We start from the raw sequence: 47,911 nt of genomic DNA on the forward strand, positions 1-47,911 counted from the left end.
ATCTTTTGATGACATACCAAATAATCGAGAAAGATATCTAAAAAACATCTATATAAGGGATAACCCATTTCCATCAGGGCAGAGAGACCACTTCCTTTCACCAGACGATGGTAGTGTTTATAGCGAAAAACATCAGTATTACCATCCTATATTTTTAAACCTTGTTCGTTCAAAAACCTACTATGACATGTTTTTGGTTGATACGGATGGTAACTTGGTGTACACGGTAAAAAAAGATGAAGACTATGCAACAAATCTAATCCATGGCCCATGGAAAGACTCTTCTCTTTCAAAACTGTTTAGTAAAATAAATAATGAAAGAAAGCCTGGTGAAGTATACTATTCAGATATTGATTTTTATGAGCCCAATAATAATATACCCTCGAGTTTTATAGGGACTCCTGTTTTTGATAGAAATGTTAATTACATGGGCGCGTTAATCTTTCAGCTTCCTATTGAACCTATAAATAAAATCATGCAAGTGACGGCGGGAATGGGAGCCACTGGCGAAACCTATTTAGTCGGATCTGATTTTTTAATGCGAAGTGACTCCAGATTTTTAGAGCACAATAATATACTGAAGACTAGAGTGGRGACTGTGCCATCAAGAGATGGTTTACAAGGCTCATCAGGAACAGGGTTATTTACCGATTACCGAGGGCGACGTGTGTACTCCGCTTATGCCCCTATCTCTTTCAAAGGCATTGAGTGGGTGATGATTGCTGAGGTCGATCAAGATGAGGTATTCCAGCCTGTATCGGAAATGAGTCAAATATTCCTGTTTACTAATCTTATCGTTTTTGTATTTGTTGTTTTTTCAGGGTATTTATTAGGTGTTAGCATATCAAACCCGATAAGGACAATGACAAGTACAATGCTACGGCTAGCAAAAAATGACCTCTCGACTAACGTTTATATTAGTCAGCGTGAGGATGAAATTGGCCAAATGGCCAAAGCACTTGTTGTATTTAAGAATAATGCTGAGAAGCGAGAAGAGTTAAAGTCTCAGTTAGAACACTTGGCTAACCATGATAATTTGACAGGATTGGCCACTCGTGATTTCGCGATGAAAAAACTAGAGGTTATAACTCAATCATCAAAAGAAAAAGGTCATTATGTCGCTGTAATTTTTGTTGATCTAGATAACTTCAAAAGAGTAAATGATAGCTTTGGGCATCAAACAGGGGATCGGGTTTTGTGCGACATAGCTAATACGTTAAAGGAGTTAGTCCGACAAACTGATGTTGTGGCAAGGATTGGTGGAGATGAGTTCTTGCTTATATTAGCCAACATGCCTGATTATAATGCTATTAAGCTACTAGTCGATGAAGTGATGTCATCAGTAAGAACGACGCTATCTCACACTGACAAGCTCAGCTTTGTCTCGTTAAGTGTTGGTGTTTCTGTCTTTCCAGATGATGATACTATTATAAACAGGCTAGTCATAAAGTCTGATAAAGCAATGTACCGAGCTAAAAACAATGGAAAGAATCATTACTGCTTTTGGAACGAGCAAGATGGTATAGACGAATAAGGTAGGCGTTGTTTCGTAAGCGGTTAATAAACCCTACATACCCATAAGAACATAGGCTTTGCCATAGCGCGGAGGGTGTTCAATATTCTGTGTCAGCCAATTTTTCATAGGTCTATGTGATCATCCAGTCGGCCTTCGAAGTGAATGCTCAGCTGCGATAGCGTCAGGCTCCAGTTCTGCACGGGTGAGACCAACGCCCAGACGTCTTCAACATACCCGCATAGAGCAGCTTGAGCAAGCTGTTCTCGTTCGCAAAACCGCCTTTGTTTTTAGTCAATTTGCGGAACTGACGGTGCGCGGCCTCAACGGCGTTCGTCGTATAAATGGCGGCACGTACGTATTTCGGGTATTTGAAGTAAGTAGAGAGTGTGAACCATTTATTGCGCCAGGACTTAATAACGATGGGGTATTACAGTCATATATCATCCCTTTTTGATACAGTCTAATGAAATGAAACAGAATTCTGAACAATAACTCGCCTGCCGAATAAAATCCTCGATATAATCCTCTTTCTCTCCAGCACGTATTCCTAGATGGATGGATTTATTGATGCCGCTTTTTCCCATACGTAGAACATGTAAGTTAAGTTGTTGTTGGTACTCTTTTGCCAGCCACTTCGGTAAGGCCGCAATGCCTCGGCCTGCGGCAACCATTTGTAGCATAATATCTGTTGTTTCAATGGTTTTGTGTTTGCGTGGCGCACAATGTGCCGGGGCGAGAAACTGCGTGAACACATCTAAACGCGCTTGGTCAACAGGATAGGTAATGAGCACTTCTTGTGTCACCTGATGGGGTTCGACATGAGACTGCGATGCCAGCGGGCTCTGTGGATGAGTCACAAGCACTAATTCGTAATCAAACACGGAGACGTATTCAATCCCTGGTTTAAACAAGGGATCCGGAGTGACGAGCACATCAATATCATGACCAAATAATGCCCCTAGACCACCGAATTGAAACTTTTGTTTCACGTCAACATCCACATCCGGCCATTGGTGCAAGAAAGGCTCAACCACCTTAAGCAGCCACTGATAGCAGGGGTGACATTCCATGCCAATGCGCAGGGTGCCGCGCTGACCTTGTGCAAATTGTTTAAGTTGCTGCTCGGCATGCTCAAATTGAGGGAGCATACGCTCAGAGAGGGTCAGCAAGTACTCACCAGCCTGAGTGAAATGTAATTGTCTGCCTGATTTTTTCCACAGGCTAACGCCTATCTGACTTTCTAATTTTTTCATCGCATGGCTAATGGCAGATTGGGTGAGATAAAGCGTCTCTGCCGCGGCGGTAAGCGATCCTTGCTCTTTGATGGCACGCAGAATATGAAGATGATGACGTTCTAACATGTCTTTTCCATGACCAAATTTCATTAATTGATGAAATAATGCCATTTTAGTTCATAACGAGAAAGCCCTATGCTGAACTCAACTCAAAGGAGGACGTATAGATGGCTAAAACTCATAACCTCGGTTTTCCCCGCATAGGGGCACAGCGCGAACTAAAATTTGCACTCGAACGTTACTGGCGTGGCGAATCATCCCAGCAAGATTTAACCAATACTACGGCGGCTCTACGCCGTACCCATTGGCAACAACAAGGTAAGCTCGATGCCGTTCCAGCGGGTGACTTTTCCTTTTATGACCATGTACTCGACACCAGCTTTTTAGTCGGCAATGTCCCTGATCGTGTGGCTGATCATCAAGATAACACCCTCGATAACTATTTCCGCGTCGCCCGTGGCCGCTCGGCGAACGATACTGGCTGCCAGTGTGTCCACGCTGGTGAAATGACCAAATGGTTTGACACCAACTATCACTACATCGTGCCAGAATTCACAGCACAAACCACCTTTAGCTTGCATGCTGAAAATCTATTGGCGCAAATAGAAGAAGCCAAACAAACCGGTGTTCAGGCTAAACCTGTTTTAGTCGGCCCCGTCACGTATCTGTGGTTAGGCAAAGAAAAAGATGCTTCTAACAAGCTGGATCTGCTTGATGAACTCTTGCCAGTTTATCAATCGCTCCTGAGCACGCTGGCAGAACAAGGTGTTGAATGGGTTCAAATCGATGAGCCTATTTTGGTCACTGAGCTTGCCCCTGCGTGGCAAACAGCAATAAAAACCGCGTATCAGACGCTAAGCCAAACCAACGTGAAGTTATTGCTGGCAAGCTACTTCGGCGAGCAAGCTGAAAATCGTCAATTGGCGCAATCCTTGCCCGTTGACGGTTGGCACCTGGATGCGATTCGTGGCCGAGGGGATGTTGCGTCGTACCAAGAAGCACTTGGCGATCACCAAGTCCTGTCTCTTGGTGTGATTAACGGCCGTAACGTTTGGAGAACCGATCTTAATGCCACGCTAGCTTGGCTTGAACCCATTCACCAAGCACTGGGCGATCGTCTCTGGCTCGCCCCCTCTTGTTCATTGCTCCATGTGCCCGTCGATTTGACCAGCGAACACAAGCTCGATCCTGAAGTAAAAAACTGGCTCGCCTTTGCCCATCAAAAGCTTGATGAATTGGATGTGCTTGCCAACGCGCTCAACCATGGCAAGCAAAGCGTTCAACAAGCACTGGCCGACAACCGCCAGGCTATTGAGAGTCGTCAGCAGTCACCACGCGTGCACAACCCTAATGTGCAAGCTGCATTGGCGGCGATTACACCGCATCTGGGTAAGCGACAACGCCCGTTTGCAGAACGCATTCGCTTGCAACACGAGCAGCTCAACCTGCCACGCTTCCCGACCACTACCATTGGCTCATTCCCACAGACGAGCACCATTCGCCAGACGCGCTTGCAATACAAAAAAGGCGAGATTGATGCGGTGACCTATCAGGACATTATGCGCAAAGAGATCGCCCATGCGGTCGACAAACAAGAAGCTCTCGGGCTCGATGTCTTGGTCCACGGTGAAGCCGAGCGTAATGACATGGTGGAATACTTTGGTGAACAATTGGATGGGTATGTGTTTAGCCAGTTCGGTTGGGTGCAATCGTATGGCTCTCGCTGTGTGAAGCCGCCGATTTTATTTGGTGATATCGAACGCCCGAAAGCAATGACCGTAGAATGGACGCAGTACGCACAATCTCTCACCGATAAGCCGCTCAAGGGCATGCTTACCGGACCGGTGACGATTCTCAACTGGTCGTTTGTCCGCGATGATCAGCCGCGAGCGCAAACCTGCAACCAACTGGCACTGGCGATCCGCCAAGAGGTGCAAGATCTCGAGAAAGCTGGCACCAAGATCATTCAGATTGATGAAGCAGCCCTGCGTGAAGGCCTACCTCTGCGTCGCAGTGAATGGCAACACTATCTCGACTGGGCCATCAATGCGTTTAAAATTGCGGCTAATGGCGTGAGTGACGAGACGCAAATCCACACCCATATGTGCTACTCCGAGTTTAACGACATCATTGCATCGATTGCGGATATGGACGCTGACGTCATCACCATTGAAACCTCACGCTCGGATATGGAACTGCTGGACGCGTTTGATCACTTTGATTATCCCAATGACATCGGCCCAGGCGTTTACGATATTCATTCCCCCAATACGCCCACTCAAGCACAAATTGTGGGCTTGATGAACAAAGCCGCTGCGCGGATCCCCGAAGAAAGGTTGTGGGTGAACCCGGACTGTGGATTAAAGACCCGGCAATGGGATGAAGTGATCCCAGCATTAGAAAACATGGTCGCCGCAGCAAAAACACTTCGCCAATAACCAGCGTCAATGGCGCTGCGTCAGCAAGGCGAAGAATCAAGATAGCGTCAAATAAAAAAACGCGCCACGGATAACTCCGGTGGCGCGTTTTTTATCGCAAAAGAAAAGGGAGCCTGAGCTCCCTTTTCTCCAGAATCTTAGCGACGGATGCCTAGACGCTTGATAACGTCCAAGTAACGGTCAACGTTGTTCTTTTTCAGGTAGTCCAGCAGCTTACGACGACGTGAAACCATGCGTAGCAGGCCACGACGGCTGTGGTGGTCACCTTTGTGCTCAGCGAAGTGCGATTGCAGATCGTTGATTGATGCGGTCAAAAGGGCGATTTGAACTTCTGGTGAACCAGTGTCGTTATCAGTTTTACCAAAATCAGCAACGATTTGTGCTTTTGCTTCTGCAGTCAGAGACATAATGCTCTCCTAATAAGAGTGTGTGATTATCATGCACCAGCCAATCTCTGATTCAGCCGGTGCCCGAAGGCGCGTATTCTACTGACTTTCGTCTAAGGTAGCAATCTATCCGCGCCTCTTTTTGCCGTCACCACGCGCAAAGGCATCATGTTTCTAGCGTGCGTCGGGCTGGCGACTGGCCACCAAACGACGCGGTGCTACCAAGCCATCGGCGTCAATTTCTCCCACCCCAATAAAGTGACGCTCATCGCCCGCCGTTAAGCGAACAAAACCACTCGTGGGAGCATTGGGCACTTGAACCGCTTGCCCTTGCAATGCATAGCTGGCCATCACCGGCAGCAAGTTAATTTCACGTAAGTCTTGCACCGCGGTATCGAGTGGCAGCAACAAAGGATCGAGCAACTGCTTAGGCTGGATCTCTTGTTCTCTGGCTTGATTGAGCAAGCTTTCCAGTTGCTCAAGCGTCACCATCTGGCGCGTTGGGTAGGCTGATACGCCAGTACGACGTAAGGCCGTCACATGCGCCCCACAGCCCAACATTTCACCCAGATCGTCGACGATAGTGCGAATATAAGTGCCCTTGGAACAATGCACTTCCATTTCTATCTCGTCACCTTCAAAGCGCAGCAATTCGATCTGATACACCTTGATGGTACGCGCTTCACGCGGCACCTCGATACCTTGGCGCGCGTATTCATACAAAGGTTTCCCTTGGTACTTCAGCGCCGAGAACATAGAAGGAATTTGCTGGGTTTCACCACGGAACTTAGCAATACAACGCTCGAGTAAGCCTAGGTTAACTTTCACATCTCGGGTTTCCACCACGTCGCCATCGGCGTCAGAGGTGTTCGTCCGCTCACCCAGTTTTGCGACCACGCGATAACGCTTATCAGAGTCGAGCAGAAACTGGGAGAATTTGGTGGCTTCGCCCAGGCAAATGGGCAACATACCGGTTGCGAGTGGATCAAGTGCGCCCGTATGGCCTGCTTTTTCGGCAAAAAAGATGCGTTTTACTTTTTGTAAGGCATCATTAGAGGTCATGCCCGTGGGCTTATCGAGCAGGATAATGCCATCGACTGGACGACCTCGACGACGTTGACGACGCGCCATCTGTTACTCCTCACCTTTGTCATCTTCACCACGGCGCTCATCATCGCTGCGCACCGCTTTGCTTACCAAGTTGGAAATACGAATACCCTCAGTGAGTGACTCATCAAACACAAACGTCAGCTCTGGGGTCACACGCAAACGAATGGCCTTTCCAACCAAAGAGCGGATATAACCACTCGCTTCATTGAGGGCTTTGAGGCTTTCTGTCGGTGCTTGCTCGTCAACGGTTAAAAACGTGACGAAAACCTTCGCGTACGCCAAATCACGTGAAATCTGAACATCAGAGACAGTGACCATGCCAATGCGCGGATCTTTAATCTCGCGCTGCAGTATCAGTGCAATTTCTTTTTGCAGCTGATGGGCGACGCGGTCTGTGCGGCTAAAATCTTTACCCATTTTCTTTTCTCTCAATAAAATGGGGGTAAGCGCATGCGCCTCCCCCCACGGTGTATCCAAACAACCTGGTTGATTTATACGCTTAATCAGTCGATTGAGCGCTGAATTTCAACCGTTTCATAGACTTCAATCTGGTCACCAACGCGAACGTCATTGTAGTTCTTCACGCCGATACCACACTCGTAGCCTTTTTTCACTTCGTTCACATCATCTTTGAAGCGACGCAGTGATTCTAGCTCACCCTCGTAGATAACCACGTTTTCACGTAGTACACGGATTGGGTTGTTACGCTTAATCACACCTTCAGAAACCTGACACCCGGCAATGGCGCCCAGTTTCGGTGATTTGAAGACATCGCGTACTTCTGCCAGACCGATGATTTCTTGTTTGAACTCAGGCGCAAGCATACCGCTCATCGCTTGTTTCACTTCATCAATCATGGTGTAGATGACAGAGTAATAGCGCAGATCCAAGCTTTCATTTTCAATGGTCTTACGCGCCGCCGCATCCGCACGGACGTTAAAGCCACAAATGATCGCATTAGACGCAGCGGCCAAGACAGCGTCAGTTTCAGTGATACCACCGACACCTGAGCCGACGATCTTCACTTTCACTTCATCCGTTGACAGTTTGACCAGTGAATCTGCAATCGCTTCGACAGAGCCTTGAACGTCCGCTTTCAGCACGATATTCAGCTCAGCCACTTCACCTTCAGCCATGTTCGAGAACATGTTCTCCAGTTTGGCTTTTTGCTGACGCGCCAGTTTCACGTCACGGAACTTGCCTTGACGATACAGCGCCACTTCACGGGCTTTCTTCTCGTCACGCACAACCGTGGCTTCGTCACCCGCTGCTGGCACACCAGACAGACCGAGGATCTCAACCGGAATTGACGGACCCGCATGCTCTACGTCTTGGCCATTCTCATCACGCATCGCACGGACACGGCCATATTCCAAGCCACACAGAACGATATCACCTTTGTTCAAGGTACCTTCTTGAACCAGCACTGTCGCGACAGGACCACGGCCTTTATCAAGACGTGATTCAACCACCACACCGCGCGCCATGCCTTGCTCGACCGCTTTCAGTTCAAGCACTTCTGATTGCAGCAAGATAGACTCAAGCAAGCCATCAATGTTCTGGCCTTGTTTTGCCGAAACATGCACGAAGATGTTTTCACCACCCCATTCTTCTGGGATAACGTCATACTGTGCTAGCTCGTTTTTCACGCTGTCAGGGTTAGCGCCTTCTTTATCCATCTTGTTGACGGCAACAATCAAAGGCACACCTGCCGCTTTCGCGTGCTGGATAGCTTCTTTGGTTTGTGGCATCACGCCATCATCAGCTGCGACCACCAAGACAACGATATCCGTGGCACCCGCACCACGTGCACGCATCGCGGTAAACGCGGCGTGTCCAGGGGTATCTAAGAAGGTGATCATGCCATTGTCGGTTTGTACGTGATACGCACCGATGTGCTGGGTAATACCGCCCGCTTCGCCCGTCGCAACGTGCGCTTTACGGATGTAGTCAAGCAGCGAGGTTTTACCGTGGTCAACGTGACCCATGATAGTTACCACCGGCGCACGTGGTGCGGCGGGTGCATCGCTATCACGATCCGAGAGTACAGCCTCTTCCAGCTCGTTCTCTTTACGTAGGATAACCTTGTGGCCCATTTCTTCCGCCACTAATTGCGCGGTTTCTTGGTCGATCACTTGGTTAATAGTCGCCATCGCACCCATTTTCATCATGGTTTTGATGACTTCGGCGCCTTTAACAGCCATTTTGTTGGCCAGCTCCGCTACGGTGATGGTTTCGCCGATTTCAACTTCACGGTTTACTTTCTGCGCTGGCTTTTTAAAACCATGCTGCATCGATGATGGCTTAGCCATGCGGCCTTTGCCTTTTCCACCTTTGCCACGACGGCCGCGAGTGGTTTTATCCTCAGCGGCATTCGCTTTTTTCTTCTTCTTACGACGCGGGGCGGCACTTTCTTCGCGACGATCCGCCTCGTCTTCTGCCTCACGGGCATACTCGGAAGTGACTGTATGGTGATCAGCCGCCTCCATGGTATTGAGTGCTTTGTCTTGATCTGACCAGCGTTCTTGATTTGCTTCTGCCATTTTGCGTGCCTCTTCTAACTGCCGCTGACTTTCTTCTTCAGCTTTACGCTTGGCTTCCTCTTCCTGGCGACGCTTAAGTTCATCAGCTTCTTTCTTCGCTTGCGCATCAGCAGCTTGAGCTGCAGCAGTATCCGCTGCGTTTTCTTTAGACTGCTCAGTGTTCGGTTGCGCTTGCGGCTTGGCTTCACGCTTAGCTTTTTCTTCGGCTTCGCGTTTGGCTTTCTCTTCTGCTTCACGTTTGGCTTTTTCTTCCGCCTCACGCTTGGCTTTCTCTTCTGCTTCGCGTTTCGCTTGCTCTTCGGCTTCTAGACGCGCTTTTTCTTCGGCTTCGCGTTTCGCTTGCTCTTCCGCTTCTTGCGCTGACTTTTGCTCTTCAAGGTCGCTACGCTTCACATAGGTACGCTTCTTACGTACCTCAACTTGGACATCTTTGTTCTTTCCGCCAGCCCCTGACACGCTCAGTGTGCTACGTTTCTTGCGCTGAAGCGTCAGACGCGTCGGAGCATTGCCGTTATCACCGTGCTCACGCTTTAAATGCGCGAGCAAAGCTTGTTTCTCATCTTGGCTTACCTGATCGTCAGCCGACTTTTGCATACCAGCTTCTTTAAACTGCTTCAGCAGACGATCGACTGGCGTATCAATTTCCTTCGCCAGTGTATGTACTGTAACCTCTGACATTCTGCTCCTCCTTTGCCGTCTTTACGCTTCGTCGCTGAACCAGCAGATATTACGCGCGGCCATAATCAGCTCACCTGCACTGGTCTCATCTAATCCGTCGATATCTAACAGATCGTCAGTACCTTGATCAGCCAGATCTTCCAAGGTCTTCACGCCTTTAGCGGCGAGTTTAAAGGCCATTTCACGAGAAAGACCATCCAGTGCCAGCAAATCTTCGGCAGGTTCAACATCTCCCAGCGACTCTTCTTGTGCCAGCGCGATGGTGGTCAACGCTTCTTTGGCACGTGCGCGCAAAATCTCGACGGTGTCTTCATCTAGTCCATCGATTTCGAGCATTTCGCTGGTTGGCACATAGGCCACTTCTTCAAGGGTGGTAAACCCTTCTTCCACCAAGGTTTCGGCAAAGTCTTCGTCAATATCGAGGTACTTCACGAACAATTCGACAGAGGCTTGCGCTTCTTCCTGGTGTTTTTTCTGTAGATCTTCAACCGTCATCACGTTCAGTTCCCAACCGGTTAGTTGAGATGCCAAACGGACGTTTTGACCATTACGGCCAATCGCCTGCGCCAAGTTATCCGCCGCAACGGCAATATCCATGGAGTGCGTGTCTTCATCGACGATGATAGAGGCTACGTCGGCCGGTGCCATGGCATTGATCACAAACTGCGCCGGGTTATCATCCCACAACACGATATCAATACGCTCACCACCCAACTCGGTCGATACGGCTTGCACACGCGCACCACGCATACCCACACAGGCGCCCACAGGGTCAATGCGTTTATCGTTGGTTTTCACGGCAATTTTTGCCCGTGAAGCAGGGTCACGCGCCGCGCCCATCAGCTCAATCATTTCTTCGCCAATTTCTGGCACTTCAATGCGGAACAGCTCACTCAGCATTTCCGGCTTTGAGCGAGTCATGAACAGTTGGAAGCCACGTGCTTCAGGACGGACGGCGTAGAGTAAACCACGTACCCGATCACCCGGGCGGAAGTTTTCACGCGGCAGTTGATCTTCACGCTGGATAACCGCTTCCGCGTTGTTGCCTAGGTCAACGATGATCACATCACGGTTAACCTTCTTGACCACACCGGTAACCAGTTCACCTTCGTTGTCCATGAACTGCTCAACCACTTGCGCACGTTCAGCTTCACGCACTTTTTGTACGATCACTTGCTTAGCCGTTTGGGTGGTAATACGGTCAAAGGCAACAGATTCAATCTGATCTTCAACGTAGCCACCCAACTCTAAGGTTTCGTCTTCGTACTGTGCGGCTTCTAGCGTGATTTCACGCGTAGGCTGTGTCACTTCGTCAACCACGAGCCAACGACGGAAAGTATCGAATTCACCGGATTTGCGATCAATGGCGATACGTACATCAATGTCGGCTTCGTACTTCTTTTTGGTTGCCGTTGCCAGTGCGGTTTCCAGTGCCTCAAAAATACGCTCACGCGGAACGGCTTTTTCGTTTGAGACCGCTTCGACAACAGCCAAGATTTCTTTATTCATCTACTAATGCCTCATTTACTCTTAAAATGAAGGAACCAGGTTTGCTTTGGCGATATTACTCAAGGCAAACGCCTCATCTTGGCCGTCAACGCGAACCGTGATGGTATCGCCATCGACAGAAAGGATTTCTCCTTTCCACTTACGGCGGTTTTGCATAGCCATTTTCAGCACGATGTTCACTTCATGCCCGATGAATTGCTGATAATGATCAGCGGTGAACAGTGGACGATCAACACCTGGTGATGACACCTCTAGGTTGTAAGCCACTGTGATTGGGTCTTCTACATCCAACACTGCGCTCACTTGACGGCTCACGTCGGCACAATCGTCGACGGTAATGCCATTTTCATGGTCAATAAAGATACGCAGTGTCGAATGTTGGCCAGCTCGAACAAATTCAAGCCCAACCAACTCATAGTCCAACGCCTTAACCGGCGCGGCCAAAAGTTCAGTCAGTTGTTTCTCTAATCCTGTCATTCCAAACCCCAGAAATAAAAAAAGGGCTTAAAAGCCCAGTTACTATCCGAATGGTCTTCTTCAGATAACAAAAAACCCCGAAGATCGGGGTTTAATGTAACTGGACCCTGATGCTACGCCAGTAGCGTAGCCGTTATCGCTGGTGTCGGAATCATCTCAGCAATAACGAGAGAGTAACTCTCTGCACAAAGGCTTATTGGTCCGCTTCGTGCTGCCCCGAGGGCAAAAAGGCTAGCACGTGGCTAGCCCGGTTAGCGTGGCTTAAGTAAGAAACGCTAACGCGTTATTCAGTTTAGCCGTTATGTTAACAACAAACTTGAAATTGGTTGTAGGAAGCGGATTTTATCGCGCCGTGCAACGGCGCCGACCGAAGGTCGTGTTGATTGCATTCAACCTGATATTTCACTTCACCAACCTAAAATTGGTTGCGGGAGACGGATTTGAACCGCCGACCTTCGGGTTATGAGCCCGACGAGCTACCAAACTGCTCCATCCCGCGTCCGATGGCGACTATTATATCGCTTTTTGCAACAAAGGTGCAAGCAAATGCCCTTTGTGAACTTGGTGCCGAGAGCGGGACTTGAACCCGCACGCCTATAAAGGCACTACCCCCTCAAGATAGCGTGTCTACCAATTCCACCACCTCGGCTCAATTTTTACTGAGGGATCTCACTGTTATCAACAGGGATTTCGTCCTCTTTTGGCGCCGCTTGCTGTTGTGTAGCAGGCTCGCTTAAATCTTCAAAACCGCCTTTTGCTTCAGGCTTATGTGCAGAGAGGTTACCAAGCACCAAACTCAGGGCAAAAAATGCAATTGCAAAACCGGTTGTCATTCGGGTCAAAAAGTTTCCAGAGCCGCCAGAGCCAAATACTGTATTTGATGCTCCAGCCCCGAACGAGGCTCCCATATCTGCGCCTTTACCTTGCTGAACCAGAACCAGGCCAATTACACCGATTGCGGCCAACAGATAAATCACAAGTAGAATTTCGTACATGGTTCCACCTATGCTCCAGGTTGTTGAGCCGGCAGTGTTACTTCTCAGCCAGCGCAGCCCCCTTTGTTGGGAGCGGGTGAATACTAGCGAAAGCGCGGTGACGAAACAAGAGGAAATTGCAAAAAACCTTGATTTCGACGCTGTTTGCGCAATCTATGACCACCCGCTCGACCGTTATCAACAATTCGCTTTCACCGCCTCTGCGATTTCAAGCGCATAAGCGTGGACGTTGTCGGCCTCAGGCCCTTCCACCATCACTCGGATTAAAGGTTCAGTGCCCGATTTACGCAACAGTACACGTCCTTGTTCGCCCAGCTTTTCCTCTACACTGGCTTTAGCTGCCAGCACAGGCGCGCTTTGTAACGGGTCAACCGTGCCGCTAAAACGGACGTTCTCTAACACCTGGGGCAGCAGCGTCATGCCATCGCTTAAGGCTTTAAGATCCATCCCTGTCGCGGCGATGCTCGCCAGCACTTGCAACGCGGCGACAATGCCATCACCGGTCGTGACCTTATCCAGCACAATGACGTGGCCCGAGTTTTCTGCACCGATCCGCCAGCCTTTCTCTTGCAGCTTTTCCATCACATAACGGTCGCCCACTTTGGCGCGCGCAAACGGAATGCCGAGAGACTGAAGCGCAAGCTCCATCCCCATGTTGGTCATCAGGGTACCAACGACACCGCCTTTCAATTCACCACGGCGCAGGCTCTCGCGGGCGATAATATACGCAATTTGGTCGCCGTCGACTTTGTTGCCAAGGTGATCCACCATGATCACGCGGTCGCCATCACCGTCAAAAGCGATGCCTAAGTCCGCTTTTTGTTCGAGGACTTGTTTTTGTAACGCACGAACGTCCGTGGCCCCCACCTCATCGTTTATATTGGTACCGTTGGGCGCACAGCCAATGGTGGTCACCTCCGCACCGAGTTCACGAAACACAGAAGGCGCAATGTGATAGGTGGCACCGTGAGCACAATCGAGCACAATTTTTAAGCCACTCAGGCTTAAAGCGCTCGGGAAAGTACCTTTACAAAACTCGATGTAACGCCCGGCCGCGTCGTTAATGCGGCTGGCTTTACCTAACTCAGCCGACTCGACACAAGTCAGTGTTTTTTCCAGCTCAGCTTCAATCGCTAACTCAACCTCATCAGCCAGTTTAGTGCCTTCTGAGGAGAAGAATTTAATCCCGTTATCATAATGCGGGTTATGTGACGCCGAAATCACAATCCCAGCTTCCGCGCGGAACGTTTGGGTTAAGTAGGCAATCGCAGGTGTCGGCATGGGGCCGGTAAAGGCGGCTTCGAGACCCGCCGCAGAGAGCCCCGACTCCAACGCCGACTCTAACATATACCCAGAAATGCGCGTGTCTTTACCAATCAGAACCTTACGTGTACCTTGTTGTGATAACACACGACCTGCCGCCCAACCAAGCTTTAGCATAAACTCTGGTGTAATGGGGAACTCCCCCACCTTGCCACGCACACCATCGGTGCCAAAATACTTACGCTCTGTCATTATTTTTCTTCTCCTAATCCATTTTTTACATGCGCTGTCATGGCGACTACCTTGAGTGCATCAGCAGTTTCTTTCACATCGTGAACGCGAATGATTTGTGCGCCTTTCGCCGCAGCTAAGGTGGCACAAGCAAGACTACCGCCCAGAATATCCTGCGGCGTTTTTTCTAACATCTTGTAAATCATTGACTTGCGTGACATCCCTGCTAATACAGGCAACCCGAAGTCATGAAAAGCGTCGAGATCCGCGAGAAGCTGATAGTTGTGCGCCAACGTCTTACCAAAACCAAACCCGGGATCCAGAATAATATTCTGTCGACGGATCCCCGCCTCAGTGCAGGCCTCGATACGTGCTGCTAAAAACGCTTTCACGTCCCCCACGACATCTTGGTAGTCAGGTGCCGCTTGCATTGTCCGTGGTTGTCCTTGCATGTGCATGATGCACACAGGCACTTGCAGATCCGCTGCCGCTTCCAACGCACCAGGCGCTTGCAGCGCTCGCACATCATTAATGAGATTGGCGCCTGCTTTTACTGCGGCACGCATCACACCAGCCTTACTGGTATCAATCGAAATCCAACAATCAGATTGCTCACGAATCGCTTCAATGACTGGGAGAACACGATTGATCTCGTCTTGCTCTTCTACATCAGCAGCACCTGGGCGTGTCGACTCGCCACCAATATCTAAAATGGTGGCGCCGTCGGCTAGCATCTGCATCGCTCGCTCAACCGCTATATCGCGGTGCTGAAACTGGCCGCCATCTGAGAAAGAGTCCGGCGTCACATTCAAGATACCCATGATGACAGGGCGAGTAAGGGGGAGTGCGTTATTCTTGTGGGTTATTTGCATGTGTTTGTTTCCAAGCACGATCAAAAAAACCCCGACGTATCGGGGTTTGCATTCATGGGGATTTACGCTTCAGATTGGTTTTCTGAATCAAGCGGTTTTTGTTTTTTGTCGTCAGATTGCTCGTCAGACTCGCTCGCTTTCGAGGCATCCGGTTTGCTCGGCGTATCATCTGAAGATGAACCGCCATTACCGCCTTCCCAGCCTGCGGGCTCTCGCACGTCACGGCGAGCCATCAGATCATCAATCTGCGCTGCATCAATGGTTTCGTACTTCATCAAGGCATCTTTCATCGCGTGCATGATATCGAGGTTTTCTTCCAAGATTTGCTTGGCGCGATCGTAGTTGCGGTCGATGATGCCACGAATTTCAGCGTCAATGAGTCGGGCTGTCTCATCGGAGATATGCTTGGTTTGCGCGACCGAGCGTCCTAAGAAGACTTCGCCTTCTTCTTCTGCATACAGAAGCGGACCCAATTTTTCCGAGAAGCCCCACTGCGTGACCATTTTGCGAGCAATATCCGTCGCTCGCTCGATGTCATTCGACGCCCCCGTCGAAACTTTTTCTTTGCCGTATATCAGCTCTTCAGCCAAGCGTCCGCCATAAAGGCTTGAAATCATCGAGTCGAGGTGCTGACGCGACATGCTGATCCTGTCTTGCTCAGGCAAGTACATGGTCACACCCAATGCACGTCCACGTGGGATAATGGATACCTTATACACAGGGTCATGTTCAGGCACCAAGCGACCAACAATTGCGTGACCTGCTTCGTGATAGGCGGTTGACTCTTTGGTTTCTTCCGACATCACCATTGAACGGCGCTCTGCACCCATCATGATTTTGTCTTTCGCCAGTTCAAACTCGACCATCGATACGACACGTTTGTTACCACGCGCAGAGAACAATGCTGCTTCGTTAACAAGGTTAGCCAAGTCAGCCCCTGAGAAGCCCGGCGTACCGCGCGCAATCAGTGACGCATCGACATCATTGCCTAGCGGTACTTTGCGCATGTGTACTTTGAGAATATGCTCACGGCCACGCACATCTGGCAAACTCACCACCACTTGACGGTCAAAACGACCAGGACGCAATAGCGCAGGGTCCAATACATCTGGACGGTTCGTCGCCGCAATGACGATAACGCCTTCGTTGCCCTCAAAGCCATCCATTTCGACCAACATCTGGTTCAAGGTCTGCTCACGTTCGTCATGACCTCCGCCAAGCCCAGCGCCACGCTGACGACCGACAGCGTCGATTTCATCGATAAAGATGATGCAAGGTGAGGCTTTCTTCGCTTGCTCGAACATATCGCGGACGCGTGATGCACCCACACCTACGAACATTTCCACGAAATCGGAGCCGGAAATGGTAAAGAACGGTACTTTGGCTTCACCCGCAATCGCTTTGGCTAGCAAGGTTTTACCGGTACCCGGAGGGCCGACCATCAATACGCCGGTTGGGATTTTACCCCCTAACTTTTGGAAACGGCTTGGGTCGCGCAAGTAATCTACCAACTCCTTTACGTCTTCTTTGGCTTCATCACAGCCTGCAACGTCAGTAAAGGTCGTTTTAACCTGCTCCTCACTCATCATTTTGGCTTTTGATTTACCAAAAGACATGGCGCCTTTGCCGCCACCACCTTGCATCTGGCGCATGAAGAAAATCCATACCCCGATAAGCAGTAGCATTGGGAACCAAGAAATGAAGATCGATGCCAACATACTTGGCTCTTCAGGTGGCGTCCCTTTCACGCGCACGTTTTTGTTAAGCAAATCATCCAAAAGCTTTGGATCATTCATCACAGGCATAAAGGTGACATAGCGTGAGCCGTCACGTCGGGTGACACTCAGCTCACGATCGTCAAATTTTACTTCCTGTATTTGATCGTTGCCGATTTCGCGTACGAAAGAGGTATAGTCGACTTGACGACCGGCGCTGTCCCCTGGTCCAAAGCTTTGGAACACAGACATTAAGACAACGGCGATAACCAGCCACAGAATCAAGTTTTTTGCCATGTCACTCAAGGTGTTAGCCTCGCATAACTGAGATAGATAAATGTAAGGGTACTACAGTTTATAACCTGTAGCCACAATGTAGACTTCTCGCGACCTTGCACGGGATGAGTCGGGTTTTCGAATTTTGACCGCTGTAAACATTTTACGCACCTCGGCCAAATACTGATCAAAGCCTTCGCCTTGAAAAACTTTTACCACGAAGCTGCCTTTCGGCCCCAGCACTTCACGGCACATCTCTAATGCCAGTTCGACCAAATACATCGCTTTGGGTTGATCGGCTGCCTGATTGCCGCTCATGTTTGGCGCCATGTCAGACATCACCACATCAACTTGGTTGGGTTGAATGCGCTCGAGCAAGGTGTCGAGCACCGCTTGTTCGCGAAAATCCCCTTGAAGAAAGCTAACACCTGGCATAGGATCCATGGGTAGGATATCGCAAGCAATCACTTGCCCGTCGTCACCGACTTGTGTCGCGGCATATTGCGACCAACCTCCAGGCGCAGCGCCCAGATCGACCACTGTCATTCCCGGTTTCAAGATGCGATCTTTTTGCTGAATCTCTTCTAGCTTAAAAATAGCCCGAGACCGATATCCTTTTTTCTGCGCTTCATGAACGTACTTATCGTCGAAGTGTTCTTTCAGCCAGCGTCCTGAGCTGGCAGAGTGTTTTTTATTCGCCATGTTGTTCCTACTACGCCCGCCAATGCACCACATTCATATAAAATTCAGGCAATTGTGTGCGTTAGCTTATTCTCAAAGACAGACTCACTCTCACCCAGCAGACGACGTGCATGGCATCTGCCCACTTTCTACTGTTTCAGTTTGTGGTGAGATGGCGTTAGAATGGCATGTTTTCAACCCCTAGCAAATAGAAATCGAGCCAACATGAAACTCAGCACCAAACAAAAACAGTATCTCAAAGGACTGGCTCACCCGCTTAAGCCTGTAGTCTTAATGGGCGCCAATGGTTTAACTGAAGCCGTGGTCGCTGAAATTGAGCTTGCGCTTGACCACCACGAGCTGATTAAAGTGAAAGTGGCCTCTGAAGACCGTGAGACCAAAAACCTGATTATCGACGCGATCCTACGGGAAACAGGCGCCGAAAAAGTGCAGGTGATCGGTAAAACTTTGGTCATTTATCGCCAAAGCGACGCACGCAAAATTGAATTACCACGCAAATAATCACCTGTGTGATCAAGTACGTGCTGTAGCATAACAAAAAGGCCGCATTGCGGCCTTTTTACTGTGTCAGCATCGGAGAAAAGTTACATTCCGTAACACTTTCCTACACGTAATCGACGCTATCAATTTCGAACTCTTTGACGCCACCTGGGGTGGTAATGCTCACTTCTTCACCTTCTTCTTTACCAATCAGGCCGCGAGCAATGGGAGAATTCACCGAAATCAAATTCGCTTTGATGTCGGCTTCATCATCACCCACGATCCGATAGGTCACTTCTTCGTCAGTGCTCACGTCAATCAAGGTGACCGTCGCGCCAAAAATCACTTTGCCATTATTCGGCATCTTAGTGACATCAATCACCTGTGCCACCGACAGCTTGTATTCGATGTCACGGATTTGCGCCTCACAAATGCCCTGCTCTTCACGAGCCGCATGATATTCTGCGTTTTCTTTTAAGTCGCCGAGCTCACGCGCCTCTGCAATGGCGTTGGAGATCTCAGGGCGACGCTTGATCAACTTGTCCAGCTCTTCTCGTAGCAGCTGCTCACCGCGTACGGTCATTGGCACTTTATCCATAAATGACATTACCTCTTTCAATCCACAGCAAAGGGATTTTGGCAAAACAAAGCCACGCCCAAACAGAGTATCTGGGCGCGGCGGAATTCAACGCTTTTTTTAGATTGTAAACAAGAATTCGCGCAAAATCATCTCTGATCCGGTGATAGCGTGAGCCATCCATCGGCTATCCGCTTCGCCCCCAGCCCAGCTGACCGCTTGGCCACCCCGAACGGCTTGTCTTCAAGGCTAGACAGGGTAGGATGGCATGCATGCGCAAACAAAAAGGCTTTTACCATGCTGTCCGCTCTTTTCCGCCGCCTCACCCCCATGGCGGTTTTCCTCGTGCCGTTTGCATCGGCCTCCGCGCCGTCGTTAACACTGGAACAACTGACACCGCTACTCCCCAAAGGCAGCCAAGTCGCGCTATGGGTGAGTGATGCGCAGCAAAATCAGCCCCAGATCAGTGAGCAAGCCGATGCGCTGCTGCCCCCAGCCAGTACACAAAAACTCCTCACCGGACTCGCCGCTCGGCTTTATTTACCGAGCACTTTCCGTTTTTCCACCCGATTGGTGCAAACCGGTGATGACATCGCCCTTATTTTTAACGGTGACCCCTCACTGACTCGAAAGGATATTCGTCAACTGCTGAGTCAATTACCGCGTCGTGGTCTCGATACCATTAACAACCTCTATCTGGATGGGCATGCGTTTGCTGGTCGCACCCGTGCGCCTGGCTGGCCATGGGACATTTTAGCGGTCTGCTACAGTGCACCTTCCACGGCAATCACCCTCAATCACAACTGTGTGCAAGGTGCGATTTATAGCCAGCCTGATAGCACGTTGACACGCGTGCATGTCCCTGACCACCAGCCCGTTTCGGTAGAGAACCAAGCGCGAGCGGTAAGCGAGGACGAACAAGCTACCCGCCATTGCGGTCTCGATCTCACCGCGACACCGCAAAATACGTATTATTTTTCCGGTTGCCTCCCGCATCGGGAGCGTCCGCTGCCACTCAACTTTGCCGTACAGACCCCTTCGACTTACGTCAAAGCCATTGTGGCCGATGAGCTCGCGCGCCTGAATGTGCGTGTGAAAGGCGATATCCAAGTGGCGCGGGCGCCCAGCCAGTCACGCGAGTTGGCTCGTCACCAGTCAGTGCCCCTTACCTCCCTACTCACCACGATGTTGCGCGACTCTGACAACCTCATTGCCGACAATCTTCTCAAAGCCTTGGGACGCCGCTACTTTCAGCAGCCTGGCTCTTATCGCAATGGCGTCGCGGCGGTGAAAGCGATATTGCAGGAGGCTGGGATTGACCTATCACAGGCTGTGCTGGTCGATGGCTCAGGGCTGTCTCGTAATAACCGTCTCAGCGCCCGCCAACTGGCGCAGGTGATGCATTACATCACCACTCACCCGGCACTTGGCATGGTTCAAATGCTCCCCACTGCCGGTGTGGATGGTACCCTCAAGTATCGCCAGAGCATTCGCCACGCCCCCATAAAAGGGCGTCTAAAGGCCAAAAGTGGTTCGCTGTATGGCAGCTTTAATCTAGCTGGGGTTTTGGAAGATGATTCAGGAAACCAACATATCGTGGTGCAACTTGTCAGTCATTATCATCCCGAGGAAGACGCACAGCCGGAGAATGTGCCCTCGCCGATTACTCAGTTTGAGCGTGAATTTTATATGGCGCTGATCCGCGGCCAGTTGTTGCCTACACGAGCGCCATCTCACTGAACAAAAAAGCCCGCCAAGATGGCGGGCTCATACGCGTTGACAATCATACTGTTATGATTTGGTCAGCACCCGTGCATGCAACGATTGCACAGGATTGACTTTACTCATATCGGCGGCCGTTAACGCCATACAGGTCGCGAAAGCAGCATTCAAGGTCGTGGTATAATTCACTTTAGTCGCCAGTGCGCCACGGCGCAGCACTTTTGAGTCCTCAATCGCTTGACGCCCTTCCGTGGTATTGACGATATAGCTGTACTCACCGTTTTTGATGCGATCAAGAATGTGTGGTCGCCCTTCATGTACCTTATTGACCAGACGCGGATTGATGCCCGCCTCGCCAAGGATCACCGCGGTGCCGTGGGTCGCGTCGAGCTCAAAACCAAGCTTGAGCAACTTCGCCGCTAAATCCACCACGCGCTGCTTGTCATTATTGCGCACCGATAACAAGGCACGTCCACCCTCGCTGTAGGCTTTACCACAGGCTAAATCCGCTTTGGCAAACGCTTCGGCAAAGGTATCACCGACACCCATCACCTCGCCGGTCGAGCGCATTTCAGGGCCCAGCAGTGGATCAACCCCTGGGAATTTATTGAACGGCAGCACTACCTCTTTGACCGAGTAATAAGGTGGAATCACCTCTTTAACAAACCCTTGCTCGGCCAGTGAGCGTCCGGCCATGACCCGTGCTGCAATTTTCGCGAGCGGGACACCGGTCGCCTTGGACACAAATGGGACAGTACGCGCCGCACGCGGGTTGACTTCAATGAGATAGATTTCATCATCTTTCACCGCAAATTGGGTGTTGACCAAACCTTTGACGCCTAGCTCCAACGCCAGCTTACGCACCTGTTCACGCATGCGATCTTGGATATCGTCACTGAGGGTATAAGCTGGTAGCGAGCAAGCGGAGTCACCAGAGTGCACGCCAGCTTGCTCGATGTGCTCCATAATGCCGCCAATCACGGCGGTTTCACCATCGCACACGGCATCGATGTCCACTTCAGTCGCGTCATCCAAGAAATGATCCAGCAGGACTGGGGACTCATGCGACACACTCACCGCCTCGTTAAAGTAGCGGCGCAGGTCGGTTTCATCATAGACAATTTCCATCGCTCGCCCGCCGAGGACGTAGGACGGACGCACCACCAGCGGATAACCAATTTCTTTGGCTTTCTCCACTGCTTGTTCCAGTGCGGTGACGGTGGCGTTAGCAGGCTGTTTAAGGCCAAGGCGCTGCACCGCATCTTGGAAACGCTCGCGATCTTCAGCACGGTCAATCGCATCTGGGCTGGTACCGATAATCGGCACACCCGCCGCTTCTAAGTCACGGGCAAGTTTAAGTGGCGTTTGCCCACCATACTGAACAATGACCCCTTCAGGCTTTTCAACGTTCACAATGGCGAGTACGTCTTCCAAGGTGATCGGCTCAAAATAGAGGCGGTCAGAGGTGTCATAATCGGTAGAAACGGTTTCAGGGTTACAGTTGACCATAATGGTTTCAAAACCATCTTCACGCAGGGCCAGGGATGCGTGGACACAGCAGTAGTCGAACTCGATCCCTTGCCCGATTCGGTTCGGGCCACCGCCAATAACCATGATCTTCTTCTTATCCGTCGGCTGTGACTCGCACTCTTCATCGTAGGTAGAGTACATATACGCGGTGTCAGAAGAGAACTCAGCGGCACAGGTATCCACACGTTTGTAGACAGGATGAATCTGGAACTTGTCACGCAGTTTGCGTACTTCAATTTCCGACACGCCTAACAAGGTTGCCAAACGGACATCAGAAAAACCTTTACGTTTTAACTGACGCAGCGCGGCTTTGTTGAGCCCCGCGAAGCCTTGCTCACGCACTTGCTGCTCATGTTTGACAATGTCTTCAATTTGTACCAAAAACCAGCGGTCGATATTGGTGAGATTAAACACGCCATCGACCGACATACCGGCACGAAACGCATCGGCAATGTACCAAATCCGTTCGGCGCCGGGCTCTTTGAGTTCATGACGAATTTTAGTTAACGCCGTATCGTCATCCAGGTTTACCATCTCATCAAAACCCGCCGCGCCCACTTCCAGACCGCGTAATGCTTTTTGCAGTGATTCTTGCTGGTTACGGCCAATCGCCATCACCTCACCCACTGACTTCATCTGGGTGGTTAAACGGTCGTTCGCGCCGGCAAATTTTTCAAAGTTAAAGCGTGGGATTTTAGTCACGACATAATCGATGGTCGGCTCGAACGAGGCGGGCGTTGCGCCACCGGTGATATCGTTCATCAACTCGTCAAGGGTAAAGCCCACCGCCAACTTGGCTGCCACTTTCGCAATTGGGAAGCCGGTCGCTTTTGAGGCCAATGCCGAAGAGCGTGATACCCGCGGGTTCATCTCGATGATCACCATGCGGCCATTTTTGGGGTTAATCCCAAACTGTACATTTGAGCCGCCTGTTTCAACGCCAATTTCGCGCAAAACAGCCAACGACGCATTGCGCATCAATTGGTATTCTTTGTCGGTCAGGGTTTGCGCCGGCGCCACCGTGATAGAGTCCCCCGTGTGGACCCCCATGGCGTCGAAGTTTTCAATCGAGCAAACAATGATGCAGTTGTCGTTTTTATCCCGCACCACTTCCATTTCGTATTCTTTCCAACCAATGAGTGACTCATCAATCAACAACTCATTGGTGGGGGATAAATCGAGGCCGCGCTCGCAAATCTCTTTGAACTCTTCCTGGTTGTAGGCGATGCCCCCACCAGTGCCTCCCATGGTAAAGGAGGGACGGATAATACAAGGGAAGCCCACTTCGTCGAGCACCTTGTGCGCCTCATCCATGCTGTGGGCGATGCCCGCACGCGGACAATCCAAACCAATGCTTTGCATCGCCTCATCGAAGCGATGGCGGTCTTCGGCTTTGTCTATTGCGTCAGCGGTGGCGCCGATCATTTCCACGCCAAATTCGGCTAACACGCCATGGCGCTCGAGATCCAGTGCACAGTTCAAACCTGTCTGGCCACCCATGGTTGGCAGTACGGCGTCAGGGCGTTCTTTTTCGATGATGTGTTTCACCACCTGCCACTGGATAGGCTCGATGTAAGTGGCATCGGCCATCTCTGGATCTGTCATGATGGTGGCAGGGTTGGAATTGACCAAGATGACACGATAACCCTCTTCGCGCAGGGCTTTACACGCTTGTGCCCCTGAGTAGTCAAATTCGCAGGCTTGGCCAATGATAATCGGGCCTGCGCCCAAGATAAGGATGCTTTTTATGTCTGTGCGTTTTGGCATGCTCAACGACTCCAATTAGGCGCGATGTTGTTTGATGAGGTCGATAAAATGATCAAAAAGTGGCGCGGCATCATGCGGCCCTGGGCTTGCCTCTGGGTGCCCTTGGAAACTAAATGCGGGTTTATCCGTGCGATGAATACCTTGTAAGCTACCATCAAACAAAGACACATGGGTCGCGCGCAGCGTCTCTGGCAGGCTGTCTTTATCGGCCGCAAAGCCATGGTTTTGGCTGGTGATCATCACCACACCACGCTCCAAATCTTTGACCGGATGGTTAGCCCCGTGATGACCAAACTTCATCTTAATTGTGTTCGCCCCACTGGCGAGGGCTAATATTTGATGGCCAAGACAAATGCCAAACAAAGGCAAGCCTTCTGACAAAAACGTGCGCGTCGCTTCAATCGCGTAATCACACGGCGCCGGATCGCCAGGGCCATTGGATAAGAAAACCCCATCCGGGCTCATCGCTAACACCTCTTCCGCTGGCGTGGTCGCGGGCACGACCGTCAAGCGACAGCCACGGTCAACTAACATGCGCAAAATATTGCGTTTAGCACCAAAGTCATAGGCCACCACGTGATACGGCAACTCACCTTCTACGGCAGCCTCGGGCAAGCCTTGATGAAGCTGCCAAGAGCCTTGTGTCCAGCGGTAGCTTTCTTTTGTGGTCACTTCTTTGGCGAGATCCATTCCCTTCAAGCCAGGAAAGTCCTGCGCTTTCGCGAGCGCCAAGGCCTCATCCACACTGTCACCGGCCACAATACAGCCGTTCTGCGCGCCCTTCTCTCGCAACAAGCGCGTGAGTTTCCGCGTATCGATATCGGCAATACCGAGAATGTTGTGCTGTTTGAGGTAGTCAGAAAGGGATTGTTGATTGCGGAAGTTGCTGGCTAACAGGGGAAGATCACGAATAACGAGGCCTTGGGCATGAACTTGGCTAGATTCTTCGTCTTCGGAGTTGGTGCCGGTGTTGCCAATATGAGGATAGGTGAGTGTCACAATCTGGCGGGAATAAGAGGGGTCGGTTAATATTTCTTGGTACCCCGTCATCGAGGTATTGAAAACCACTTCTCCCACCGCGGTGCCATCAGCGCCGATTGGGGTACCGTGGAACACTGTCCCATCTTCTAGGACTAAGAGCGCAGACTTGCTCAAGACAACCTCCAGTTATATAGAAATGCACTTTTTACGACTAACGTTGCATTCACGTATTCCATCTAAGATCAAAACTCACGTCAAGCTGAATTTTGACAAATTGCGCGCATTCTAGGGATGCACAGGGGGACTGTCAATCAAAGCGCGTGATTTTTCTTTATTTTATTCGCCACTCATAAAGAAACGGCCGCCAAAGCGCTATAACAACAAGCCTCACCCATGAATTACGGATAAAAAACGCGCAAAAGGCACGCTTAATGTGTTTTTCATCAACACCTTTTTACCCTTATCAGAAAAGGTAAATTAGCAAACGTTTACTCATGCAACAAAAGCATGCATAAGGGCTATCTGTCACCATAATGACAACAAACACAAGATTAGTGGTAATAATGTCTGAACCAGGAAGCCAACCGACAGAGGAAGAGGGAAAAGCAGAAAAAAACATCGCGCCGAGGCGCGATGAATAATTATTTAAGATTGAGGACGTCTTGCATCGTGTATAAACCACGTTGATGCTGATTGAGCCAAACCGCAGCTCGTACGGCGCCTTTGGCAAAGGTGTTTCGATTAGACGCCTTGTGAGTAATTTCTACACGCTCGCCAATATCGGCAAACATCGCCGTATGCTCGCCAACAATGTCACCTGCTCGAAGCGTGGCAAAGCCAATTTCATCTTTGCTTCGCTCTCCGGTGATCCCTTCACGCGCATAAACCGCCACATCGCTAAGTTTATTTCCCATCGCGCCGGCAATGGCTTCACCCATACCGAGTGCGGTACCAGATGGTGCATCAACTTTATGACGGTGGTGCGCTTCAACAATTTCAATGTCGCACTCCTCTCCCATCACTTGGGCTGCCTGCTCTAACAACTTGAAGACAAGATTGACACCAACACTGTAATTCGGGGCCATCACCATGGCTGTCGAAGCCGCCGCTTCTTCAATGGTTTGCTTTTGCGAGTCATCAAACCCTGTCGTACCTATGACCAACTGCTTGCCTTGTGCTTGGCATAACGTCAGGTTGGCCAGGGTCGCAGTAGGGGCGGTGAAATCAATGACCACATCGAAGTCGTCACTCACTTTCGCCAAATCGTCCACCACATTAACGCCTAACCGGCCAATGCCCGCGAGCTCTCCCGCATCGGTACCGACTAAGCTGGATTCCGGTCTTTCGCTCGCGGCCCCTAAAGTGGCACCTGGATACTGTGAAACCGCTTGGATAAGGTTGCGACCCATGCGCCCAGCCGCGCCTGCTATGGCAATACGTACCATGATTTTCCCCTTTGTCACTATGCCAGTTCACTGGCTCCTTCTTGGTAGCCAATCACTCTAGCGCGTTCCTTGGCACTTGTATATTGGCGAAAAAAAGGGAAGCCCGTGCTCCCCTCGCCGTCTTGAACATCACCCTAGGTGACTTCTCGAATTTGCAACTCTTTAGGCACTTCAAAAAACATGTTTTCTTCACGCCCAGCGAGATTATCAACATGGGTGGCACCCAACTGCTTGATTCGCTCGATAATTTGATCCACTAACTCTTCTGGTGCCGACGCACCGGCCGTGATCCCGACCGTCTGCTTGCCTTCAAACCAGGCCGGATCGATATCTTCCGCCGTATCGGTTAAATAACCTGGCGTACCGAGTTTTTCGGATAACTCGCGCAGACGGTTTGAGTTGGAGCTGTTTTTTGACCCAACCACCACCATCACATCACAGCTTTGCGCTAAATCGCGCACTGCGTCTTGGCGGTTCTGGGTGGCATAACAAATGTCGTCTTTACGTGGTCCTTGGATGTTAGGAAACACCTTACGCAAGGTATCAATCACATCCGCGGTTTCATCGACCGACAGGGTGGTTTGGCTCACATAGTGCAAGTTATCAGGATCGCTCACCTTCAAGGTATACACATCCTCTGGGGTTTCGACCAAATACATGCCGCCGGTTTCACTGGCGTATTGCCCCATGGTGCCTTCCACTTCAGGGTGGCCGGCATGGCCGATCAGTACCACTTCCATATTCTTACGACTGGCACGCGCAACCTCCATATGCACTTTCGTCACCAGCGGGCACGTGGCATCAAATACGGTTAACTGACGCGACTTGGCCTCATTACGCACCGCTTGCGACACGCCGTGGGCGGAGAAAATCACAATATTGTCGTCGGGCACTTCGCTGATCTGCTCAACAAAAATCGCCCCACGCTGCTTTAAGCCTTCCACCACAAAGCGGTTATGCACCACTTCATGACGGACATAAATGGGGGGTTGATAGATTTCTAGCGCGCGCTCAACAATACTGATGGCACGGTCAACCCCTGCGCAAAAGCCACGGGGATTGGCAAGTAAGATCTTCATGTGTCCGCCTTTATTGCACACTTATAATTTCAACATCAAAAATGACGGTCTTCCCAGCCAGTGGGTGGTTAAAATCAACCGTGACGGAATCCCCAGTCACTGCCGTCACAATGCCCGGGATCTCCTTCCCTTGCGGCCCACTAAAGGCAATGATCGCCCCTTCTTCTGCGGGCGTTTCTCCACCAAAGTGACGGCGATCCATGTGATGGATATTATCCGGATTAGGCTGGCCGAATGCATCCTCTGGTGCCAAGGTGAAGCTGCTCGACTCCCCTTCTTTTAAACCAAGAAGGCAAGTTTCAAAGTTTTCCGTCAAGCTACCGTCGCCCATCACCAGCTTCGCCGGTTTACCCGCATTATGGGTGGTATCGGCAACCGAACCATCTTCCAGTTTGATGGTAAAGTGCATAATGACTTCGCTAGACGCTGTGATTGCTTTCATGATTCATCCTTTTAGACAGTCGCGGTTTTGCTGATAGATACGCATCATCCTTGTTTGGTCGATGACTGGCCTTGACGAAAACTATCTAGGATTATCAATGCAGCGCCCAAACATATCGCCGAATCGGCGAGATTAAACGCTGGCCAGTGCGAACTCCCGAGATAAAAATCAAGGAAATCAATCACGTAGCCATGCACAAGACGATCAAACAAATTACCCAGTGCGCCACCAATGATCATCGCATAGGCAATATTGATCATGCGTTTGCTGGCCGGTGTTCCCCGCATCCAATACGCCAATAATCCGCTCACCCCCAGTGCAATCGCACTGAACAGCCAACGCTGCCAACCGCCGGCATCACTTAAAAAACTAAACGCCGCGCCGTGGTTGTGCACGTATGTAAGATTGAAAAAAGGCAGCACTTCAATCCGATTTGCAAACCCGTATTCCATGGTTTGCATCACCAGCCACTTGCTGCCGATATCGAGAGCAAAGACCAGCGGCGCTAGCCAAAGCCAGCGCCATCCTGATTGTGAGAGGGAAAGAGTCTGCATCACGCAAATTGGCGAGTTTCGCCTTCTCCTGCAATATTGGTCACGCAACGGCCACAGATCTCTTCATGACCCGCAATGGTGCCAACATCAGCGACATGGTGCCAACAGCGCTCACACTTAGCCGCGCTTGATGCCGCCACGTCCACAGCCAACCCGTCGAGTTCAGTCTGTGTTGCGGAATCAGGGGCATCTCCCGCGATCACGGTCGCTTTCGAGGTCAACAGCACAAAGCGAAGTTCGTCGCCCATCAAGCGCAGCTTCTCGGCAAAGTCTGTCGGTGCATAAAGCGTGACTTCCGCTTCTAATGAACCGCCGATGACTTTTTCATTCCGGGCTTGCTCTAGGGTTTTGTTCACTGCACCGCGAACATCGAGCAATTTCGCCCAGAACGCCTGATTCAGCACAGCCTGCTGTTCTAAGTCAAACAAGCCGTCATACCAGACTTCGGTGAAGACAAACTTGGTTCGCTCGCCGGGCATTTCATTCCAGATCTCATCCGCGGTAAATGACATAATCGGTGCCATCCAGCGTACCAGTGCTTCCACGATGTGGAACAGCGCCGTTTGACAGCTGCGGTGCGCATGGCTGCCTGCTTTGGCTGTGTACTGACGATCCTTGATGATATCGAGGTAGAACGAGCCCATTTCAATCGAGCAGAACTGCATCAAACGCTGAGTCACTTGGTGGAAGTTACAGGCATCATACGCGGCAGTGATCTCTTGCTGTGCTTCGAGGGCGCGGCTGACGGCCCAGCGATCGACCGCCACCAAATCGTCTGGAGCAACCAAGTCAGTTTTAGGGTCAAAACCGTGTAGGTTAGCCAGCAAGAAGCGCGAGGTATTACGGATACGACGATAGGCATCGGCACTGCGTTTTAGAATTTCATCCGACACACTGATCTCACCCGTATAATCGGTTGATGCCACCCACAAACGGAGAATATCAGCACCCAGCTTGTTCATCACATCTTGCGGCATGATGGTATTTCCCAGCGACTTCGACATCTTGCGGCCATTACCGTCGACGGTGAAACCATGGGTGAGTACACGGCGGTATGGGGCTTTGTCTTTAATTGCCACCGACGTCATCAGTGATGACTGGAACCAGCCACGGTGTTGATCCGAGCCTTCCAAATACATATCGGCTTCTTGACCGTTAAACTCGTCACGCTGATTAACCACAGCATAGTGCGTTGCGCCAGAGTCAAACCACACATCCAGGGTATCCAAGACTTTCTCGTACTGATCAGCGTCATCGCCCAACAGTTCATTCAGATCTAAGTCCCACCACGCTTGAATACCGGCTTTCTCTACGCGCTGAGCCACCTGCTCAATCAGGTTGAGCGTATCCGGGTGTAGCTCTGAGGTTTCTTTATGAACGAACAGGGCAATAGGCACGCCCCAAGTGCGCTGGCGCGAAATACACCAGTCTGGACGCCCTTCCACCATTGACTCAATGCGGCTTTGTCCCCAGTCAGGGATCCATTCAACGTTCTTGATCTCTTGCAGCGCTTTATCTCGCAGACCCGCTTTGTCCATGGCAATGAACCATTGCGGCGTGGCACGGAAGATAATCGGTGTTTTGTGGCGCCAGCAATGCGGGTAGCTGTGCTCATACGCGTGATGATGCAATAAGGCACCGTGCGTTTTCAGCGCTTCAATCACGCTGTCGTTGGCTTTAAACACGTGTTGACCGGCAAACAGCGGCGTGTCGGGCAGATACACACCATTGCTGCCAACCGGATTAGCCACTTCAAGATCGTATTTTTGACCGACCACAAAGTCTTCTTGACCATGCCCTGGCGCCGTGTGAACCACACCGGTACCCGATTCAGTGGTAACGTGATCGCCTAGGATAACCGGCACATCAAAGTCATAAAAAGGGTGTTGAACACGTTGTAGCTCCAGCGCTTCACCTTTACAGAAACCAAGGTTGTGATAATGCTCAATACCCGCGCGATCCATCACATCTTTTGCCAGCTCTGCGGCAAGGATCAAGCGCTGTGGCTGGTCACCTTCCACTTGCACCAAGACGTATTCCAAGTCCGCCGCAACGGCGACCGCACGGTTCGCTGGCAAAGTCCAAGGCGTCGTGGTCCAGATCACCGCGGATACTGGGCCTTCGCCTTGGTGATCGCCCGCTAGGGTAAATACGTTCAATAACGCCTGCTCATCAACCGCGCGGAAAGTGACGTCAATTGACGGTGATGTTTTATCTTGGTACTCAACTTCGGCTTCCGCGAGCGCCGAACCACAGTCTGTACACCAATGCACTGGCTTGAAGCCTTTGTGCAAATGACCATTGCCCGCAATTTTACCCAGCGCTCGGATAATATTGGCTTCGGTATTAAAGTCCATGGTCAGGTAAGGCTTATCCCACTCACCTAATACGCCAAGCCGTTTGAAGTCAGCTTTTTGACCTTCTACTTGCTTGGCCGCGTATTCACGACATTTTTCCCGGAACTCGGCGGTGGAGATTTTCTGACCCGGCTTGCCAACTTTTTTCTCTACCATCAATTCGATAGGTAGACCATGGCAGTCCCAGCCAGGGACGTACGGTGCGTCATAGTCCGCCAGCGTTTTCGATTTAATAATAATGTCTTTGAGAATTTTATTAACAGAGTGACCAATGTGAATATTGCCGTTCGCGTACGGAGGACCGTCATGCAAAATAAATGTTTTTTTGCCTTTCTTCGCTTGACGGATTGCACCGTAAAGATCTTCATCGTACCAACGCTTGAGCATATCAGGCTCGCGCTTAGCAAGATTACCTCGCATCGGAAACGCGGTTTCCGGCAGGTTTAAGGTATCTTTGTAGTCACTCATTGATTATTGATTCCGTATGGAGGTTACACTCTAGACATTATTGGCATCAGCCAGCCACGCACGCGCGGCTGATGCATCTCGTTGAATTTGCATTTTTAACGCGTCTACTGACGCAAATTTGGTCTCGTCACGCAACTTATGTAACAAGCTCACTTCAAGCTGTTTGCCGTATAAGTCGAGCGTGTGATCAAAAAGGTGTACTTCGAGTTGCTGGTGCGTGCCGTTTACCGTAGGACGGCGCCCTACATTCGCCACCCCAGGCAATGATTGCCCATCGATGGCCACCGTTACCGCATAGACACCAGACACAGGTGAAACGCGACGTTTAAGCAACACATTTGCAGTAGGAAAACCAATCGTCCGCCCTAGCTTGCGACCGTGGGCAACCCGGCCACAAATACTGTAAGGACGCCCAAGCATATCGGCCGCCACTTGCATCTTTCCGGCGGAAAGTGCATCACGAATCGCCGTGCTACTCACACGCCGATCGCTCACACAAAAGCTCTCGGTACTGACAACCGCAAAGTCATGCTCTTGTCCGGCTTGTTTTAAGCGCGAAAAGTCGCCAGTTCGCTTAAGGCCAAAGCGAAAGTCGTCACCCACAACCAGAAACTTAACACCCAATTGATTGACCAACAAGCGGTCCACAAAGGCATCAGGGCTCATGGCGGCGAATGCCGGGGTAAAACTCACGCACAACAGCCTGTCGACGCCCAGTTTGGCAAGCTGGGTGTATTTGTCCCGCAATCGCGATAAACGGGCAGGCGCTTGCTCTCCGAGAAATAACTCGAGCGGTTGCGGCTCGAACAGCATGACGGTCGCAGGCAAGTCAAGGGCTCTGGCCTTCTCAACGACTTGACGCAAAACAGCCTGGTGGCCGAGGTGGACACCATCGAAATTCCCGATGGTCAGTACACAGCCTCGGTGTTGCGCCCGGATGTTGTGGATGCCTCGAATTAATTCCATCGCCTGCTGACTATTTGAACTATTAAAACTGGCGGATTATATACTAGTCAGCGCTGGCAATCAGCCCTGGATTGATAATCCGCGCGCTCTATCATCCACGATGACGAATATCACTCACCCGTACACCGAGCAACAGGGCGGTGACAAGATAAAGCGCGCCGCCTCCCACAATAAGGCTGGCTAACGTTAAGCTTCGAGATAACAAAGACATCGACACCCACTGAGACAACGCAGGCATCACCAGGTACAAACCGGCGATCATCACCCCCACAGCCAACACGAGTTTGCTAATAAATCCGACGGTTGCACGCGATAATTGATAAATGCCTTGGCGGTGTAATCCTTGATAGAGCAGGCCGGCGTTAATCAACGCAGACAGTGCGGTGGCTATGGCCAGCCCGACATAACTAAACAAGTAAGCAAAAATGGCGTTGAAAACCATGTTACTCGCCATCGCTATCACACCATACTTTACGGGCGTTTTGGTGTCTTGGCGGGCGTAGTAACCAGGCGCAAGGACCTTGATCACCATAAAATTGACCAAGCCACAGGCATAAGCCATCAACGATAAACTCGCCGCTTCTACGTCAGGGACGCCAAATTCACCACGCATAAAGAGCACCATCAACATCGGTTGGGCAAGCACGATCAAACCCGCCATCGCTGGGATCCCAAGGAGCAACACCATACGCACGCCCCAATCCATGGTGGCAGAAAATTGCTGAGACGATTGGTCAACATGCTTTTTCGATAGCGCCGGCAAGATCACGGTGGCAATGGCAATACCAAACAGACCGAGCGGAAATTCAAGCAAGCGATCAGAGTAATACAGCCAACTGATCGACCCTGTCATCAAGAAACTGGCAATAAAGGTGTCGAATAATAGGTTAATTTGGCTCACCGAGACCCCGAAAAGCGCGGGAATCATCAGCTGGCGTATTTTCACTACCCCAGGATGCTGCCAGCCCCACTTAGGTTTTACCAGCATGCCTTCTTGAGAGAGGAAAGGCAGTTGAAATAAAAGCTGAACCGCGCCCCCAATAAAGACACCAATCGCCAAACCTATTTCAGGTTGGGCAAGATGCGGGGAGAGCCCTATCGCCGCCGCGATAATGGCGATATTCAAAAAAACAGGGGTAAAGCTCGACACCGCAAATTTATTGAGGGTGTTAAGTATCGCCCCAGATAAAGCCACAAAGGTAATAAACCATAAGTAAGGGAAGGTAATTTTGAGCATCAAGCTCGCCAACTCAAACTTGGCACCGTCAGGCCGGCCCTCGAGCCAATCAACGAACCAACCTGTACCAAACAGCGCCGCTAGGACGGGCGAACCGACCACCCCGAGCAAGGTGACAAGAGTGACCAAGCCACCTAAGGTGCCCACCACATTGGCGACCAGTTCACGCGAGTGCGCGCGTGTGTCATCATTTTTATCTCGCGCTTGATATTCAGTTAATACGGGCACAAACGCTTGCGAGAAGGCGCCTTCTGCGAACAAACGACGCAAAAAGTTCGGAATTTTGTTGGCGAAAAAGAACACATCGGCGGCGGCGCCTGCCCCCATCAAGTTCGCGATCACCACATCACGGACCAGCCCTAAAACACGGGACACCAAAGTCATGGTGCTCACGATGAGCCCAGAGCGTAAAAGTCGCTTACTCACGGTTACCTCTTGAAAACACGTGCCCAATGCGCGTCACTGTCGCACCTTCATTGTTTCTTTCCGCTGTCACGTTATCGCTGACATCGATAAGAAATGGAAATATAGGTGACGTCGGGGCTGAAATGCTGATAGAATCAGCCGCCATATTAACTGTGATAACCCCGCAGCGCCAACACATCGTTGGAGCGGCGGATCTTTGCACAAATGAATTGACAATAGAGGTAAAAAGAGGCATAGTCCTCCGCCTTGAAATGTCACCGAACAAAAAGATTTGGGAGTTAGACCCTTGGCGAATATCAAATCTGCTAAGAAGCGTGCGATCCAGTCTGAGAAGCGTCGCCAGCACAACGCAAGCCGTCGCTCTATGATGCGCACTTATATGAAGAAAACTGCTTCAGCTATCGCTGCAGGCGACAAAGAAGCAGCAACTGCTGCTTTTGCACAAGTTCAGCCTATTCTTGATCGTTCAGCCACCAAAGGCCTGATCCACAAGAACAAAGCAGCTCGTTACAAAGCAGCATTCGCAGCACAAATTAAAGCGCTGTAATTTTGCTCTTTGCAAAGAGATAAAAAAAACCGGCTTCGGCCGGTTTTTTTATTGCTTAAGGGTTGGGTGAATCCACGGTTTCCTTACAATACAGATCATGTAATAACTGGATAACCGCCTCAACTTCATCACTTTTTAGCGAGTAATACACGGTTTGCGCTTCTTTACGCGTGGCCACTAGGCCATCTTTTCGAAGCCAAGCAAGGTGTTGAGACAGCGCCGACTGGCTTAAAGGCACTCGCTCCACCAGCTGCCCAACCGACAACTCTCCTTGCAGTAGATAACACAGAATGAACAGGCGTTTCTCGTTGGCCATGGCCTTGAGCAGGTTTACCGCCTTCGGCCCATTCTGCTGCATGCGGGCTAAATCCATTCAACTTCCATCACTCATTAATACTCATTGCCACGAGTCTAGCACGATCTTTATGCCAATCTGTAACTAAACAAATAAGCGGCTGTAATCTGCCTCACAAATCCGCTTGACCGCCGGATGCTGGATCATTCGCTCGGCGAATATCACATAGTACTCTTCTTTGACCGCACTCAACTCGACAATTTGTACGGCTTGCCCGAGGCGCGTCACTTCCTCGGCATAGGTGGTGGGCGCAATGAATAACGCCTGATGACTAATGCCAAATGCTTTCATCAGTGCAGAGTCATCAAACTCACCCAGTATGTTGGGCACGATGCCTTGTTGATCAAACCACTGTGTGAGTTTTCGTCCCATAGCGGTCGCTTTGCTCGGCATCAATATTTTTTGCGTGGCAAGACGGATAGGTAGCGGCACATCGGGGGGCTCTGCGGGATTAGAGGAATACAAACTCATGCTACTCTCACCAAGCTTGACGCTAAATAACCCCGCCTGTTGCGTGGAATCGACTGGGCAGTCGGACAAGATCATATCCAATTTATGCTGAGAGAGCTGTTCGAGTAGCATCTCGTGCGTCGATTCAAAGCAACGTAGGTGGATGGCATTATCGTTCGGGATAGCATGAAGCAAGATTTGACTGATCAAACGCTTAGATAAGGCATCAGCCACCCCTACATCAAATAAGATGTTTTCTTGTTGGCTATAGTTAACAATATCCAGCATCTCATAACTCAAGCCAAACATACGGTCCGCATATTGAAAAACGAGCTGACCCAGTTCGGTGGGCTCAACATAACGGCCATTGCGTTTAGTAAGCTTGCCATTTAAGCGCTGTTCCAGCGCTCGGATTTGCCCTGTCACTGTTTGTGGTGTTAAACAAAGTTTGTCCGCCCCTTGGGTGATTGAACCTTGCTTGCAGACCATCCAGAAATAATAGAGGTGGTTGTAGTTTAGGTGAGCCATGCTGATTGATAAAAAAACGCCAGACGAGCAGCTTACGCTGCCCCTCTGGCGCCTTCAAGTTTCATGCTCGTTTTAGTCTTTCACATCATCTTTATCGAGCGGCTTTCTCACCCGCTCTCCAGCACGATGCTCTAACGCACGCTCTGAAAAGCTCGACCCATTTTCGGCTTTATCTTTGTCGTTTAATGAGGCCGTCATCGCTTTTCCATCTGCCACGCCCGCTAAGTAGGCTTGGCACACGTCGCTGTTATCCTTTTCTCCGTGGCAGTACATCTCCTGGTTCGCCGCCATGGCAGAGCCAGAGACGGCAACCAGGCTAGTAATCAATGCTAGTGTCGCCTTCTTCATACTCGTCTCCTCGTTCATCAGCAAGCGCGCTGGCTGGGGGCAATGCAAAGTGCAAGACCGCATAACCAATCACCGCGGCCAAGGTTGATCCTATCAAGATCCCCAGACGAGAGAGTGTGACGAACTCGCCATTCACACCGACAAAGGCCAGTGACGAGATAAAAATAGACATGGTAAAACCAATACCACAAAGCACTGACACCGCGAAGATGTGGGTGAAATTCACACGTGCTGGTAATTTGGCAATGCCGAGTTTCACCGCTGCCCAGCTAAAGCTAAAGATACCCAAAGGCTTACCAATCAGCAGACCCAATGCAATACCTAACGGCAACATTTCGGTTAAGTTTGCCAAAGAGACGCCATCCAAAGACACCCCGGCATTCGCAAAGGCGAAGATAGGCAGGATCAAATACGACACATAAGGATGGAGGGCGTGCTCCATTTTTTTCAACGGTGATGGGTCATCATCCGTTTTACCTTTCAGTGGGATGGCAAAGCCAAGCACGACACCGGCGAGGGTCGCGTGAACACCTGACTGTAAAACACTGAACCACAGCACCAAACCGACCACCACATACGCGGTGATACTGGTGACCTTGCGCATGTTCATCGCCACCAAGACTAAGGTAGCAGCAAACGCACTGGCTAACGCAACCACTGACAGATCACTGCTGTAAAATAGCGCGATGATCACTATGACCCCAAGATCGTCAATAATCGCCAGTGCGAGCAAGAAGACCTTTAGCGCCAACGGTACACGATTACCCAGCAATGCCAAGACACCGAGGGCAAAGGCAATATCGGTCGCGGCCGGGATCGCCCACCCCGATACCGCGAGAGGGTCACCCCAGTTAAAGGCTAAATAGACCAATGCGGGGGCGAGCATCCCACCAATGGCGGCGACCGCCGGGAAGGTCGCTTTGTCTTTCGAGTTTAAGGCACCTTGCACCAACTCACGCTTCACTTCCAAACCAATCAGCAGGAAAAAAATCACCATCAAGCCATCGTTGATCCAATGACCAACCGATAAACCGGCTATATAGGTATGAAGGGTGCTGTCATATAAAGGCTGTAGATCCGAGTTCGCTACGAACATCGCCAATACCGCCGCAATAATCAGCACAATACCTCCTGCGGATTCCATTTTCAGAAACTGACGAATGACATCAGTCATTTAAGCACTCCATACAAAAAAAGTGGATTTCCGTAGTCTAGTCAGCCAGACCACTTTTAGAAAAATCGTTTGTTCTGATAGTAAACATCGGAAAAACCGATATCAAAACTAACTTACCATTGATTTATTCGCAGTCTAATCTTTTTTATCCTTGCTAACCGCCCTGTGTCTAGCATAGTGTCAACGCGCGCCTCCCTGTTACATTTTTTCCACGGATTTTTTTACGGCACCGAACGGGCACAAATAATACTTAAAATCAGCAAGCTAACTGGCGCGAATTCCACTGATAACCTCGTCCAGATCGGATTTTCAAACCACTGCAGTATTTGTGTCATATTTCTGAAATATTACCTTCTTACTATCGCCGCAGATTTTTGCTTTGACACTAAACTGACATCGAACTGTCACGGAGATATCTTATGACTCCCCATGCTACAGCGGTAGAGGCAACCCAGAGCTCCTCAAATTGGTTCCGTTGGACCAAGCTTGCCGTCATGCTTTACCTCCTACTGGTGGCCGTTGCCATGGTAGGAAGCGGCTTTAAATGGGCCGTCGGCGACGAAGCAAAGACGCTCTTCGCGTTCGCTTCTCATCCCGTAGCTGGCTTAATGATTGGTATTGTTGCTACCGCATTGATCCAATCGTCAAGCACAGTCACCTCTATTATAGTTGGCTTAGTCGCAGGTGGCCTCCCCGTTGAAGCCGCGATTCCAATGGTCATGGGGGCAAACGTAGGCACCTCGGTCACTAACACGATCGTGAGCCTTGGGCATGCCCGCTGTAAAGTGGAGTTTAGTCGCGCATTTAGTTGCGCCACCGTCCATGATTTCTTCAACCTTTTTGCCGTTGCTATCTTCCTGCCATTAGAGATGGCGTTCGGTTTGCTGAACAAGATTTCCGAGTGGTTGGTTTCACCGCTGACGCAAGCCAGTGACATGAGCATTAAAGGTTTGAACTTTGTTAAACCGCTGACAAAACCCGTGGTTAACGCGGTGCAATCACCGCTTGAAGCCGCCCTGCCTGGTAACATTGGTGGCGCTATCATGATTGTCATGGGGATTGCTGCCATCGTGATTGCGATTACCATCATGGGCAAAGTGATGAAAAAGCTGATGGTCGGTCGTGCCAAAGACATGCTGAAGAACGCGATTGGTCGTGGTCCACTGCACGGTATTTTCTCAGGCTCTGTGGTCACTGTTTTGGTGCAGTCTTCATCGACAACCACCAGCTTAATGGTGCCGCTAGTCGGCTCAGGGGTGCTAAAAGTCCGTGACATCTACCCCTTCACCTTAGGCGCCAACATTGGGACTTGTATTACCGCCCTACTCGCCGCCACGGCGGTTACCGGTGAATTCGCGGTCTTTGCCCTACAAATCGCGTTGGTGCACTTAAGCTTCAACATCTTGGCGACGACGCTGATTTTCGGTATTCCGTTCTTGCGTGAATTGCCGCTCAAAGGGGCCGACTGGTTAGGCCAATTGGCAGCCAAATCAAAAGCGGCGGTACTGGCTTACATCGGCCTCGTCTTTGTGATTGTTCCAGGAAGCATTGTGCTGTTGTCACAGTGATGGGTTGACCTCCCGCCCAAGCGCAAAAAACCACCGCCCGTGCGGTGGTTTTTTATTGGAGACACCAAAGTAAGTCAGATAAAGATGTCGCGATATCGATGAGACGTCACTAAATGGCTATCGGTGCTTTAATCGTTGGGTGCGGCTCGTACCCTTCAATCTCAAAGTCATCAATTTGATAATCAAAAATAGACGCCGGTTTACGTTTGATCACCAAGCGAGGTAGTGCACGCGGTTCACGTTTTAGTTGCTCGTAAACAATCTCGTCGGTTAAATGATTATGATAAAGGTGCACGTCTCCAAAGGTATGGACAAAATCGCCCACCGCTAAATCGCATTGTTGCGCAATCATATGAGTGAAAAGCGCATAGCTGGCAATGTTAAACGGCACACCCAAGAAGTAATCGGCGCTGCGCTGATAAAGCTGGCATGAAAGCTTGCCATCAGCCACGTAGAACTGGAACAAGCAATGGCAAGGCGCCAAGGCCATCTTGCCTTGTTCGGCGTTCTCGGTTGGGCTTATCGACTCATCAGGTAAATCAGCAGGATTCCAAGCGGTAATGATATGACGACGTGAATTAGGTTTCGTTTTAATTTGCGCGATCAGTTGTTCGATTTGATCCACGGTCGAGCCATCAGGACACGCCCAAGAGCGCCACTGCGCGCCATAAACGGGGCCAAGATCGCCGGTTTCAGTCGCCCACTCATCCCAGATACGCACCTTATTTTCTTGTAAATAGTGAACGTTCGTATCGCCGTTAAGGAACCACAAAAGCTCATGGATAATGGCACGCGTGTAGAGTTTTTTGGTGGTGAGTAGCGGAAAGCCAGCGGCAAGGTCAAACCGCAGTTGCCGACCAAACACTGACCGTGTTCCCACGCCCGTGCGATCGCCTCTATCCGTCCCATTATCGAGAATATCCTGCATCAAAGCCTGATACTGCTTCATAGTGTTTCCTATCATTGGCCAAACGAACAAAAGGCACCGCTGAGGTGCCTTGATGGTTTACTTACTATAACCGATTAGCGCTATTCGGTCACTTGGCGGATTGACGCTGGTACGCCCATCCGATCATCACTGCCCCCGCAATAATCATGGGTAATGACAACAGTTGTCCCATACTGAAAATGCCGGCAAACAAGCCTAGGTGCGCATCTGGCTCACGGAAATATTCCACAATAAAGCGGAACGTCCCGTAGCCAGCCAAGAAAAGCCCTGATACTGCGCCCATCGGGCGTGGCTTTTTGATGTAGAGGTTGAGGATCACAAACAGGGCGACACCTTCTAGCGCAAACTCATAGAGCTGTGAGGGGTGCCGCGGCCAAGGGCCACCACTTGGGAATACCATCGCCCACGGGACATCAGTCACCCGTCCCCAAAGTTCACCATTGATAAAATTCCCTAGACGACCTGCGCCCAATCCAAACGGTACCAGCGGCGCGATAAAGTCAGCAACGGTAAAAAAGTGACGCTGAGTTTTACGCGCGTACCACGCCATGGCGGTGATCACACCCAGCAAGCCCCCGTGGAAGGACATGCCACCTGTCCACACTTTGAATAAAAACAGCGGATCGGCAATAAAGGCATCAAATTGATAAAATAGGACATAGCCAATACGTCCCCCGAGCACGACGCCCAAAAAGCCAGCAAAAAGGAGATCGCTGACTTCTTCTTTGCTCCAACCGCTATTCGGTTTGGCCGCACGATGATTCGCAAGCCACAAGGCGAACACAAAGCCAAGTAAATACATTAAACCGTACCAACGCACGGCTACCGGACCAAGTTCAAATAAGATGGGGTCGATTGACGGAAAGGTAATGTAGCCTTCGGCCATGAATGGGATCCTTTATTTCAACAACATGCTGGCGCCGACAATAACAAGAAAGACGGCAAAAATACGTTTTATTTGCGCAGTGGGTAGTCTCACCGCCAGTTGAGCACCGACCCGTGTCATCAATACCGACGTTGACACGACGCCGAGCAACGCAGGCAAATACAAATATCCGACACTGAGCGCGGGCAAGGGTTCCGTTTGACGCCAGCCCAACCACATAAAACTCATCATGCCACCCAGCGCCAACACCGCGCCCCCCGCCGAGGCACTGCCAATGGCTTGGTGCATACTCACTCCGCGCCAATGCAGGTATGGGACGGTAAACGAGCCGCCCCCGATCCCCGCTAAGCTAGAAAGTGTCCCAATCAGCGTGCCCGCAAAGGACAGTCGCAGCCAATGCGGTAAAGGACGCGCGCGATAGGGACGCCGATTGAGCAACATTTGTAGCGCCATAGCGAGTACTATCACGCCAAACAGGCGGGGCAACCAATCGTGTGGCAGCCGATCCGCAAGCCCTGCCCCCAAGACGCCGCCCAGCATCATGCCAGGGACGAGCGCTTTAACCGCCTCAAGGTGAACATTCCCCAGACGAAAATGGCGCCAAGCAGAGGCACTCGACGTCAGTACAATGGTCGCGAGCGAGGTAGCGAGCGCAATGGGCATCACCACAGTGGGCGCAATACCGAACACGGGGAGGAGAAAGGTCAGCGCAGGCACGACGACCAACCCGCCACCAATTCCCAGAAGGCCAGACAACGTCCCCACGCAGGCACCCAGCAGCATACACACTACAAAAAGTAGGGCCGTTAAGCTGGTTATCATCGCAGCTGTCCGACTTTGACCAACGCCTCTAACCCTTGCGCGGCCAGAAAGGCTTCAGTGGCAGCGCGGATCTCGTCTGGATGATCCAGGGTTAGCATCTGCTTGGCCTGCGTGACTAAATGCGCGTGCGGTAAACGGCTTAGCAAATACTTAATCTTGGCCACGTTGCGGGTATTCATACTGAGCTGGTGATACCCCAACCCCACCAGCAAAGACGCCCCCACCGGATCGCCGGCTAGCTCTCCACACACACTAACCGGAAGCTGATGACGGCTCCCCACAGCGGCAATCGACGCTAATGCGTGTAATACCGAGGGGTGCAGCGCATCAAAAATATCAGCCACGCGCGCATTGTTGCGATCGACCGCTAAAAGATATTGAGTGAGATCATTGGTGCCGACCGAAAGAAAATCGACATCGCGCGCAATGTTATCGAGCTGATAAAGAATAGAGGGAACTTCAACCATGATCCCCAATAAAGGGATATTGATACTTTGCCCAGCTTGGTGTGCCTCTTGGCTGACCTCTTGATAAGCACGGCTAATCAACGCCTTGGCTTCCAATAACTCGTTACGCCCGGAGATCATCGGCAGCAATAGCTTAAGGTTGTTAAAACCAATACTGGCACGCAACATGGCGCGAACTTGAATCAAGAAGATATCCGGGTGGTCGAGGGTAAAACGGATCCCGCGCCAGCCTAAAAACGGGTTGTCCTCTTCAACACTTAAATACGGTAATGGTTTATCGCCGCCAATATCTAAGGTGCGCATCACCACAGGTTTATCAGGGTAACTGGCAAGAATCGCACGGTATTGTTTGACCTGCTCGTCTTCAGACGGAAAACGGCGCTGCATCAGAAACGGCACTTCCGTACGAAAGAGCCCAACACCGTCAACGCCCTGATTGATTGCAATCTGGCTATCGGCGCTCAAGCCGGCGTTTAAGTGAACTTCAATACGCGTGCCATCCTGAGTATGTCCTGGTGCCGCGAGTGCCGTCTCAAACGTAGACTGTAGGCTCGCTTCCTCTTGCACGAGGTGCTGGTATTCATTGATCAATGCCTCAGCGGGCTCGATCATCAACACCCCTTTGTGGCCATCGAGGATCACGGTTTTTTGATGAAGCTTAGCGGGCGAAAAGCTGACGCCCATCACCGCCGGGATCCCCAACGCACGCGCCAAGATCGCCGCGTGTGAGTTCGCCGCCCCTTCTTCCGCCACCACACCAGTGAGCAACGCGCGAGGAATGGACGCTAACATGCCCGCCGTTAGCTCTCGCGCCAACAGCACAATGGGTGTCGAAACCGGTGGTGGACTCCCCGCAGGCGCAATTAAAAAGTAAAGCAGCCGCTGTCCTAACTCTTTCACATCGCCCGCTCGGGCTTTTAGGTAAGGATCATCCATCGCGGCAAAACGGGCAGAAAAGGCTTCAACCGTTTGTCTCACCGCCCAAGTGGCGGCATCCCCTTGTTGGACCCGTACTGTCATGTCTTCACGCAGCATAGGATCGTTAAGCAGATGAACAAACAAATCAAAAATCGCCAGCGCGTCTTTTTGCAGCTCTTTATCAAAGCGTTTACGCAAACGGCGAAACTCGGTACTGGCATCGTCAATCGCCGCGTCCAGTCTGTCGAGTTCACCTTGTGTATCTAGGTGGCAAGCAGGCGCCACCTCTTCAAGCCGCGGTTGAGAGTCATCACACCATGCTTGTGCGATCCCAATGCCCGGCGACGCAGGCATTCCCTCTAGCAACACGGGAGACGGCGCTCCCTGCCAGCCACCTTGGGCATCGGCATGCGCAAACACCACGGCCAACTGCGCGGCTAAGGTCACGAGAAAGGACTCTTCGCTCTCATCAAACTGGCGGGGTTGATGTTGTTGCACCACCAGCACACCCAACACCTTTTTGCGATAAATGATAGGCGTGCCAAGAAAGGATTGAAAGGCATCTTCGCCGGTGGAGGGGAAGGGTTTGAACGCGGGGTGCTTACGCGCGTGCGCCAAATTTAAAGGCTCAGCACGCTGACCCACCACACCGACCAAACCCTCGCCAAATGCCATCGACACTTGTGCACAAGGGTCGAGGCCTTGTGTTGCCATAAGCTCAAACTGTTGGTGTTCAGCATTGGCAAGATAAACGGAGCAGCACTCGGTACGCATCGCCACGCAAGTTTGTTGCACCAAGGTGTGTAACGCCTGCTCAAGATCTGAAGACGCCGCCACACTTTGCACAATATTCCTTAACTGCGTGAGCACCCAATCTCCCCTTACATTTATCCTCGCTTGTGTCGACGCCGAGGTTTGCGTTCTTTAAACGGCATCGCAAGTGGCGCGAATTCTTTCATCGCACGCCGATACACTTCACGCTTAAATGCCACTACTTGCCGCACTGGATACCAATAGCTCACCCAGCGCCAGCCATCAAACTCTGGTGTCCCCCCGCGCGAGACATTAACGCGTGACTCGTCACATTCAAGTTTGAGCAAAAACCACTTTTGCTTTTGCCCGATACACACGGGCTTGGAATCCCAGCGCACAAGGCGTTTGGGTAACTTGTAGCGTAGCCAATGTCGACTAGTCCCCAAGATGCGTACATCTTTTTTAGTCAGCCCCACTTCTTCATACAATTCCCGGTACATCGCTTGTTCAGGGCTTTCCCCCTCATCGATGCCACCTTGTGGAAACTGCCATGAATGCTGACCATATCGACGAGCCCAGAGAACTTGACCGTGGCCGTTACAAATTACTATCCCCACGTTGGGACGATAGCCATCGCCATCAATCACTGGACGACCTCAATGATAAATCTCTACTGAACCTGATTTTTTCACAAAAAGCGGTGAAGGGTAAACAAACATTGTGGATTGAGCGTTGTTTTTGCGCACTCGTCGTCATCTGAGGATAACTTAGCCCCTAACAGGAAGTTATAAACATAGCAATGAGAGTTTGCGCACATTTATTCACGCTTTCTGTGGATAGATTTGTGAAGAAGCCTAGAAAAAGTTCACTTCTCGAACGATTAAGGATCGCGTCATAGAATTAAAAGCGACCCCAAAAACAATAAATGCATTAATAATCAGTTAATTAAATCCATTCCACAACAAAAGGATCCTTTTTAAGATCGAGCGATCGTCAAATACACACAGATCGCTTAAAGATCCACCAATCAGAAAATTATCCACACCAATAGCGCAAAAAAACGGCAAGTTCGCGATTTTTCACATTTTCACCCTCCTTTACGTACTGTATATTTGATCATGATAGTCAGGAATCCTATCAATCATCCTTCATCTGTGGATAACTACAAGCGTACGGATAGGATCATCAAGGGTAGGATCGACTTGCAGCCAATACAGCAGTTCTTGATAATGCACGCTCTCAACGTAACGAGCAGGATCCCAGCACAGTGATACAGCCCCCCGCATCCGAGCAGGTATTGATGGAGCGTGCACTCGCCCTCGCCGGTCTGACCCTTGGCGAAGTCAGTGAGACACTGTCGATCCCTTGTCCTGCGTCACTCACGCGAGAGAAAGGTTGGATTGGCATGTTACTCGAGGCCTGTTTGGGCGCCAACGCCGGCAGCAAACCCGAACAAGACTTTGCGCATTTAGGTATTGAGCTAAAAACAATTCCGGTCAACGGCGATGGTAAGCCGCTGGAAACCACCTTTGTGTGCGTGGCGCCGCTCACTGGGATCGCGGGGGTGCGCTGGGAAAATAGCCATGTGCGGCAAAAACTGTCACGCGTCTTGTGGATCCCCGTTGAAGGCGAACGCGATATACCGGTATCACAGCGCCGCATTGGCACACCATTATTATGGTCCCCTAGTCAAGAGGAGGAAGCGCGACTGCGCGCCGATTGGGAGGAGTTAATGGATTGGGTAGCGCTAGGTCGCGTGACGGAGATCACAGCCCGCCAAGGTGAGTCTCTCCAACTACGACCCAAAGCAGCCAACGGCAAGGCCTTGACCGACGCTTTCGGCCCCGATGGTGAGCCGATCCGTACCTTGCCACGCGGCTTTTATTTACGCACGCAATTCACCCACCAAATCTTGCGTCGTTACTTTGTGGATCCGAAGTAAGTGTCAATCCGCACGCATGACATCCCGCGCGTTTAGGTAAAACATCAAAAACGAATTGGCATATCTTCTCGACAGCTTGGCTCGCCCCCGGTGGCAAACTCATCGTAAGGGTCCATCAAGCGTAATACGCCCTCTTCAATTCCCAGGGCTTTAAGTTTCTCCCCGACTTGCCCGACATGATCAAACTGCATCACTTCACCGGTTTGGTCTGAGCGTAAAGGCTCTAATTCATGCTTCACTTCTACTTCGACCGAGTATTTTGCGCCGCCTGCGTGTGCCATCACATAACATTGTGGACATGAGCGAGGATCCGCGCGCATCCAGGCTTTAAGCTGTGAATAGTTCATCTGACTTTCCTCTAGATTACACTTTTTCGTGTCCATCATGCCTAGCAATAACACCGCGCTCAGACCGATACCATCGGACAGTCCATTTAGTAATGGTCAATATTTAACCAGCTGTCAAGCCGCAGCTAAACCGCTTTCGATCATTTTTAAAATTCTCTACTATGGACTGCCATAGGTCGATTGCAGACAAGGAGAAAGGATGCAATACCACCGTTTGCCCCATTCCTCGCTAGAGGTGAGTAAAGTGTGCTTAGGCACCATGACATTTGGTGAGCAAAATAGTGAAGCTGACGCCCATGCGCAGCTCGATCTTGCCTTTGAGCGGGGCGTGAATTTCATTGATACCGCTGAAATGTATCCCGTTCCCCCCAGCCAATCCACACAAGGTTTAACCGAACAGTACATCGGCAGCTGGTTAGAAAAGTCCGGGAAGCGCGATCGTGTTATCCTCGCCACCAAGGTAGCCGGACCACGCAATGTCCCCTATATCCGTGACAATATGTCGCTTAACCGACGCCATATTCATCAAGCCGTTGAGGATAGCCTGACACGACTAAAAACCGACTATATCGATTTGTATCAAGTGCACTGGCCACAGCGGCACAATAATTGTTTTGGTAAGCTCAATTATCCGTATCAAGATGAACACTCTGGGGTCACCATCCTCGACACGCTGGATGCGCTGCATGAGCTTGTCCAAGCAGGAAAAATTCGTTATATCGGTGTCTCAAACGAAACGCCTTGGGGCGTGATGCGCTATTTGCATCTGGCAGAGAAGCACGGCCTCACGCGTATCGTCTCTATTCAGAACCCTTATAATTTGATTAACCGCACCTTTGAAGTCGGCCTGTCGGAAATCAGTCATCATGAAGGGGTCGAGTTGCTTGCGTACTCGCCGCTCGCGTTTGGCGCGTTGAGCGGAAAATATTTGCAAGGCGCACGCCCGAAAGGGGCCCGTTGTACACTGCACCAACGCTTCGCGCGCTACTTTACCGAGTCAGGGCAAAAGGCCACGCAAGAGTACGTCGATCTTGCCCAACGCCATGGCCTCGATCCTGCACAAATGGCACTCGCGTTTGTGAATAGTCGTCCTTTTGTCGCGTCTAACATCATCGGTGCCACGACGCTAAAACAGCTCGAGAGTAATCTCGATAGCTTGGATCTGACGCTGAGTGACGATGTGCTTGCCGGTATTGATGAGATTGCTAACCGCTATCCCAACCCCTGCCCTTAGATCGCAAACGGCAGCCAAGTTGGCTGCCGCGCAGTGTTTTATTCGAGGATGGGGCGGCGTATCAACCGATACGCCGCTTCCTGGGGCCCATTATAACCACCGCCATCGTCGTCGCCATGTCACAAGATAACGTTTGGCCGCAAATTGTGTGCTAACGGGCAAAGCATCTTGTTTGTCAGGCGCAATACCAATATCACGTTGTAGGTGACGATTTAACGCCACATCTGTGTAGCGGTAACGGTGTGTGCTCGCGCGACGCTGACGAATCATATCCAAACGCACCAGCGCTTGGGCTAAGGGTAATAAAGATAGTTGAGTCATGATGGCTCTCCTTTTCGGTTACAGGAGGCCACAGGCATAAAGCGAAGTGGGACTGCAAACTGGCCGCGTTATACCTGCGACCAGTTACAGTTGGACGCAGAGTCAGATGCGTGAGCGGGTATCCTGAGCCAAGTGGTTGGCACAGTAACGCGCAGAGGCAACGATGACATCGAGTTTTTTCATCGGAAAATAAGTCATGGCATTAACCTCCTTGAGCATGTGAATCTGCGTGAATGGAGCTAATAGTATTCAATAACTTATAATT

Annotated in this window: 42 protein-coding genes, 2 tRNA genes and 1 pseudogene; 8 read left to right on the forward strand and 37 right to left on the reverse strand. The window is 50.8% G+C overall.

Going from position 1 to position 47,911, the window contains the following annotated elements; translation table 11 throughout:
• The coding region (locus tag BZG72_RS13730; RefSeq protein ID WP_077667048.1) for a sensor domain-containing diguanylate cyclase at window positions 1-1,534 on the forward strand (1,534 nt) is incomplete at its 5' end.
• Window positions 1,535-1,638: 104 nt separating this feature from the next.
• On the opposite strand, the pseudogene BZG72_RS13735 reads toward BZG72_RS13730, so the two are convergent.
• Window positions 1,639-1,943: pseudogene (locus BZG72_RS13735) on the reverse strand (transposase); the annotation flags it as partial.
• A gap of 13 nt (window positions 1,944-1,956) precedes the next feature.
• Entirely contained in the window at window positions 1,957-2,877 is a 921-nt protein-coding gene (locus BZG72_RS13740; protein WP_077667063.1) for a LysR family transcriptional regulator, read from the reverse strand.
• 101 nt (window positions 2,878-2,978) lie between these two features.
• On the opposite strand from BZG72_RS13740, the gene metE reads away from it, so the two are divergent.
• Window positions 2,979-5,249: a 5-methyltetrahydropteroyltriglutamate--homocysteine S-methyltransferase gene (gene metE, locus BZG72_RS13745; protein ID WP_077667049.1), complete on the forward strand. Its 2,271-nt coding sequence runs from the start codon at window positions 2,979-2,981 to the stop codon at window positions 5,247-5,249.
• Between the two features lie 137 nt (window positions 5,250-5,386).
• On the opposite strand, the gene rpsO is transcribed toward metE, so the two are convergent.
• The 13 genes from rpsO to rlmE form a co-directional block, all read right to left on the reverse strand.
• Complete coding sequence (gene rpsO / locus BZG72_RS13750) at window positions 5,387-5,656, reverse strand: 30S ribosomal protein S15 (protein ID WP_077667050.1); 270 nt, start codon at window positions 5,654-5,656, stop codon at window positions 5,387-5,389.
• A gap of 153 nt (window positions 5,657-5,809) precedes the next feature.
• Window positions 5,810-6,766 carry a tRNA pseudouridine(55) synthase TruB gene (gene truB, locus BZG72_RS13755; RefSeq protein WP_046075121.1) on the reverse strand — a complete coding sequence of 319 codons (957 nt, stop codon included), beginning with the start codon at window positions 6,764-6,766 and terminating at the stop codon, window positions 5,810-5,812.
• Between the two features lie 3 nt (window positions 6,767-6,769).
• Complete coding sequence (gene rbfA, locus BZG72_RS13760; protein ID WP_046075120.1) at window positions 6,770-7,162, reverse strand: 30S ribosome-binding factor RbfA; 393 nt, start codon at window positions 7,160-7,162, stop codon at window positions 6,770-6,772.
• Between the two features lie 86 nt (window positions 7,163-7,248).
• Entirely contained in the window at window positions 7,249-9,966 is a 2,718-nt protein-coding gene (gene infB, locus BZG72_RS13765; protein WP_077667051.1) for a translation initiation factor IF-2, read from the reverse strand.
• A 21-nt stretch (window positions 9,967-9,987) separates the two neighbouring features.
• Window positions 9,988-11,475 carry a transcription termination factor NusA gene (nusA, locus tag BZG72_RS13770; RefSeq protein WP_077578313.1) on the reverse strand — a complete coding sequence of 496 codons (1,488 nt, stop codon included), beginning with the start codon at window positions 11,473-11,475 and terminating at the stop codon, window positions 9,988-9,990.
• 21 nt (window positions 11,476-11,496) lie between these two features.
• Window positions 11,497-11,952, reverse strand: coding sequence for a ribosome maturation factor RimP (gene rimP / locus BZG72_RS13775; RefSeq protein WP_046075117.1), 456 nt, complete (start codon window positions 11,950-11,952; stop codon window positions 11,497-11,499).
• A 422-nt stretch (window positions 11,953-12,374) separates the two neighbouring features.
• Window positions 12,375-12,451 (reverse strand) — tRNA-Met (locus tag BZG72_RS13780).
• A 63-nt stretch (window positions 12,452-12,514) separates the two neighbouring features.
• Window positions 12,515-12,601: transfer RNA gene (locus tag BZG72_RS13785), tRNA-Leu, on the reverse strand.
• A 7-nt stretch (window positions 12,602-12,608) separates the two neighbouring features.
• Window positions 12,609-12,947 carry a preprotein translocase subunit SecG gene (gene secG / locus BZG72_RS13790; protein ID WP_077667052.1) on the reverse strand — a complete coding sequence of 113 codons (339 nt, stop codon included), beginning with the start codon at window positions 12,945-12,947 and terminating at the stop codon, window positions 12,609-12,611.
• Window positions 12,948-13,124: 177 nt separating this feature from the next.
• Window positions 13,125-14,462, reverse strand: a complete 1,338-nt coding sequence (gene glmM / locus BZG72_RS13795) for a phosphoglucosamine mutase (RefSeq protein WP_046075115.1) — start codon at window positions 14,460-14,462, stop codon at window positions 13,125-13,127.
• Window positions 14,462-15,313: a dihydropteroate synthase gene (gene folP / locus BZG72_RS13800; RefSeq protein ID WP_077667053.1), complete on the reverse strand. Its 852-nt coding sequence runs from the start codon at window positions 15,311-15,313 to the stop codon at window positions 14,462-14,464. Before folP ends, glmM begins: the two co-directional genes overlap by 1 nt.
• Window positions 15,314-15,375: 62 nt before the next feature.
• Entirely contained in the window at window positions 15,376-17,325 is a 1,950-nt protein-coding gene (gene ftsH, locus BZG72_RS13805) for an ATP-dependent zinc metalloprotease FtsH (protein ID WP_046075113.1), read from the reverse strand.
• A gap of 51 nt (window positions 17,326-17,376) precedes the next feature.
• The gene (gene rlmE, locus BZG72_RS13810) at window positions 17,377-18,006 is read right to left on the reverse strand and encodes a 23S rRNA (uridine(2552)-2'-O)-methyltransferase RlmE (protein WP_077578311.1); all 630 of its coding nucleotides are present in this window, start codon (window positions 18,004-18,006) and stop codon (window positions 17,377-17,379) included.
• 204 nt (window positions 18,007-18,210) lie between these two features.
• Between rlmE and yhbY the strand changes: the two genes are divergently transcribed.
• Window positions 18,211-18,507, forward strand: a complete 297-nt coding sequence (gene yhbY / locus BZG72_RS13815) for a ribosome assembly RNA-binding protein YhbY (RefSeq protein WP_046075111.1) — start codon at window positions 18,211-18,213, stop codon at window positions 18,505-18,507.
• A 103-nt stretch (window positions 18,508-18,610) separates the two neighbouring features.
• Here the strand turns inward: yhbY and greA are convergent, their stop codons facing one another.
• Both greA and BZG72_RS16260 read right to left on the reverse strand, forming a co-directional pair.
• Window positions 18,611-19,084, reverse strand: a complete 474-nt coding sequence (greA, locus tag BZG72_RS13820) for a transcription elongation factor GreA (protein WP_046075110.1) — start codon at window positions 19,082-19,084, stop codon at window positions 18,611-18,613.
• Between the two features lie 128 nt (window positions 19,085-19,212).
• Window positions 19,213-19,362: a hypothetical protein gene (locus BZG72_RS16260; protein WP_158075481.1), complete on the reverse strand. Its 150-nt coding sequence runs from the start codon at window positions 19,360-19,362 to the stop codon at window positions 19,213-19,215.
• Here BZG72_RS16260 and dacB point away from each other — a divergent pair.
• Complete coding sequence (dacB, locus tag BZG72_RS13825; protein WP_077667054.1) at window positions 19,361-20,803, forward strand: D-alanyl-D-alanine carboxypeptidase/D-alanyl-D-alanine endopeptidase; 1,443 nt, start codon at window positions 19,361-19,363, stop codon at window positions 20,801-20,803. The two genes, BZG72_RS16260 and dacB, sit on opposite strands and share 2 nt — an antisense overlap.
• 51 nt (window positions 20,804-20,854) lie before the next feature.
• Here dacB and carB read toward each other — a convergent pair whose 3' ends face one another.
• The 9 genes from carB to murJ all read right to left on the reverse strand — a co-directional run bounded on the left by carB (window position 20,855) and on the right by murJ (window position 34,037).
• Window positions 20,855-24,082, reverse strand: a complete 3,228-nt coding sequence (carB, locus tag BZG72_RS13830) for a carbamoyl-phosphate synthase large subunit (RefSeq protein ID WP_077667055.1) — start codon at window positions 24,080-24,082, stop codon at window positions 20,855-20,857.
• A gap of 15 nt (window positions 24,083-24,097) precedes the next feature.
• Window positions 24,098-25,237 (reverse strand): glutamine-hydrolyzing carbamoyl-phosphate synthase small subunit, encoded by a 1,140-nt coding sequence (carA, locus tag BZG72_RS13835; RefSeq protein WP_046075108.1) that lies wholly within the window; start codon window positions 25,235-25,237, stop codon window positions 24,098-24,100.
• 467 nt (window positions 25,238-25,704) lie between these two features.
• Window positions 25,705-26,508 carry a 4-hydroxy-tetrahydrodipicolinate reductase gene (dapB, locus tag BZG72_RS13840; protein ID WP_077667056.1) on the reverse strand — a complete coding sequence of 268 codons (804 nt, stop codon included), beginning with the start codon at window positions 26,506-26,508 and terminating at the stop codon, window positions 25,705-25,707.
• Between the two features lie 134 nt (window positions 26,509-26,642).
• Window positions 26,643-27,587: a 4-hydroxy-3-methylbut-2-enyl diphosphate reductase gene (gene ispH / locus BZG72_RS13845; RefSeq protein WP_046075106.1), complete on the reverse strand. Its 945-nt coding sequence runs from the start codon at window positions 27,585-27,587 to the stop codon at window positions 26,643-26,645.
• Between the two features lie 10 nt (window positions 27,588-27,597).
• Window positions 27,598-28,029 (reverse strand): FKBP-type peptidyl-prolyl cis-trans isomerase, encoded by a 432-nt coding sequence (gene fkpB, locus BZG72_RS13850; protein ID WP_077667057.1) that lies wholly within the window; start codon window positions 28,027-28,029, stop codon window positions 27,598-27,600.
• A gap of 44 nt (window positions 28,030-28,073) precedes the next feature.
• Window positions 28,074-28,583 (reverse strand): signal peptidase II, encoded by a 510-nt coding sequence (gene lspA / locus BZG72_RS13855; protein WP_046075104.1) that lies wholly within the window; start codon window positions 28,581-28,583, stop codon window positions 28,074-28,076.
• The gene (gene ileS / locus BZG72_RS13860) at window positions 28,583-31,408 is read right to left on the reverse strand and encodes an isoleucine--tRNA ligase (RefSeq protein ID WP_077667058.1); all 2,826 of its coding nucleotides are present in this window, start codon (window positions 31,406-31,408) and stop codon (window positions 28,583-28,585) included. Before ileS ends, lspA begins: the two co-directional genes overlap by 1 nt.
• A gap of 30 nt (window positions 31,409-31,438) precedes the next feature.
• A complete protein-coding gene (gene ribF, locus BZG72_RS13865) occupies window positions 31,439-32,374 on the reverse strand; it encodes a bifunctional riboflavin kinase/FAD synthetase (RefSeq protein WP_077667059.1) in 936 nt (311 codons plus the stop codon).
• Window positions 32,375-32,465: 91 nt separating this feature from the next.
• Window positions 32,466-34,037: a murein biosynthesis integral membrane protein MurJ gene (murJ, locus tag BZG72_RS13870; protein ID WP_077667060.1), complete on the reverse strand. Its 1,572-nt coding sequence runs from the start codon at window positions 34,035-34,037 to the stop codon at window positions 32,466-32,468.
• 286 nt (window positions 34,038-34,323) lie between these two features.
• Here murJ and rpsT point away from each other — a divergent pair, with 286 nt between their 5' ends.
• Window positions 34,324-34,584, forward strand: a complete 261-nt coding sequence (rpsT, locus tag BZG72_RS13875; protein ID WP_046075100.1) for a 30S ribosomal protein S20 — start codon at window positions 34,324-34,326, stop codon at window positions 34,582-34,584.
• A 55-nt stretch (window positions 34,585-34,639) separates the two neighbouring features.
• Here the strand turns inward: rpsT and BZG72_RS13880 are convergent, their stop codons facing one another.
• The 4 genes from BZG72_RS13880 to nhaA all read right to left on the reverse strand — a co-directional run bounded on the left by BZG72_RS13880 (window position 34,640) and on the right by nhaA (window position 37,439).
• A complete protein-coding gene (locus BZG72_RS13880) occupies window positions 34,640-34,957 on the reverse strand; it encodes an ArsR/SmtB family transcription factor (RefSeq protein WP_046075099.1) in 318 nt (105 codons plus the stop codon).
• Window positions 34,958-35,023: 66 nt separating this feature from the next.
• Complete coding sequence (gene nhaR, locus BZG72_RS13885; protein ID WP_046075098.1) at window positions 35,024-35,917, reverse strand: transcriptional activator NhaR; 894 nt, start codon at window positions 35,915-35,917, stop codon at window positions 35,024-35,026.
• A gap of 72 nt (window positions 35,918-35,989) precedes the next feature.
• On the reverse strand, window positions 35,990-36,265 hold the full coding sequence (locus BZG72_RS13890) for a hypothetical protein (protein ID WP_046075097.1): 276 nt from the start codon (window positions 36,263-36,265) through the stop codon (window positions 35,990-35,992).
• Window positions 36,234-37,439 carry a Na+/H+ antiporter NhaA gene (gene nhaA, locus BZG72_RS13895; RefSeq protein WP_077578302.1) on the reverse strand — a complete coding sequence of 402 codons (1,206 nt, stop codon included), beginning with the start codon at window positions 37,437-37,439 and terminating at the stop codon, window positions 36,234-36,236. The genes BZG72_RS13890 and nhaA overlap by 32 nt, the downstream gene beginning before the upstream one ends.
• A 419-nt stretch (window positions 37,440-37,858) precedes the next feature.
• Between nhaA and BZG72_RS13900 the strand changes: the two genes are divergently transcribed.
• Window positions 37,859-39,007, forward strand: coding sequence for a Na/Pi symporter (locus tag BZG72_RS13900; RefSeq protein ID WP_046075095.1), 1,149 nt, complete (start codon window positions 37,859-37,861; stop codon window positions 39,005-39,007).
• A 109-nt stretch (window positions 39,008-39,116) separates the two neighbouring features.
• Here BZG72_RS13900 and BZG72_RS13905 read toward each other — a convergent pair whose 3' ends face one another.
• The 5 genes from BZG72_RS13905 to rppH form a co-directional block, all read right to left on the reverse strand.
• Window positions 39,117-39,956, reverse strand: a complete 840-nt coding sequence (locus BZG72_RS13905) for a thymidylate synthase (RefSeq protein WP_077606482.1) — start codon at window positions 39,954-39,956, stop codon at window positions 39,117-39,119.
• Between the two features lie 88 nt (window positions 39,957-40,044).
• A complete protein-coding gene (lgt, locus tag BZG72_RS13910) occupies window positions 40,045-40,842 on the reverse strand; it encodes a prolipoprotein diacylglyceryl transferase (RefSeq protein WP_077578301.1) in 798 nt (265 codons plus the stop codon).
• A gap of 12 nt (window positions 40,843-40,854) precedes the next feature.
• A complete protein-coding gene (locus BZG72_RS13915) occupies window positions 40,855-41,661 on the reverse strand; it encodes a sulfite exporter TauE/SafE family protein (RefSeq protein ID WP_369795707.1) in 807 nt (268 codons plus the stop codon).
• Entirely contained in the window at window positions 41,661-43,919 is a 2,259-nt protein-coding gene (ptsP, locus tag BZG72_RS13920; RefSeq protein ID WP_077667061.1) for a phosphoenolpyruvate--protein phosphotransferase, read from the reverse strand. Before ptsP ends, BZG72_RS13915 begins: the two co-directional genes overlap by 1 nt.
• A 17-nt stretch (window positions 43,920-43,936) precedes the next feature.
• Window positions 43,937-44,449, reverse strand: coding sequence for an RNA pyrophosphohydrolase (gene rppH, locus BZG72_RS13925; RefSeq protein WP_046075090.1), 513 nt, complete (start codon window positions 44,447-44,449; stop codon window positions 43,937-43,939).
• Between the two features lie 623 nt (window positions 44,450-45,072).
• Here rppH and mutH point away from each other — a divergent pair.
• Entirely contained in the window at window positions 45,073-45,744 is a 672-nt protein-coding gene (gene mutH, locus BZG72_RS13930; RefSeq protein ID WP_198531454.1) for a DNA mismatch repair endonuclease MutH, read from the forward strand.
• A 44-nt stretch (window positions 45,745-45,788) separates the two neighbouring features.
• Here the strand turns inward: mutH and BZG72_RS13935 are convergent, their stop codons facing one another.
• Window positions 45,789-46,091 carry a DUF6482 family protein gene (locus tag BZG72_RS13935; protein ID WP_046075088.1) on the reverse strand — a complete coding sequence of 101 codons (303 nt, stop codon included), beginning with the start codon at window positions 46,089-46,091 and terminating at the stop codon, window positions 45,789-45,791.
• Window positions 46,092-46,290: 199 nt separating this feature from the next.
• Here BZG72_RS13935 and BZG72_RS13940 point away from each other — a divergent pair, with 199 nt between their 5' ends.
• Window positions 46,291-47,325 carry an NADP(H)-dependent aldo-keto reductase gene (locus tag BZG72_RS13940; RefSeq protein WP_077667062.1) on the forward strand — a complete coding sequence of 345 codons (1,035 nt, stop codon included), beginning with the start codon at window positions 46,291-46,293 and terminating at the stop codon, window positions 47,323-47,325.
• A 90-nt stretch (window positions 47,326-47,415) separates the two neighbouring features.
• On the opposite strand, the gene BZG72_RS13945 is transcribed toward BZG72_RS13940, so the two are convergent.
• Window positions 47,416-47,646, reverse strand: coding sequence for a hypothetical protein (locus BZG72_RS13945; RefSeq protein WP_077578297.1), 231 nt, complete (start codon window positions 47,644-47,646; stop codon window positions 47,416-47,418).
• Between the last annotated feature and the right edge of the window lie 265 nt (window positions 47,647-47,911).

The organism is Salinivibrio sp. PR6 (genome assembly GCF_001995955.1).
Taxonomy (GTDB): domain Bacteria; phylum Pseudomonadota; class Gammaproteobacteria; order Enterobacterales; family Vibrionaceae; genus Salinivibrio; species Salinivibrio siamensis.

Excerpts from the sequence above, each read along its gene's own strand:
- BZG72_RS13740 (WP_077667063.1), bottom strand. The coding sequence starts at position 2,877 with ATGTTAGAACGTCATCATCTTCATATTCTGCGTGCCATCAAAGAGCAA.
- metE (WP_077667049.1), top strand. The coding sequence starts at position 2,979 with ATGGCTAAAACTCATAACCTCGGTTTTCCCCGCATAGGGGCACAGCGC.
- rpsO (WP_077667050.1), bottom strand. The coding sequence starts at position 5,656 with ATGTCTCTGACTGCAGAAGCAAAAGCACAAATCGTTGCTGATTTTGGT.
- truB (WP_046075121.1), bottom strand. The coding sequence starts at position 6,766 with ATGGCGCGTCGTCAACGTCGTCGAGGTCGTCCAGTCGATGGCATTATC.
- rbfA (WP_046075120.1), bottom strand. The coding sequence starts at position 7,162 with ATGGGTAAAGATTTTAGCCGCACAGACCGCGTCGCCCATCAGCTGCAA.
- infB (WP_077667051.1), bottom strand. The coding sequence starts at position 9,966 with ATGTCAGAGGTTACAGTACATACACTGGCGAAGGAAATTGATACGCCA.
- nusA (WP_077578313.1), bottom strand. The coding sequence starts at position 11,475 with ATGAATAAAGAAATCTTGGCTGTTGTCGAAGCGGTCTCAAACGAAAAA.
- rimP (WP_046075117.1), bottom strand. The coding sequence starts at position 11,952 with ATGACAGGATTAGAGAAACAACTGACTGAACTTTTGGCCGCGCCGGTT.
- secG (WP_077667052.1), bottom strand. The coding sequence starts at position 12,947 with ATGTACGAAATTCTACTTGTGATTTATCTGTTGGCCGCAATCGGTGTA.
- glmM (WP_046075115.1), bottom strand. The coding sequence starts at position 14,462 with ATGACAGAGCGTAAGTATTTTGGCACCGATGGTGTGCGTGGCAAGGTG.
- folP (WP_077667053.1), bottom strand. The coding sequence starts at position 15,313 with ATGCAAATAACCCACAAGAATAACGCACTCCCCCTTACTCGCCCTGTC.
- ftsH (WP_046075113.1), bottom strand. The coding sequence starts at position 17,325 with ATGGCAAAAAACTTGATTCTGTGGCTGGTTATCGCCGTTGTCTTAATG.
- rlmE (WP_077578311.1), bottom strand. The coding sequence starts at position 18,006 with ATGGCGAATAAAAAACACTCTGCCAGCTCAGGACGCTGGCTGAAAGAA.
- yhbY (WP_046075111.1), top strand. The coding sequence starts at position 18,211 with ATGAAACTCAGCACCAAACAAAAACAGTATCTCAAAGGACTGGCTCAC.
- greA (WP_046075110.1), bottom strand. The coding sequence starts at position 19,084 with ATGGATAAAGTGCCAATGACCGTACGCGGTGAGCAGCTGCTACGAGAA.
- dacB (WP_077667054.1), top strand. The coding sequence starts at position 19,361 with ATGCTGTCCGCTCTTTTCCGCCGCCTCACCCCCATGGCGGTTTTCCTC.
- BZG72_RS16260 (WP_158075481.1), bottom strand. The coding sequence starts at position 19,362 with ATGGTAAAAGCCTTTTTGTTTGCGCATGCATGCCATCCTACCCTGTCT.
- carB (WP_077667055.1), bottom strand. The coding sequence starts at position 24,082 with ATGCCAAAACGCACAGACATAAAAAGCATCCTTATCTTGGGCGCAGGC.
- dapB (WP_077667056.1), bottom strand. The coding sequence starts at position 26,508 with ATGGTACGTATTGCCATAGCAGGCGCGGCTGGGCGCATGGGTCGCAAC.
- ispH (WP_046075106.1), bottom strand. The coding sequence starts at position 27,587 with ATGAAGATCTTACTTGCCAATCCCCGTGGCTTTTGCGCAGGGGTTGAC.
- fkpB (WP_077667057.1), bottom strand. The coding sequence starts at position 28,029 with ATGAAAGCAATCACAGCGTCTAGCGAAGTCATTATGCACTTTACCATC.
- lspA (WP_046075104.1), bottom strand. The coding sequence starts at position 28,583 with ATGCAGACTCTTTCCCTCTCACAATCAGGATGGCGCTGGCTTTGGCTA.
- ileS (WP_077667058.1), bottom strand. The coding sequence starts at position 31,408 with ATGAGTGACTACAAAGATACCTTAAACCTGCCGGAAACCGCGTTTCCG.
- ribF (WP_077667059.1), bottom strand. The coding sequence starts at position 32,374 with ATGGAATTAATTCGAGGCATCCACAACATCCGGGCGCAACACCGAGGC.
- BZG72_RS13880 (WP_046075099.1), bottom strand. The coding sequence starts at position 34,957 with ATGGATTTAGCCCGCATGCAGCAGAATGGGCCGAAGGCGGTAAACCTG.
- nhaR (WP_046075098.1), bottom strand. The coding sequence starts at position 35,917 with ATGGCTCACCTAAACTACAACCACCTCTATTATTTCTGGATGGTCTGC.
- BZG72_RS13890 (WP_046075097.1), bottom strand. The coding sequence starts at position 36,265 with ATGAAGAAGGCGACACTAGCATTGATTACTAGCCTGGTTGCCGTCTCT.
- nhaA (WP_077578302.1), bottom strand. The coding sequence starts at position 37,439 with ATGACTGATGTCATTCGTCAGTTTCTGAAAATGGAATCCGCAGGAGGT.
- BZG72_RS13900 (WP_046075095.1), top strand. The coding sequence starts at position 37,859 with ATGACTCCCCATGCTACAGCGGTAGAGGCAACCCAGAGCTCCTCAAAT.
- BZG72_RS13905 (WP_077606482.1), bottom strand. The coding sequence starts at position 39,956 with ATGAAGCAGTATCAGGCTTTGATGCAGGATATTCTCGATAATGGGACG.
- lgt (WP_077578301.1), bottom strand. The coding sequence starts at position 40,842 with ATGGCCGAAGGCTACATTACCTTTCCGTCAATCGACCCCATCTTATTT.
- BZG72_RS13935 (WP_046075088.1), bottom strand. The coding sequence starts at position 46,091 with ATGAACTATTCACAGCTTAAAGCCTGGATGCGCGCGGATCCTCGCTCA.
- BZG72_RS13940 (WP_077667062.1), top strand. The coding sequence starts at position 46,291 with ATGCAATACCACCGTTTGCCCCATTCCTCGCTAGAGGTGAGTAAAGTG.
- BZG72_RS13945 (WP_077578297.1), bottom strand. The coding sequence starts at position 47,646 with ATGACTCAACTATCTTTATTACCCTTAGCCCAAGCGCTGGTGCGTTTG.